The organism is Parahaliea mediterranea (assembly GCF_003402235.1).
Classification (GTDB): Bacteria; Pseudomonadota; Gammaproteobacteria; order Pseudomonadales; family Halieaceae; genus Parahaliea; species Parahaliea mediterranea.
This window is the reverse complement of sequence record NZ_QEWO01000001.1, coordinates 457,222-512,578: the sequence shown is the minus strand read 5'-3', so window position 1 is coordinate 512,578 and position 55,357 is coordinate 457,222. Positions and strand designations below refer to the sequence as shown.

The window sequence follows — 55,357 nt, the reverse complement described above, 5'->3', positions numbered from 1 at the left end:
TGTAGAGGCGTTCGCAGCGGTCGTAGAGATCGCGCCGCAGGTGGTGGGTGCGGTCTTCCCCATCGTCTGCGCCCAGGTGCGGCGTACCCTCGTGCAGCAGCTGTTCAGTCATCTGGTGGTGGTAGTTGAATATCCGCCGTAGTTTGCGAAGGCGCGAGCGGTAGCTCACCAATTCGCGCATTACGCTGTCGGATTGCCCGGTCAGCAGGGCGTCTTCCAGTTCGCCGAGGGTATCCTCGAACTCCAGAATTTTGTCCAAGTAGCGGCCACTGGCAAAGTGCAGCAGGCGCAGGGCCAGCTCCGCCGGATTGGCCAGGGCAGTGCCGTCGGCGGTGTCCTGCCAGAAGTGGTTGATGCTGACCGACAGGCCCCGGTGCAGCGAGATCAGGTAGTTGTCGCCCACCCACAAGCCAACCTGCTGGGGCGTGAGATTGAGGCTGTCGTCGATGCGGGCAATGCCGCGAAACAGCACGAAAGTGTTGTCGCTGAAGGCTTCGATCTTGGGCGGGTGGCGCAGCCGGATGCTGTCGGTGATGGCTAGCTCCGAGCAGCCCAACGACACCAGCAGGGCGCGGGTTTCGCTGTCCATCTCGCCTTCGATATCCAACCACAGGTAGGCGCGCTCGCTGGCGCGCCATTGTTCCACCAGCGCCAGTGCACCGTCGCGCTGTTCGCTGGTTTTACTCAATTCGGCGGCTTCGCCGGGCTTTTCCTGGGCATCCTGCGCCGATAGTAACTTGGCCCGTATCATGTTAAACACCACAGTCCGCGTTCAATGCTGTTGTGGATCATAGCATGGAAGAATTCAAAACCCTGTTGTACACCCCCCTGATCGTCTTCGGCGAAGTCTCCATCAACCTGGCCAAGGTACTCACGGTGCTGGCCTTCATCCTGGTGGGGGTGAGCGTCATCCTGTGGGCTGGCCGCTTTATTCGCAATCACCTCGGCCGGCGCGGCACCGACCCCAACGCGGTACAGCTGGTGTCCCGGGCCTTCATGATTGTCGGGCTGGTGGTGCTGGGCCTGATTACCCTGGATTTGCTGGGTGTGCCGCTCACCGCCTTTGCCTTCGTGTCCGGGGCGGTGGCCATCGGTGTGGGTTTTGGTGCCCAGAACATCATCAACAACTTCATCAGCGGCTGGATTCTGATGTGGGAGCGGCCGATTAAAATCGGCGATTTTTTGGAGATTGGCGATGTGCGCGGCACGGTGGAGGCCATCAACACCCGCTCCACCCGCTTTCGCCGGGTGGATGGCGTTCACCTGTTGATTCCCAACAGCCAACTGCTGGAAAACACCGTGACCAACTGGACGCTGGTGGATTCGCTGGTGCGCACCGCGGTGCGGGTGGGGGTGGCCTATGGCTCCGACGTGCGCCTCACGGAACAGCTGATCCTGCAGGCGGCGAAAGAGCATACCGATGTGCTGAAGGACCCGGCGCCAATGGTGATCTTCGATGATTTTGGTGACAGTGCCCTAACCTTTGAGCTGAATGTGTGGCTGCACGCCACCGCCGAGCGCGGCCTGCGATTGATTCGCAGCGACCTGCGCTTTCGCATCGACGCCCTGTTCCGCGAGCACGATGTGGTGATCTCCTTCCCCCAGCGCGATGTGCACCTCGACGGCGAGCTGCGCCTGGTGCGTGATTGAGCCCAGCGCTGGCAGCGACCGGTGGCTGCACTATACTGGGCCTTGATGTGACCACCTCCTTTCTATCGCTACCGTAAGAGAACCACGACCATGGATTTAATCGAACTTGGCGCCCAACTCCTGTCAGACAACCTCGGCCTGCAGGTGGACAGCAACACCATTCGCAGTGCCCTCAGCAGCCTGCTCGGGGACGGGCAGGGCGGTATTGACCTGGCCGGCCTTGCCAGCCAGATGGCCGCAGGCGGCGGCCTGCAATCGGTGCTGGAAACCTGGCTGGGTGACGGTGCCAACGCACCGATTTCCGCCGGCTCGATTCTGGACATCCTCGGCGAGCGCAACGTGGCGGACTTTGCCGGCAAGGTGGGCACCGATACCGGCACGGCCGCCCAGGGCCTGTCGGATGTGCTGCCGCAACTGATGGACAAGGCCAGCAGTGGCGGCAGCCTGCTGCAATCTGCCGGCGGCCTGGGTGGCCTGATGAACGCCGCCAGCGCCTTTTTGAAATAGGCCATCGCCGTTCTGTGAACGGCTGCTCAACGTGGGCGCCGCCGCCTTGCAATCCGCCGGCGGTGCCTTAGGCTGACCTCATAGCGTCGGGGACGGATCCCCAGCCGGTGAACCGGTTCATGCGCTCAGGGAGGAGTCCGCCATGCCCACCATATCTGCCCCCCGGGGCCATTCCGTGCTGTCTGCCCGCGGCCGCCCGCCCTGCGCGCCTGGCCGTTCCGAGGCTTGCAGCGGTATCCCGAGTGCTCCCATCCCCGACGGCGACAGCCAGGCCATGTTGCAGCAGCTCTTTCAGCTGCAATGTGACAGCGCCCGGCGCCACGCCGACTGGGAAGCGCTGGAATACCGCATGCAATGCCTGCTGGAACAGGTGGCGGGAGTGCCGCCCTACAGCGAATCGGCCAGCCGTGGCCCGGTGCCGGCGCGCATTGCCAGCAGCGATCAGTGGTGGCTGGAACTGGGGCCGGTGGACGGTACCCGCGAAGTGATTACCCTGGAGCGCGAGGGCTACATGCTGGCGGCCCTGTCCGCCACCGATGGCGGGCGCCTGCGCCTGGCCACCTATCGCCCGCTGGATGGTCACAGTATCGAGCGGCTGCTGTACCTGGCGGCCCATCCCCACCCGCGCCTGGGCGTGCACATGCGCGAGAACAACTGGCAGCTGGCAGTAGACGAAGCGGCCGACACCGATAACTTCTTTGCCTCCGAACAGGGCGATGCCTACTTTGCCCACTGGCCCACGGGTCTGGGCGGCGAGGCCGCCTGCAGCGACCAGTCCGCGCTGGCGGCCGAACTGGTGGAAGCCCAACTGCGCGTTTATCAGCATTTCAGCCAGGCGGCCTGATAGCGCCTTTTTTTTGATTCTGCTGCTGGCTGCCTCTGTAGCAGCGGGTTCTGTCGCACGCTCATTCCATCGCGGCAGATTCCATCGCGGCAGATTCCGTGCCCACCTCCACACCCCGGGTAGCGCTGTGCCACAATGGGTTTTTTTGTTGTGAAGAGCGAGAGCGCCCGTGGCCAACAACCTGCCTGTCGATTTACCCGCCCACATGGCCTGTGTGGAAATTGCCGAGCCCGGCGGCCCCGAGGTACTGCGCACCGCGCGCCGTGCGCTGCCACAGCCGGCGCCAGGGGAGGTGCTGATTGCCGTGTACGCCGCCGGGGTCAACCGCCCGGATGTCATGCAACGGCGTGGTCTTTACCCGCCGCCGCCGGATGCGTCGGATTTACCGGGCCTTGAAGTGGCCGGCGTGGTGGCAGCACTGGGGGAGGGGGTTAGCCAGCGGCAAATTGGTGAGCGGGTTTGCGCCCTGACCAACGGCGGCGGCTATGCCGCCTACGCCGTGGCCCCTGCCGGGCAGTGCCTGCCGGTGCCCGAAGGGCTGAGTGACGAAGAGGCCGCCAGCCTGCCGGAAACCTGTTTTACCGTGTGGAGCAACGTGTTTGACCGCGCCGGCCTGCAGGCGGGTGAGAGCCTGCTGGTACACGGCGGCAGCTCCGGCATCGGCATTACCGCCATCCAGATGGCCCGGGCGCGGGGGGCCAGGGTGTTCGCCACCGCCGGCAGCGACGACAAGTGCCGGGCCTGCGAGGACCTTGGCGCCGAGCGCGCTGTGAACTATCGGGAGCAGGATTTTCTGGAGGTGTTGCAGGCGGCGACCGGGGGGCAGGGCATCAATGTCATTCTGGACATGGTCGGGGGCGATTACATCAATCGCAACCTGCAACTGGCGGCGCTCGAAGGGCGTATTGTGAACATCGCCTTCCAGCAGGGCTTTACCGCCGAAGTGAACTTTGTGCCGTTGCTGATGAAGCGCCTGACCCTGACCGCCTCCACCCTGCGCCCGCGCTCCGCCGCCGACAAGGCCGCCATCGCCAGCGCACTGGGCAGCGAGGTGTGGCCCCTGTACGCCAGTGGCGCCATCAAACCGGTGCTGGCGGCCACCTACCCGCTGGCAGAGGCCGCCGAGGCCCACCGGCTCATGGAGAGCAGCGCACACATCGGCAAGATTGTGCTGCGCATGGGCGCCTAGCTTTGCCGCTCGGGGGGCAGTACGGCGGCGCCGAACAGGCGGTCCACCTTGCGCCGGGCGCGGCTGCGCACCTCGTCATCGATATAGCGGGCCACCGTCACAAAGGCCAGGGCAAGCACGCCCAGGTCGTCGCTGTAGCCGATGCCGGGGGTAATGTCCACGATGGCATCCAATGGCGCGATGAAGTAGCCAAGGGCGCCGTAGATGGTGGCTTTGGCCCAGGTGGGTGTTTGCGGGCGCCGTGCCGCGTAATACAGCATCAGGGACTTCTCGGTCAGCTCACGGCCGGCGGTGAGGGAAAAGCGGCGCACCTTGTGCCAGAAGCCCTCTTCGCTGTAGGCGCGATAGTATTTGGTGTTGGCGGCGCTGCGTTTGGCCATGACAATCATCCTCATCCCAGGTGGTAGTGGTGGCTGGTGGCATCCCCGCGGGGTGTTGCCGGCTAGTGTAACGCTTCTTTACATTTCCCGGAGCCACTTATCCTAGTAATGATAATGATTCCTGTTTAGAATCCTCCGCCAGTAAAGGGGCCTCTGGCTCGCACCGCGGCGCTGGCCGCGGTGGGGCAGGCGGCCTGCAATCAGCGACAGCAGGGACGAAATGGACAAGGGGCGGATAAGCATCTGGCTGGGATCGGTGCGGCAGTGGCACTGGATCAGCTCGGCCCTGTGTCTGGTGGGCATGCTGCTGTTCGCGGTCACCGGCATTACCCTCAACCACGCCGGCCAGATTGAGGCCAGCCCCCAGGTGCGTACGCTGGAGCTGGCCCTGCCGGCCGGCCTGCTGCAGCAACTGCAGCAGCGCGACGCCAGCGCCGGTGACGAGGCGCGGTTGCCGGCCAGCCTGCGCCAGTGGTTGGCCGGCCAGTCGGTGCACACCGGCGGCCGCCTGGCGGAGTGGAGCGAGGACGAAATCTACCTGCCCCTGCCACGCCCCGGCGGCGACGCCTGGCTGGCGATCGACCTGGCCAGTGGCGAGGTGCTCTATGAAGATACTGACCGGGGCCTGATCTCCTACCTGAATGACCTGCACAAGGGCCGCAACACCGGCGAGGCCTGGCGCTGGTTTATCGATATTTTTTCCGTCGCCTGCCTGGTGTTCAGCGGCACCGGGCTGTGGCTGCTGGCGCGCCACAGCGCCTCGCGCCCCTCCACCTGGCCGGTGGTGGGCCTGGGCCTGTTGATACCCCTGCTGCTGGCCATTCTTTTTGTTCACCGATAACGAGGTTCCCATGCATAAACGTATCACCCGCCTGCTGGGCGCGGCCGCCCTGGCCCTGGCCGGCGCCGCACAGGGCCAGAGCCTGGCCGTGGAGATGGAAGTTCCCCGGCTGCAGGTTGCCGAATACCACAAGCCCTACGTGGCGCTGTGGATTGCCCGGGAAGACAACAGTGTGGCCGCCAACCTCGCCGTGCTCTACGACGTGGCGCTGAAGGACGAGGAGGGCGAGAAGTGGCTCAAGGACATGCGCCAGTGGTGGCGCCGTGGCGGCCGCGCCCTGGATATGCCCATCGACGGCCTGAGCGGTGCCACCAAGGGCCCGGGCAAGCACCGCCTGGTGTTCAGCGACAAGGTGGCGGACCTGCCGCCCGGCAACTACCGCCTGATGGTGGAGGCGGCCCGGGAAGTGGGCGGCCGCGAGCTGGTGGAGGTGCCCTTCCAGTGGCCCCCGCAGCAGGCGGGGCAGGCCGCGGCCAGCGGCGGCGAGGAACTGGGCACGGTGCAACTTTCCCTGGCGCCCTGAGCGCCGGCAATAGCGATTCAACGCAATAACGAGAGGACACGACAATGAAGAAAACCCTGGCAATTGTAGCGGCGGCACTGACTGTGGCGAGCGTCACCCTGCCGGTTTCCGCCCACCGGGCATGGATCCTGCCGGTAGCCACTGTGCTGTCCAGCGAAGACCCCTGGGTCAGCTTTGACGCGGCCATTTCCAACGACATCTTTCACCCGGATTATCACGCCATGCGCCTTGAGGGTGTGCAGGCCATCGGCCCCGACGGCCAGGCTGTGGAACTGCAAAACCCCCACACCGGCAAGCACCGCAGCAACTTCGACCTCAACCTGAGCCAGAGCGGCACCTACAAGGTGTACAGCGCCAGCGCCGGCCTCAGCGCGCGCTGGGAAACCGCCGACGGCGAGCGCAAATTCTGGCCCGGCCGTGGCCAGCGCCCGGACCCGGAAGGCTTCAAGAAGAATGTGCCGATGGATGCCAAGAACCTGCAGATCACCCAGAGCTCCCGCCGCCTGGAAACTTTCGTGACCGCCGGCGCCCCCAGCACCACGGCGCTCGAGGCCAGCAATGTCGGCTTGGAACTGGTGCCGGTTACCCACCCCAACGACCTGTACAGCGGTGAGGCCGCCACTTTTACCTTCCTGATTGACGGCGAGCCCGCCGTGGGCGCCGAGGTGTCGGTGATTCCCGGCGGCAGCCGCTACCGCGATGGCCAGGCTGAAATCAAGCTGAGCAGCGACAGCAAGGGCCAGGTGAGCATTACCTGGCCAGAGCCGGGCATGTACTTCCTGGAAGCCGAGTACAGCGACGAGCGGGCCAAGGCACCGGCCACAGGCCGGCGCGGCACTTACACCGCCACCTTCGAAGTGCTGCCGCTGTAAGCGCATAACTGGCGGCAGGCGCTACGGTGGTTATCAGCGCGGCACAGTGGCTGCAGGCCGGGGCCATTACCCTGGCCTACCTGCTGCTGTGCGGCCTGTGCCTGCGTCGGCCGCGAGCGGCGGCCGACACAGCAGCTAACACAACCGATAGGGCCACCGAAGCCAGGGCCACCCTGATTGCCTACGCCAGCCAGGGCGGCAGTGCGCGGGCGTTGGCGCAGCGCCACGCCGCCACCCTGGGCGAGCGCGGGCCGGTGACCCTGCTGGCCCTGAACCAGGTTAAACCCCGGGATCTGGAGCAGGCCCACCTGGCCCTGTTCATCGCCAGCACCTACGGCGAGGGCGAGCCGCCGGACAACGCCCTGCGCTTTGCGCGCCAGTGGATGCGCGACAGTGGCCAGGGCCGTGGCAGGCTTGCCCACCTGCACTTTGGCGTGCTGGCGCTGGGTGACAGCGATTATCGGCACTTCTGTGGCTTTGGCCTGGCCCTCAACCGCGCCCTGCAGGGCCTGGGCGCAAGGCCACTGTTTGACGCTATCACCGTCGACAGGCTCGCCGAAGCATCCCTTGGCGCGTGGCAGGAGCGCCTGCTGGAGTGCGCCGTGCTGGAGCCGGGTGACGCAGTGATAAACAGTGCAGCGCAGGCGGATAGCCTGCCGGCAATACTTACGGCACGGGAGTGCCTCAACGCCGGCTCCCCCGGCAGCGGCGCGTATCACCTGCGCCTGGCAGTGCCAGCGCACTGCCGGTGGCAGGCGGGTGACATCGCCGTGCTGGATGTGCCCGCCAGCGGCAGCGTCGTGCAGCGGGAGTATTCCATTGCCTCCCTGCCAGAGCACGGCGCGCTGGAACTACTGGTGCGGCAGGTCTGCAAGGACGATGGCAGCTACGGCCTGGGCTCCGGCTGGCTCACCCGCAGCTTGGCGATCGGGGGCGATGTGTGCCTGCGCATCCGCGATAACCCGGCCTTTCATCCGCCGCCAGCGGCGCGCCCGCTGATTCTGGTGGGCAACGGCACCGGCATTGCCGGGCTGCGCGCTCACCTGCGGGCGCGGGAGCGCTCAGGTGCGTCTGCCAACTGGCTGGTGTTTGGCGAGCGCACCCGGGCCCACGACAGCCTGTTTGACGATGAACTGCGCCAGTGGCAGGCCAGTGGCCACCTGCAACGGCTGGACCGGGTGTTCTCCCGCGATAACGGCCCCCAGCGCTATGTGCAGGATGTACTGGCCGCAGAGGTGGCGGAGCTCAAGGCCTGGCTGGACAGGGATGCGGCAATCTACCTCTGCGGCAGCCTGCAGGGCATGGCGCCGGCGGTACACCGATTGCTGCTGGAAGTGCTCGGTGAGCAGGGGCTGGAAGCCCTGACCCTTGAGGGGCGCTACCGGCGCGACGTGTACTGATGGTGCCCTCAGAAATCCAGCCAGGGTTTTAGCGCGTCAAGGTTCTCCACCACAATCTGCTGGGCCTCTGGCCCCCGGCGCGGGGCGCGCGGGTCGATGTGCAGCAGGCGCAGCGCGTAGGGCACCAGTTTGCCGCGGGTTTCAATTTGCAGCACCCCGTCCTGCATGCCGTAGTCGGCGCGCACCACGGCCTGCTGTTCGGGGCGCAGGCGCGGGTCTGCCACCAGGCGGATGGTCACGTGGCTGTTCCACTCGTCATCGCCCTCAACACCGTGGGGTGAGGCGTCCAGTATCTCTGGCGTATCGCGAAAGCGGCTCAGCACAAAATCCCGATAGCCCTGGTTTTTCTCGCACCAGGCGCGCACGTGCCAGCGCAGGCCGGTGAACACCACCGTGTGCGGCACAATGATGCGTCCCTCGCGGTCGGGGTTGTTGATCGACACGTAGTCCACCTCCAGCCGGCATTGCTGCCGCGCCGCCTGCATGATGGGGCGCAGGGTCTGGGGTGCCACGTCGCGCACCGGCACCGACAGCACTTCCACATTGGCGACATTCAGCGCCAGTGACTCAAACACGTTGGACAGCTCGTTGTTGCGCGCCATCAGGTGCAGGTATTCATCCGCCAGACCCCGGGTCACCCGGGGCTGGAAGGTGGCCGAGGGTTTATAGCCCTTGAGGTATTTGTCGTACGCCAGGTTGCCAGGGCCGATCTCCCGCAGGTAGGTGTTGATGTCCTTGCTGGCCTGCTGGCGGCCAATGCCGAAGGTTTCGCAGAGATGGCGGGTGGTGAGCCGGCCCTCCCACAGCACCAGGGTCTCGATAAAACGGTAGCGAACCAGCAGATCCCAGCGTATGGGCCACTTTTGCCGTTGCTGCATGGTGGATTATCTCCCCTGTGTGTCGTTTGCCGGATTTACCGCTGCATAGACTACAGGGCCGGCACAGTGGAACAAACTCCGGCGGCGTAAGTGAGCCATACCGGGCGGCCAGCGCGCGCTGTGTAGACGCGCCTGGGCGCACAGCTTGTGTAGAATAGCCACCATGTGCCCAATCACCCGCAACAAGGACCACCGTGCCTGAGCGCCCCGAACTTGGCGACCTGTATCGCCTGTCCGACCAACTGGAACGGGACAGGGAGCTTGCCGTTGACGCCCTGAAGCAGCGCGACCACGCCATAGGCCGCGACTGCCAGGTCAGCGACGCCAGCGAACGCCTGCTGTTCTGGCTGGACCGCGTGGCGCCCGCCAGCGAAGAAGACAGCAAGCGCAGCTTCCACGGCCTGCTCAGCACCCTGGCTCGCCTTTTGGCCTTTGTGGCCGGCTTTGCCGCCATGGCGGGCTTTTTGCTGGGCAGCAGCCAGGGGCTGGTGAATGTGTTCTTCCTGCTGCTGGTGTTTGTGCTGCTGCAGTTTGTGATGAGTACCGTGTCGGCCATTACCCTGCTTCGCACCCTGGGCGGTTTTGTGCCAGCTGGACTGCCCGCCAGCCCGGCGCGCTGGGTGGTGGAGCGCAGCCTGCCCGACCGGCGCTACCTGCGCGAGGCGGGCGGGGTGCTGCGGCTGATGTTCCTGCGCTACGGCCAGGAGTGGGGCGCGCTGTTCACGCTGGCCGCGCTGCTGGCCTTTGTGCTGGTGCCGGCCTTCACCGACTTTGTGTTTGTGTGGGGCTCCACCTTCAACCCCGGCGACCAGGCGGTGCAGGGGCTGGTCAATACCCTGGCGGCCCCCTGGCGTGGCTGGCTGCACTGGGCCACCGTGCCGCCCGAGGTAGTCGCCGGCAGCCGCCACCATGCCGCCCTGGTGCTGGACCGGGCCGGCATTGAGGACATGCGCGGCTGGTGGCCCTTCCTGTTCCTGTGCCTGCTGGTGTACGCCCTGCTGCCGCGCCTGCTGCTGTGGCTGGCCGCCCGAGCGCTGGCGCCGGGCATGTTGCGGCGCAGCTTTGTGGGCTTGCCGGGGGCGGACCTGGTGCTGTCGCGCATGGCGGCGCAACTGGTGTCCACCCGCTCGGCGCAGGCCAGTGAGGCCGAGCTGGATGCCATCGCGCCAGCGCAGATGGCGGTGGCACCGGCTGCCCCCGAGGGGCTGCTGCTGATCGACTGGGCCGGCGCCCTGGGCGATGCCAGCCCGGCCCAGTTTGAAGAGCTGCCGGCGGTGGATGAAAACGACATTCTGCCCCTGGGGCAGGGCGCATTGGCCGAGGACCGCCGGGACCTGGCGATGCTGGCAACCGACGACATTGAGCACCTGCTGGTGATTGTGAAATCCTGGGAGCCGCCGGTGGCGGATTTGGCCGACCTGCTGGCCAGCCTGCCGGCCAGCCTGCGTTGCACGCTCTGCCTGGTGCCCCTGCCGGGCAAGGCCATTCCCCATCGCAAGGTGGAGGACTGGCGCGGCTTTGCCCGGGCGCTGCCGTTTGCGGCAGTGGATTTGCGCCTGCTGAACTGGGTGAGCGCGCCGTGAGCCTGCCGGTATTTGCCGTGGTGGGGCGGCCCAACAAGGGCAAGTCCAGCATCGTCGCCACCCTGGCGCGGGACGATTCCGTCTACATCGACGCCCGCGCGGGGTCCACCCGCCAGGCCCGCGCCTTCCCCATGCAGGTGGACGGCCAGACCCTGTACACCCTGGTGGACACCCCCGGCTTCCAGCGCGCCCGCGAGGTGCTGGACGTGCTGCAGGCCAGCTGCAGCGACGCCTCCGGCCGGCCCCAGGCGGTGCGCGACTTTGTTGCCCGCCACAGCGGCCAGGAGCGCTTTCGCGACGAGTGCGAGCTGCTGCGCCCCATTGTTGAAGGCGCCGGCATCATCTACGTGGTGGACGGCTCCTGCCCCTTCGGGGCGGATTACGAGGCGGAGATGGAAATCCTGCGCTGGTGCGGGCGCCCCAGCCTGGCGCTCATCAACCCCATCGACAACGACGAATTTACCGAACAGTGGCAGGCTGGCCTGGGCCAGTATTTTCGCACCGTGCGCTTGTTCAATGCCCACCGGGCCGAATTTGCCAAGCAACTGGAACTGCTGGCGCTGTTTGGCCACCTGGACCCGGACTGGCAGCAATCCCTGCAGCAGGCGGTGGAGGTTCTGCGTGCCGAACGGGAACAGCAGCACCGCGACAGCAGCTCCATGATCGCTGGCATGATCGCCGCGGCGCTGACCTTCCAGGTCAGCCAGAAGATTCCCGAGGGCACCCCGGGTGACCCGATCAAATCTGCGCTGGCCCTGCGCTACCGCGAAACCCAGGTGCGCCGCGAGCGCCAGTGCCGGCGCCAGGTGGAGGAGGTGTTCCACTACCACAACCTGCAGCGCAGCGAAGACGTGCTGGCGCTGGAAGATGCGGACCTGTTCCAAATGGACGACTGGTACCTGTGGGGCCTCAGCCGAACCTCGCTGGCGGCGGTGGCCGGGTCCGCCGGGGCGATTCTCGGCGGCGGCACCGGCATGGTGCTGGACGGTGCCACCGGCGGACTGCTGGGGGGGCTGGGCACCCTGGTGAGCGGGGCGGCAGGCGCCATTACCGGCGGCGTTGGCGCCTGGCGCTACGCCGACGAAATCGCCCAGTTTCGCTTGAAGGGCATACCCACCGGCGGCAAGCAGCTCAGCTATGGCCCCAGCCGCAATCTCAACTTTCCCTTTGTGCTGCTGGGCCGGGCCCTGTTGCATCACAGGCTGCTGTGCCAGCGCACCCACGCCGACCGCAGCAACCTGGCCCTGGATGCCGACTTGCTGGAGCAGGTGGACGACAGCCAGCGCCGCAAACTGGCGCGCCTGTTCGCCCAGATTCGCGCCGGCAAGCGCGAGGACGAACGGCGCGCGGAACTGGCGGCCCTGGTGCTGCAGTGGTGCCGCGCCCACGATGCCTGACCCTCGACGCTTAACCTACGATGCCTGACCGCCAGCCCATCTCACCCTGACGATACGCACAACGGAGACCCGACATGACAGGCTTTACCCTGAACGGCAACCCAGTGGAGGTAGAGGCCCCGCCGGCCATGCCCCTGCTGTGGGTGCTGCGTGACCAGCTGGGCCTGGTCGGCACCAAATACGGCTGCGGCATCGCCCAGTGCGGTGCCTGTACCGTGCTGTTCAACGGCAGCGCCATGCGTTCCTGCCAACTGCCGCTCAGCGCCGTGGCGGGGGCCGAGGTCGTTACCATCGAGGGGCTGGGTACGCCGGCCGACCCGCACCCGGTACAGCAGGCCTGGATCGATGAGCAGGTGGCCCAGTGCGGCTACTGCCAGTCTGGCCAGGTGATGCAGGCCGCCTGGCTGTTGACCAACAACCCCGCGCCGAGCGACGCCGAGATTGATGCCGCCATGGCCGGCAACCTGTGCCGTTGCGGCACCTACCCGCGCATTCGCGCCGCCGTGCGCCGTGCGGCGAGCCGGCTTGCCAGCCCGGTGCAGGTGTTCGACCCAGCCACCGCCGGCGGGGAGGGTTGAGCATGGGGCGGTTAGCCGATGTGACCCGGCGCACCTTTCTGTTTGGCAGCGTGGCCCTGGCGGGCGGTGTGGCCTTTGGCGTGTACAAAGTGCGCGAATCACCCGACAACCCGCTGGCGACGGGGCTGGGGCCCGACGAAGCCAGCTTCAACCCCTGGGTGCTGGTGCGCCCGGATGGCATCACCCTGATTGCCCCCCATACCGACGTGGGGCAGGGCGCCCGTTCCGTGCAGGCGCTGATGATCGCCGAAGAAATGGACCTGGAGCCCGGGCAGTTCAGCGTCAACCCGGGCCAGCCCTCGGCGGCCTACTGGAACACCGCCATGGCCGCCGATGCCGTGCCTTTTTTGCACAGCGACCAGAGCCTGACGGCCCGTGCCGCGCGCAGCGCCGTTGGCGCCGTCATCAAACTGTCGGGCCAGCAGGTGACCGGCGGTTCATCCACCGTGGCCGACTCCTGGGAAAAACTGCGTCGTGCCGGCGCCATTGCCAGGGAGACACTCAAACAGGCGGCCGCCGCCGAAACCGGCCAGGCGGTGGATACCCTGACAACCGAGGCCGGCGCCGTGGTGCTGCGCGACGGGCGCCGCCTACCCTACACCGCGCTGGCGGCCACTGCCGCGGGCATTGCACCGGTGGAGGCCGTCACCCTGCGTCCGCCGTCCGCCTGGCGCCTGCTGGGCAAGCCGGTACAACGCCTGGACACCGTGGCCAAGGCCACCGGCACCCAGGCCTTTGGCATCGACTTGATGCCCGAGGGCGTGGTGAACGCCACCGTGCGCTTTAATCCGCGCCAGGGCGGGGCGCTGCTGTCCTACGACGATACCAGGGCGCAATCCATGCCGGGCGTACGGCACATTCTACCGGTCACCAACGGCGTGGCGGTACTGGCCGATAACACCTGGAACGCCTTTCAGGCCGCCGCCGCCATCCAGTGCGAGTGGGGGCAGGCGCCCTATCCACCGGAAATGGCCCAGCACTGGGCGGCGGTGGAAGCGTCCTTCACCGAAGAGCGCCTGGACAAAGTCTGGCGCGACGATGGCGATATTACAGCGGCGCTGGGCGCAGCGGGTGATGTGATCGAGCACGAATACCGCGCCCCCTATGTTGCCCACGCGCCGCTGGAACCCCTCACTGCCCTTTGTCGTGTAAGTGGGGGTGAAATCGAGGGTGAAGGCGAGGGTGAAGGCGCCGATAATGAACGCCGGGTGGATGTGTGGGCCGCCCACCAGTTCCCCCGCCTGGCGCAGCAACTGGTGGCGGACATCTGCGGCCTGCCGGTCGAGCAGGTTTACCTGCACAACCAGTACAGCGGTGGCAGCTTTGGCCACCGGCTGGAATTCGAGAACATCCGCTACGCCACCGAAATCGCCCTTAAGCGCCCCGGTGAAACCATCAAGCTCACCTTCAGCCGGGAAGAGGACTTCGCCCACGACTTTCCGCGCCAGATGGGTATGGCCCGCATTCGCGGCATCAGTGGGGGCGGGCAGGGCATTGCCGCGCTGGATATCCACATTGCCACGCCCTCTGCCATTGCCTCCCAGTCCGGGCGCGCCAACCTGCCTGTCACCGGGCCAGACAGCCAGATTCCCGCCGGGGTATGGAACGCGCCCTACAGCATCGGGCACATGCGGGTGAGCGCCTACCGCGTGCCGGAGCTGGCGCCCATCAGTTCCTGGCGCTCCGTGGGTGCCTCCACCGGCGGCTTCTTCATCGAATCCGCCGTCGATGAACTGCTGATTGCCGCTGGGCAGGACCCATTGGCCGGCCGCCTGGCCCTGTGCAACGACCCGGCCAGCCGACGGGTGCTGGAAACCGTGCGCGACATGAGCGGCTGGAACGAGCCATTACCACCCGGCCATGGCCGTGGCGTGGCGCTGGTGGTGTCTTTCGGCACCCCCGTGGCCGAAGTGGTAGAAGTCAGCCAGAAGGGCGGAAAAATCCGCCTGGAGAAAGTGTTTGTGGCAGCCGAAGTCGGCCGCGTCATCGACCCGGTTAACTTCGAGAACCAGACCGCCGGCGGCGTGATTTGGGGCCTTGGCCACGCCATGAACTGCCAGATTACCTACGCCGATGGCATGGCCGAGCAGCACAACTACCACCAGCACACCGGCATGCGCATCAACCAGTGCCCGCAGATAACCGTGCAGGCACTGGAATCCGGCGAGCGCATCAGCGGCATTGGCGAACCACCCGTACCGCCGGCGGCACCGGCACTGGCCAACGCCATCTACGCCGCAACCGGCAAGCGCCTGCGGGAAATGCCGTTCAATAAATTTGTGACGTTTGCCTAAAGCCCGGGAGCTGGCAAAAAAGGAAAGCGAAAAAAGAAAGGGGAAAAAGAGTACCTGCCCAACACTGCGAAGCAGCCAGGGCAGGTACAAGGCGGCTGGCCTGGGGGACCGGGTAGGGGTCGGTGACCAACCGCAGTAAAATTTTCCCCCCTGCTTCACGCGCAGGGAAGCGGGGGAAAGTAATCTTTACAATCTTTATACATTTCATTTTTACGATTGGTCAGAATTGATTATTAAGTGGTCTTGACTGAATTCGCACCATGGCAAGGACATTTCAGGCAGTATGATCTTCATGGCTTGGTTTAAGGATGGTCAAGTGCATTTCGTTGATGCCTTATATTCCAATAAACGCTTACATAAAGAGATGTTTGTCATGCTGGCATTAAGGTAATGAATACCCGGGTTATTAAAAGAAAATTGATAGAAAGTAATGAGCGCTGTTCTTTCTGTGGGAAAGGGCCTGCTGACTACCAGTCTATTTTTTCCAAGCAGGGCGTTGCCATTTGCAATCATTGCCTGTGCTTAACAAATGACATTGTTACATCAAATAAACTCAAGAGACCCAGTGGTTTTGAACTGTGCTCCTGCTCGTTTTGTGCCAAGCGCCAAATGGATGGCGTTTCCCTAATTGCTGGCCCCAGTGTTTTTATTTGCAATGAATGCAGCACACATTTTTATTCAATGTTGCCGGCGTGGAAACTTGAGTAACACAGATTGTATTTCTCTTAATTCTCGCCACCGGGCTGATTGCATTTCCAGCATGGGCTGGATCAGGATTTGTTTTCAGCGAACAGCAAGCGGCTATGCCGTGATAGCGACAGGCAACCATCGGGCCCGCGGCCAATGATTCCCTGGCGCAGCAGGGCCGTGCCTGCGCTGCTGGTGGCGCTGGGTCTAGTGGTGGTTTTGTTGTGGGTGTATTGGCAGGCTGCTGATCGCTCTCGCCCGAGCGGTGCAGCGGTTGCACCCCGGCAAACCGAGGCCGCGGCATTATCCCCAGCAGTCGATGGAATCCATACGGCAGTCGATACGTTAGCCAATAGCGAAGCTCAGATGCCGGCAGGGCAGGCTGCCGACTGCGTGGCCGAGGCAAAGCCGGCGGAGGCGAGTGCCGATGCGCGAGAGATGGCCGTTTCTTTTGACGCCTGGCAGCAGGCGCTTGCCCGCCGGCTGGCGGTGTCGCCTTCGGCCGAGCACCTGCTGCTGGCGGCTATGCTGGAATCTGACGCCACCGCCCGAGGTGCCTTGATTGCACGCGCTACGGCGGGCCATGCAGACGATCCTTTTTTGCTCTGGAGCGCTGTGCAGTTTTGCGCCGGGGCGGGCAGTTGTTCAGACGGTGCGCTGGCACAGCGATTGGCGGCGGTGGATGGCAGCAACAGCGAAACCTGGGCGTACATTGCAAGCAGCCGTTTTGCCGCGGGCGAGCACGCGGCGGCGCTGGATGCCATGCGCTACGCCGCCAGCGCCGCGCAAACCCGCGATTATTGGACAGAGACAATCGAAATGATTGAGCGCGGCCTAGCCGCCTCTACCGACCTGGCTTTTGCTGAGCGCGCTGGCATGGCGCTGGGGCTCGCTGCGGCCCACCTGCCGGACTACAGCGGCACGGTAAGAATGTGCCGCGAGCAGTCCGCCGCCAGTGTGGAGTGGGCCTACACCTGCCTGCGCTATGGCCAGTTGGTGGAGGCCCAGGGTAAAACTGCCATGGGCAGCGCCATTGCCCGGGTAATCCAGGGTTTTGCCTACGAGGCGCTGGGGGAGGTGGAGCGCGCCCGGGCACTGGCGCAGCAGCGTGAAGCGCACAAGCAGGCGCAACTGGACGCGGTGAAAGATCATCGGCCGGCGGTGGATCGGGTGTTGATGTCCAATCCCCGTTTCTTTTACGCCTACCTCGATGGGGTGCGCGCCGAGGGGGAGGCGGTGGCCTTGCAGCGCATTACCACTGAGATAGAACAGCATATCGAGCAGTATCCGGAGTTAGGCTGCCCGTAGCCGCCTTTACCGAGATTCACCGGGCTTCACTGAGTTTCCACCGGGCTTTACCGCACTTTACCGGGCTTTCACAGGCCGTTTCATTCAGCTTAAAACAACAACGGCCCCGGGGTGCTGCCCCGGGGCCGTTGTTGCGTGGTTGCCGGCCTTGGCTGGCTAGCGCAGTTCAGATTCCGGCTTGCCCTGCCAGTAGAAGGGCTGGAGGGTGGCGTCGCCGGTGACTTCCTCGCCGAGGTCGGTGGCCCGGTACAGGCGGCCGTTCACCATCACGTGGCTGATGTGGTCGGTGTTGCGGATGTCCTCCAGCGGGTTGTCGTTCAGAATCACCAGGTCGGCCAGTTTGCCGGCCTCCAGCGACCCCAGGTCTGCCGCCATGCCCATGTAGGTGGCCGGGTTGATGGTGGCGGCCGACAGGGCCTCCATGGGGCTGAAGCCGCCGCGCACGAAGCTCCACATTTCCCAGTGGGTGCCCAGGCCCTCGCGCTGGCCGTGGGCGCCGGTGTTGACCATTACGCCCTCATCCAGCAGGACTTTGGCGGCGGCGGCCGCGTCGTCGTCGCGGTAGTCGGCTTCCGGCGCCATGGGTCGGCGCACGGAGCGCGGCTGTAGCACCGCGGGCGGCACGAAGTTGGACAGGATGGGGTGCTTCCACACCTCGGTGTCCTGGTAGTAGTAGTCCTCGGAGGTGAGGCCGCCAAAGGTGACCACCAGGGTCGGGGTGTAGCCGGCCTGGGACTGGCGCCAGTACTGGGTTACGTCGTCGTACATGGGCATCACCGGCACGTTGTGCTCAATGCCGGTAATGCCATCGCCGATCAGGTTCATGTCCAGGTGGTAGAGGGAGCCGCCCTCGGCCACGGACATCAGGCCTTCCTGGCGCGCGGCCTCAATCACCTGCTGGCGCTGTTCGCGGCGCGGCTGGTTGTAGTTTTTCACCGAGATGGCGCCCTGGGCCTTGAGTCGGCGTACGTGGGCCAGGGCATCGTCCAGGCTGTTGACCGGCGACCAGTAGGTGCTTTTGGCGCCGTAGACAATCTCGGCGGTGGAGAAGATACGCGGGCCGAGGATTTTGCCGCTCTGCTGGTATTCCGCCGCGGCAAAGACCAGGCTGGCCACGCTGGAGGGGTTGTGCACGGTGGTGACCCCAAGGGCCAAGTGGCCCAGCAGGTTCCAGTTCTGCTGGGGCACAATGTCGCCGCTGCCGTAAGGGCCGTGGGCGTGAATGTCCACAAAGCCAGGGATGACGGTCTTGCCGGCCAGGTCCACCTGCTCGTAGCCGGCGGGCACGCTCACGTCGCCGGCGGCGCCCACCGCCTGGATGCGGTTGCCCTCCAGCAGCACGGTGCCGCGCTCGTGAACGGTGCGCTGGCCGTCCATGGTAATCACCCGGGCATTCACCAGGGCAACGCGGCTCTCGGGCGCAGCGGCCTGCACCTCCATGGACAGGTCGCGGCCGCTTTGCGGTGGCTCAAAGCCCGCTGCGAAGGCGTCGTTCACTGCCACGGTTTTCAGCACTGGCCCCACCGACCAGGACAGGGCGCTGCCATCGGCGTTCCAGTACAGGTAGGTGCCGCCGGTGCGGCTCAGCTTGACGCTGGGGAAGGCGGGCTTGCCGGCATCGAGCACCACGGGCTTGGGGCTCGGCGCAAAGTCGGCCACGTACATGTGGTGGCTGTCCTCGAAGGCGAGCTGGCGGCCAGTGGGGGAGAGGCGAATGGCGGTGGCGAATTCGGCCTGGGCCAGTTCGCGCACGTCAAAGCCAGCGCGGTTCATGGACAGCAGCTTGGTGACGGCGGTGCTGCTGCCGCGGCCGGTGGCGCTGTCGGCCCGCTCCTGTACGTAGAGGCGGTCATCCTCGGGGCCGAAGTGGGGATCGGTGCCGCGCTGGCTGACGAAACGGGCCTTGCCACCGTCGGCATCCATCAGGTAGATGCCGCTCTGCACGCCCCAGGCCGGGTTCAAAAGGTCGGAGCCGGCGCGCTTGCGAAAGGCCAGGGTTTCGCCCTTGCTGTCGATGGCCAGCTCGGTGAACTGGCCTTTTTCCTCGCTCAGTTGGCGCGACTTGCCGCCGCGGGCACTGACCCGGCGCACGGTGCTCAGGTTGTTGTCGCTCCAGCGCAGGAAGTAGATATCGTCGCCGTCCGGCGCCCACACCGGGCTGTAGTCAAAGCCGCCGTCGCTGTCGGAGGTCAGGGCTTTGGGCGCGCCATCGCCACGCTTGAGGTAGAGCTGGCCTAAGGATTCAAACACCACGGCCTTGCCATCCGGCGAGGGCTGGGCAAAGCGCACCATGCGGGTGCGGAAGCGCTCGGGTGCCACGTCCACGGTAAAGCGCGGGGCGGGGTAGATGTCGCGGGTGTCCTTCACGTGGAAGGGAATGTCGCTCACCTCACCGCCGTTCACCTGGACTTTCTTCAGTTTGCCGCCGGCCCAGAACACCACGGCGCTGCTGTCGGGCGTCCAGTCCATGTTGGGGTACAGGCCGTGCACGGCCCAGGTTTCCTGCATGTCCTGGTCGAGGTTGGCGTACACCATGCGCTCTTCGCCGGAGGCCAGGTCCTTCACAAACAGGCGCGATTCGGCCCGCACCCGCTTTACAAAGGCCAGTTGCTTGCCATCGGGAGAGGGCGTGGGGCGCACGGCGCCACCGGGGCCGTCGGCCACGGTGGTCACATCCCCAGTGCCCAGATCCACCCGGCGAATCTGGAACAGTTCGGTGTTGCTGTCCTGGTGGTAGATGAAGGTGTTGCCCGGGGTAGTGTTCAGTGTGTAGTAGATGCCGGTGCCATCGGCGCTGAACATGGGCTCGCCCTGTTCCTTCTGGAAGGTTTCGCTGGGGCGCTCCACCACCAGCTGGCCGCTCTGGCCCTCGCCGCCGTCGGAGCGGTACAGCCACACTTCGCCGGTGCCCAGGGAGCGCGAGGTGGTGAAGTGCTTGCGGGCGGCAATGTAGCGCCCGTCCGGGCTCCAGCTCGGGTTGTTCATCAGCCGGAAGTCCTCGAAGGTCACCTGGTGGAACTGGCCGGTGGCCAGCTCCAGGGTCCAGATGTTGTCGCCGCCGGCGCGGTCGGAGGTGAAGGCGACAAACCTGCCGTCGGGGCTGAAGCGCGGCTGCATGTCCCAGGCGTGGCCAGAGGTGAGGGATTTTGCCTCGCCGCCGCCCATGGGCAGCAGGTAGAGGTCGCCCATCAGGTCGAACACAATCTGCTTGCCGTCGGGGGAGACGTCCAGGCTCATCCAGGTGCCTTCGCTGACATCCAGGCTGGCGCGGGTGGGTTTGACGGAGTAGGCGGGCTGGTTGACGTCCCAGGCCGTGTCGGTGCTGTTGGCGTCGGCCTGCGCGGCGGGAATGGCCAGCAGGGCCGCCAGTGCCAGTCGCGCGGCGTTGTTAGGTAGCTTCATGCGATGGGTCCGTGAATTTGTTGAACGGGGCGCAGTGATACATACTGCGGGAACCTGCGTACCTTACACGCAAGCCCCATTCAGTTGTAGATCGGAGACCGCCATGCCCCGCACACTCTGTTCCGCCCTCGTTCTCAGCTTTGCCACCCTGTTTACGGCGCTGCCGGCCCTGGCTCTCAAGGTGGGTGACCCGGCCCCGGATTTCACCCTGCAGGCCACCGACGGCAAGACCTACAGCCTGTCGGATTTTCGCGGCAAGCAGGCCGTGGTGCTGGCCTGGTTTCCCAAGGCTTACACCAAGGGCTGCACCATCGAGTGCAAGTCGCTGGCCGAGAACGGCCACCTGATTCGCGCCTATGACGTTGCCTACTTCATGGCGAGTGTCGACCCCCTGGAAGACAACAAGGGCTTTGCCGCAGAAACCAAGGCGGACTTTCCCCTGCTCAGCGATCCGGAGAAGACCGCTGCAGACGCCTACGATGTGCTGCACCTGCTGGGCTTTGCCAAACGCCACACCTTCTACATTGGCAAGGATGGCACCATTCTCAAGATTGATGAGGACGTGAACCCCGCCACTTCGGCCGAGGACATGGCCAGCACCCTGGGCGAGCTGGGCGTCGCCAAGCGCTAGAAGCCGTAGTTGAAGGTGATGGAGAGCCCGTCCACGTCGGGCCCCAGCACCGCCTGCAGCCCCAGCGCCACCTGCCGGTAACCCAGCGAGGCCCCCAGTTCGTAGAAGTGGGTAAAGCCGAGCTGGTCGCGGCCCGGGCCGGTGAAGGTGGTGGCCGCCGCATGGCCGATGAGATACAGCGGGTGCTCGTTAAGCACAATGTCCAGCGGCTGTGCCACATCGAGCTTGGCGGACAGGCTGCCGGTGTAGGCGGTGAAGCCCGGGAAGTCGGTGGATTCGTTAAAACTCTCCACATAGCTGTACACCATGTGGGTGCTGGCGCGCACTTTCAGCCGGTTCCACTGCTCGCGGTACAGCAGGCCCAGGTGGGCGCGGCCAATCACAGCGCTGCTGCGCCAGTTGATAACGGTGCCCTCCAGCAGCGGGGCCAGGGCGTCCGCCACCAGCGGGTTGGAGATGGATGAGATATTCTTCAGCCGCGTGCCCCCCGCACCGAGGCTGCCAGCGATAGAGAGTGTGTCGCCGACCGGCATGATCAGGCCGGCTTCTGCCACGCCGGAGTAGGCCTTCCACTCGCCTTCCACGCCAGTGGAGACGGTTGGGATTATCTCGAAAGGGGCCAGCTCTTCGGTATAGGTAAAGGAACTGAAGGCGCCCTGCACAAACCAACGCCAATCGCTGTCCTTGAAGGCATACTCCCGATACAGCGGCAGCTTAAGCACGTCCATGGAGATGTCGGCGCTGCTGTCACTATTGATGTCGAAGGAAGATGCGGAAATTTCTGGTTCTGCGGCAAAACTCACCAGGTGGGCGTAGCCTTCGCCCAACTCGCGAAAATCCAGGCCGGTGGTGGCGCTCGCACTCGGTTCAGCCTGTGTAGCGACAGAGCCCGCGCAGCAAAGGGCAACCAGTGTGCGGGGCAGGCAAATACGCCGCGAGAGGGATAGCGAAGGGGGCAGGAAGCGGAGCTGTGCAGCACACCAGGCAGCGCTTTTGGCAGCGTTTTGGGGCGTGGGGCTCGTGTGCGGACTCTTGGTAGTGTGGTGATTCATGTCTGCGCTGGCATCTACTCCGTCAAGCTCTATACTAGGCCGCCTGTTCGGGGCCTGCCTGTATTTCGCCCCCGCCCAAAGACCCCGAGGCGCTGCCGGCAATGGCGGCACCTCGCATCACGTTACCCAAGGAGTCATAACATGCGCAACCTGATTGCGGCACTGTTGTTGCTTGCCCCCCTGGCGGCGGCCCACGCTGCGGCTGCCGACAGCGAACGCCTGAAGCAGTGGCTGGACGAGCGTTACGAGGAAGAACTGGCCTTTCACCCCATCAAGCAGACCCAGCTCGGTCGCAAAACCGACTACGACAAGATCGACGATTACAGCGAAGCCGCCCTGGACGCCGAGCTGAAATGGCGCCTGGACAGCGTAAAAGCCATGCAGGCCGCCTTTGATCGCGATGACCTGGATGCCGATGCCCAGGTCAGCTACGACTACTGGGCCTACCGCGCCGATCGCGCAGTGGAGGATAACCGCTGGCGGCGCAATGACTACGTGCTGAACCAGATGAGCGCCATTCACACCGCGCTGCCCCAGTTCCTGATCAACTACCACAAAGTGGACAGCGAACAGGACATGCGCGATTACATTACCCGCCTGGACGGTATTGCCCGGGCGCTGGGCCAGGTGCAGGCGCGGGTAGAGCGGGGCGCCAGTGCTGGCGTGCGGGCACCGCGGTATGTGTACGACATTGTGATTGAACAGAGCCAAGCGGTGATTACCGGCGCGCCCTTCGACGATGGCGACGTCGCCCCGCTGTGGGCCGATGTGAAGAAGAAGGTGGCCGCCCTGCAGGACAGCGACAAGGTGGATGCCACACAGGCGGCAGCCCTTACCGAAGCGGCCCGCCAGGCCCTGCTGACCGAGGTGGCCCCGGCCTACCAGTCGCTGGTGGCGTGGATGCAGCAGGATCGCCCCAACACCGACGCCGAGCCAAGAGGCGTAGCCAGCCTGCCGGAGGGAAAGGACTACTACGCCTACCGCCTGCGCTCCTATACCACCACCGACATGAACGCCGAGCAGATACACCAGCTGGGCCTTGACGAGGTAAAGCGCATTCGCACCGAGATGGAAGCCATTCGCAAGGAGGTGGGTTTTGAGGGCGATCTGGCGGCCTTTTTTGAATTTGTGCGCAGCGACGCGCAGTTCTATTACCCCAACACCGACGCCGGCCGCCAGGCGTACATCAATGAGACCGAGCACTACCTGGCGCTGATTGCCGACCGCCTGCCGGAATACTTCGGCATTCTGCCCAAGGCGCCGCTGGAAGTGCGCCGGGTAGAGGCCTTCCGCGAGCGCGATGGTGCCGCGGCCTCCTACGCCACCGGCACCGCCGATGGCAGCCGCCCGGGGGTGTATTACATGCATCTGTCGGACATGGCGGCCAACAACCGCACCGACCTGCAGACCACCGCCTATCACGAGGGCAACCCCGGCCACCACATGCAGTCGTCCATTGCGCTGGAGCGCAGCGACCTGCCGCTGTTTCGCAGCGATGTCTGGTACTCCGCCTACGGCGAAGGCTGGGCGCTGTACTCGGAACTGCTGGCCTATGAAATGGGGGTTTACGACAACCCCTACTACAACTTCGGCCGCCTGGGGGCAGAGATTTTCCGGGCTATTCGGCTGGTTGTGGATACCGGCATGCATGCCAAGGGCTGGAGCGAAGAGCAGGCGGTGCAGTACATGCTGGATAACTCGGCCATGCCCGAGACCGCCGTGCGCTCGGAAATCCAGCGCTACCTGGCGTGGCCCGGCCAGGCCACCTCCTACAAGGTGGGCATGCTGAAGATTCTGCAGCTGCGCGAGCGCGCGAAGGCTGCCCTGGGGGATAAGTTCGACATTCGCGCCTACCACGACCTGGTGCTGGGCGGCGGGTCGCTGCCCCTTGGCATCCTGGAGCGCCGCGTCGATGAGTGGATTGCCGCCCAGGGTTAATTGATGTTTTCTGCGGCGACATTGCGCGAGCTGTTCCGGCTCGCGCTGCCGATGGTGGTGTCCCAGAGCGCCTTTGCGCTCATGGTGTTCACCGACCGTCTGTTCATGTCGCGTATCGACGCCTTGCACATTGCCTCTGCCCTGGGGGGAGGCGTCACCTTCTTTGTCACCATCGCCCTGTTCCAGGGGGTGATTTCCTACGCCACCGCCCTGGTGGCCCAGTACCTGGGCTCCGGCCAGCTGGCCAAGTGCCCGAAGGTGGTCACCCAGGGGGTGATCATGGCGCTGGCGGTGCAGCCGCTGCTGTTGCTGGTGGGCTGGCAGGCGGCGCAACTGTTTGAGCTGATGGGGCACGCGCCGGCCCAGGTGGCGCTGGAGCGACAGTACTTCTTCGTGCTGCTGGCGGGCTCCTTTTTGGCCCTGGGTAAAACCTGCATTGCGTCGTATTTTTCCGGCATTGCCCGCACCCGGGTGGTGATGATCTCCGACGTGCTGGGGGTGCTGGTGAATGTGCCTTTGAGCTATGTGCTGATTTTCGGCAAGCTCGGCCTGCCGCAGCTGGGGATACAGGGCGCGGCGCTGGGCACGGTCATCGCCACTGGCTTTTCGGTGGGCGTGTACGCCCTGTTTTATTTCAACCGCATTCACCGCCAGCGTTTTTCGGTGCTGCAGTCCTTCCATTTTGACCGCGGCATTCTGACCCGCTATATCCGCCTGGGCCTGCCCTCCGGCCTGGAAGTGTTTGTGGGGGCGGCCACCTTCAACCTGTTCCTGCTGCTGTTCCAGTCCTACGGCGTCAACGAAGGCGCCGCCATGGCCATTGTGTTCAACTGGGACATGCTCAACTACGTGCCGCTGATCGGCATGAACATTGCCGTGACCAGCATGATCGGCCGCTATGTGGGCGCGGGGGACATGACCCGCACCAACCAGGTGATCAGCGCCGCCTTTTTGCTGGCGGTGGGTTATTCGGTGCTGTTGGGCCTGTTCTTCATCATTGCCCGGGAGCAGTTGATGAACGTCTTTGCCACCCCCGGTGAAGACTTCAGCGTCATCGTTGCGCTCGGCAGCCAGATGATGATTGGCCTTGCCACCTACGTGCTGGCGGACGCGGCTATTCTTATCGCCAGCGGCGTGCTGCGCGGCGCCGGCGACACGCGCTGGCTGATGAACACCTCCATGCTGCTGCACGTGCTGATGCTGGTCTCGCAGGTGGTCATCATCAAATACCTGGATTTTGGCCCCATGGCGAGCTGGTGGGCCTTTGTCGTGATGCTGCTGATGCTGGCGGCAATCTACCTGCGCCGCCTGCTGGGCAGCCGCTGGCGTTCGCCGGAGCGCCTGGCGCGGGTGATGGCAGAGTGACAGGCAAGTGAAAGGAGGGTGACAGCGCACCTACAGGTGTAGCTGGCGCAGTTCCACACTGGTGTGGCTGGCCCGCCACAGGGTCTGGAAGCGCTCCAGGTGCGGCAGGGCCGAGGCCCGCGAATCCGGCTCGTAAAAGCCGCCGCTGTCGCTATCCGGCGGCTGGTACAGCACGCCGTTGCGATCGCGCAGTACCAGGGTCTGCCCCGGCCATTCCGGGTGCTCCGGCAATACCTGCAGGTGTACCTTGGACGGCAGGCGACGGGCCAGCTGCAGCAGCCGGTGGCCCTGGCGCACCAGGGGTTTGGCGTCGGCCACCAGCAGGCGGATGTCGGTCTGGCGGCTGCGGCGGGCCAGGGCGGCCAGGGCGCTGGCCAGCTCGGCGCGGTCGAACACGCGCGGGTCCAGCTGGGGGCTCAGAATGTATAGGTGCCGGCGCGCGCTGGTGGCCAGCTGGCCGGCAAAGTCGCAGAAGGGGGTGGGGTAGTCGATGCCGCTGACGAAGCCGCCGGCGGCATTGTCGTCGCTGCCTGCGCCGCTCACGCCGGTGCGGTCAACGCCAGGTGCATGGTGGTGTGGGGAATGCCGGCCTCTTCAAAGGTCGCGCCGCGGGGGCTGAAGCCGGCCCGGCTGTAAAAAGGCGCGGCGTGTTGCTGGGCGTGTACGTACACCCGATCAAAACCCACTTCCCGCGCCAGCTCAATCAGGCGCGCCAGTACCGCTGCGCCAATGCCGTGGCCGCGTTCGCTGGCCAGCACCGCCATGCGGCCGATTTTGCCATCGGGCATCAGGCGGCCGCAGCCCACGGGCTGCCCATTGCGCAGGGCCAGTACATGGCGGCTGTCGGCGTCGCGCCCGTCCCATTCGATATCGCGGGGCACGCCCTGTTCCTCAATAAACACCGTGCGGCGCAATGCGCTGAGGGCCTCGGAGGCATCGTTCCAGCTCACCACTTCCAGGGTGACGGTGTCTGCGTTATTCGACATAGGCTGCTCCATTTTCGATAAGAAAGGTCAGTAATTCAGGCGCAGCCGGGTGGCTGGCGTCAAGGTGTTTGCAGGGCGCCTGGCCGCTGGCGCACAGGCCCTGCAGCCAGGGTTGCAGGGCGTAATCAAACGCTGCGCTGGCCCCGTTGGCAAACACGTACAGCCGGTCCTGGTGCTCGGCCCAGGCCAGGCGACTGGCCCCATCGCGCCAGAGCAGGGCCCTGCCGCTGAACAGCTCGGCCAGCTCGCCATCGTTCACCTCGGCGCCTTCCACCACGTAGCGCGGTTCGGTGACCAGTTCGCCGAGCCAGCTGGGGTCGCCCGCTGCCTCCAGCAGGCTGAGGGCCTGGCGCCGGGCCTGTTCGATATCGGCGCGACTGATCTCCCCGGCGCGCTCGGCAGCCTGGCGGGCGGGGTCTGCCACCAGTTCCCGGGCGGGGGCGTCATTCAGAATGCCATCGGTCAGCCGCGCCAGCAGGTCGCCCCGGGACGGCGCGCGAAAGCCAATGGAGAAGGTGGTGCACTCGCCCTCGGCAATGCCCCAGTGTGCCAGGCCGGGTGGCACGTAAAGCAGGTCGCCGGGGTTCAGCAGGTAGTCCTGCTGGCTGTGGAATTCGGTGAGAATGCGCAGGTCGCAACCTGCCAGCAGGGGGCTGCGGTTGTCGCATTGCTGGCCAAGGCGCCAGCGGCGCTGGCCTTCGCCCTGCAGCAGGAATACATCGTAGTGGTCGAAGTGGGGGCCCACGCTGCCGCCGTGGCTGGCGTAGCTGACCATGACATCGTCGGCCCGCCACTGGGGAACGAAACTGGCCAGTTGCTGCAATGCCGCCACTTCGGGCACGTATTGATCCACCGCCTGCACCAGCAGGCTCCAGGGGCCACTGCGGTCAAAGTCGCCCGCCTGGAAGGGGCCGTGGTAAAGGCGCCACTGGCCGCCGGCCTCTTCAACGATGCGCGACTCCACCTCGGCCTCCATGGCGAGCCCGGCCAGTTCGTTGGCGTCGATGGGCGGCGCAAAGCCGGCTATCGCATTGCGAATGAGCAGGGGCTTGCGCTGCCAGTGTTCGCGCAGAAAGTGGGCGGTGTCGATGGGCAGGTTGAAAGTGGGGGCAGGCATGGCATAAGGGGCGCCGGAGTCGGGCGCCCATTATGAACGAGGGGCGGGGCGGGCGATACGCTGTTAGCGGATGGCCCTGGCCTGCGCCACGGCGTTGCCGATGTAGCTGGCCGGGGTCAGGGCCAGCAGTTCGTCCTTGGCTTCTCTTGGTAGTTCCAGGGTTTCCACAAAGGCCTGGATGGTTTGCTGGTTCATGTCCTGGCCGCGGGTGAGGGCCTTGAGCTTTTCGTAGGGCTGCTCGATCCCGTAGCGGCGCATCACGGTCTGAATGGGCTCGGCCAGCACTTCCCAGCTGCTGTTGAGGTCTTCGGCCAGGCGCGCTTCGTTCAGCTGCAATTTGCTGATGCCCTTCAGGCTGGCCTGGTAGGCGATCAGGCTGTAGCCCATGCCCACGCCCATGTTGCGCAGCACGGTGCTGTCGGTCAGGTCCCGCTGCCAGCGGCTGACCGGCAGCTTGGCAGCCAGGTGGCCGAACACGGCGTTGGCCAGGCCCAGGTTGCCCTCGGAGTTTTCAAAATCGATGGGGTTGACCTTGTGCGGCATGGTGGACGAGCCCACTTCGCCGGCGACGGTTCTCTGCTTGAAGTAGCCGAGGGAGATGTAGCCCCACACGTCGCGATCAAAGTCCACCACAATGGTATTGAAGCGGGCCACTGCATCGAATAGCTCCGCCATGTAGTCGTGGGGCTCGATCTGGGTGGTGTAGGGGTTAAAGGTGAGCCCCAGTGAGCCCACGAACTGCTCGGCGTTGTCCTGCCAGTCCACGTCCGGATAGGCCGACAGGTGAGCGTTGTAGTTGCCCACCGCGCCGTTGATTTTGCCGAGAAATTCTACCTGTTCGATCTGCGCCAGCTGGCGCCGCAGGCGGGCCACTACGTTGGCCAGTTCCTTGCCCATGGTGGAGGGGCTGGCGGTCTGGCCGTGAGTGCGCGACAGCATCGGCGCCTCGGCGGAGGCAATTGCCAGGTCGGTGAGGGCATCCACCACGCGGCGCATTTCCGGCAGGATGACGGCCTGCATGCCATCGCGCAGCATCAGGGCGTGGGACAGGTTGTTGATGTCCTCGGAGGTGCAGGCAAAGTGGACGAACTCGGCAATGGCGTTCAGCTCGGCGTTGTCGGCAAAGCGCTCCTTGATGAAGTACTCCACCGCTTTCACGTCGTGGTTGGTGGTGCGCTCGATCTCCTTGATGCGGGCGGCGTCGGCCACGCTGAAGTCGCTGGCGATTCGCTCCAGCAGCGCGTTGGCGTCGCTGGACAGGGGCGGCACTTCGGCAATGCCGGCGTGGGCCGCCAGCTGCTGCAGCCAGCGTACTTCCACCAGCACACGGCGCTTGATCAGGCCGTATTCGCTGAATACCTCCCGCAGGGCCTCGGTTTTGCTGCCATAGCGGCCATCAATGGGGGAAACGGCGGTAAGCGCTGAGAGTTCCATGCTGACTCCGGAGGTATAGGGGCTGAGTGCCAGGGGTTGAAAAAGCGGGCGGCGATTTTACACCAGGGTGGCGTGCATTACACGCCGGACGCGCGGGACAGATCCTGGGCGCAGCGCAGCAGGGCCTTGCGCTGAAACAACAGCTTCCAGCGGCGCCCGCCCACCTGGCGCCACAGAAAGCCGGAGCGGATGCCCGCCAGCAGCAGGGCGCGGATGATGTCCGCGTTTTTGCTGTCTTGCAGGTGCTGGGCGCTGCCGGTGACCTTGATGCGGAATTTGAGCTTACTGAGTGTGTCCTGGTAAATGCCGGAAATACTGTGGCACACATCGTGTACGTGGCCGGCGAAGTGCTCGGCGCGAAAGCTGGCGTGTTCCAGCCGCGAGCGCACCACCTGCATCATGGCCGGGTCGGCGCTGAACTTGCCCTCCAGGTAGAGCAGGGCGAACACGTAACGCACCAGGTCACGGTTCTCCGCCTCTTTCTGGTTGGCCAGAATGGCGGCCAGGTTCTGCAGGCCCAGACGCACGCCTTCCACGCCGCCGAACACGCCGTCGGTGGTGTCGGCATCGAATTTGAACAGGCTGTGGATGGACGCCTCCAGAAACTCCGGCGGATAACTGCCGGTGCGCGATACCTGATCCACAATACGGGCGGCCTGCACCACGCCGGCCAGGGAGATGGTTTGCTGTTGCAGGGTGCTACCGGCGTGCGACATCAGGCGGCCCGCTCGATGACGCCGCCGCCCAGGCAGCGCTCGCCGTCGTAGAACACTACCGACTGCCCGGGCGTGATGGCCCGCTGGGGGCGGGCAAATTCAACCCGGTAACCGTCGCCGTCGCGGTGGAGCGTACAGTCCTGGTCCGCCTGGCGGTAGCGCACCTTGGCGCTGAGCGAGGCCGGCAGTGCCGGCGCCTCGCCGGCCACCCAGTAGATGTCGCCGGTGAACAGGGTGGATTTGAACAGGGCGGGGTGGTCGTTGCCCTGGGCCACCTGCAGTACGTTGTTGGCGAGGTCTTTGCCTACCACGTACCAGGGCGCGTCGGCGGCGTCGGCTCGCCCGCCAATGCCCAGGCCCTGGCGCTGGCCGATGGTGTGGTACATCAGGCCCTGGTGGCGGCCCAGCACCTCGCCGTCCAGGCTGTGGATGTCACCGGGCTGGGCCGGCAGGTACTGTTTGAGAAAGTCGCTGAAGCGGCGCTCGCCAATAAAGCAGATGCCGGTGGAATCCTTCTTTTTTGCCGTGGCAAGGCCGTGTTTTTCCGCCAGGGCGCGCACCTCGGGTTTTTCTATCTCGCCCACCGGGAACAGGGTCCTGGCCAGCTCCTGGTGGCCCACGGCGTGCAGGAAGTAGCTCTGGTCCTTGTTTGGGTCCAGGCCCTTCAGCAGAGTGGCCTTGCCGTCACGTTGGCCGCGGCGGGTGTAGTGGCCGGTGGCGATCAAATCCGCGCCCAGCATCAGGGCGTAGTCGAGGAAGGCCTTGAACTTGATTTCCCGGTTGCAGAGGATGTCCGGGTTGGGGGTACGCCCGGCCTGGTATTCGGCCAGAAAATGCTCGAACACGTTGTCCCAGTATTCGGCGGCAAAGTTGGCGCCGTGCAGGGGAATGTCGAGCTTGTCGGCCACTGCCTGGGCGTCGGCAAAGTCTTCCTTGGCCGTGCAGTATTCGGTGCCGTCGTCCTCGTCCCAGTTCTTCATGAACAGGCCTTCCACGGTATAGCCCTGCTCCTTCAGCAGCAGTGCGGATACAGAGGAATCGACACCGCCGGACATGCCGACGATGACTTTGGTAGCGGCTTTGCTCATAAATAATGCTGTAGTGCGTCCAGCGGGTACAGGGTGCCGCTGCGGGCCTGTTCCACCGCGGCGAGCACCAAAGGGCTGCGCATTCTAGCAGACTTGGCCAGGATTTCCCCGTAGTTGAGCCAGTGGGTGGCGAGGATGTCGGCATCCAGTACGGCGCCGCTGCGTTGCTGCAAGGGCCGCGCCAGGAAGGTGGTGCGATAGTAGGTCACGCCGTTGGATGGCGCCCTAAACAGTGCCCAGCCCAGCAGGCCCTGCAGCTCCACCTCCCAGCCGCTTTCCTCCAGCGTTTCGCGACGGGCTGCATCCAGCAGGCTTTCGCCGGGCTCCAGGTGCCCGGCGGGCTGGTTGAACACCCGCGCGCCAGTGACCTTGTCGCGCTCTTCCACCAGCAGGTAGCGGCCCTGGTGCTGCACCACGGTGGCCACGGTGATGTGGGGCGGCCAGGGTTTATCCATGGGCGGGTGCTGCGTGTTCATGGCCGGCGCTCCAGCGATACAGGTCGGCGCGGGTGTGCATCACCTCACTGGCCCGATGCCAGCCGGCGGGGCGCCCGGCCAGGCCAGCGCACACATGCAGGGGCAGCAGGTGCTCCTCCCGCGGGTGGCAAAAGCGCGCATGGGGCGCCTGCTGCCAGTGGGCCAGGCGCCGTTCGCGCTCGGCGGCATCGAGCCCCGGGTTGCAGCAGGTGTCCTGCAGCCAGTCGGAAAATGCCGCAATGCGTTCCTCGCGGGCCGGATCGCTGCCGTCCGGCATCGAGCGCATGTTGTGGAAGGTAAAACCGGAGCCGATCACCAGCAGGCGCCCGTCGAAGTGCAAGGCGCGCAGGGCGCGGCCCATCTGCAGGTGCGCGGTGGCGTCGAGGCTGGCCAGCAGCGACAGCTGCAGCACCGGAATGTCCGCGGCGGGATACATGATCTTCAGCGGCACAAACACGCCGTGGTCCAGGCCGCGCTGGTTATCCAGGGCGGCGGGTTGGCCGGCCTCGTCGAGTGTGCTGGCAATAGCCCGGGCCAGAGCCGGCAGGCCTGGGCAGGGGTAGGCTATGTCGTAGCTTTCGGCGGGAAAGTTGTAGTAGTCGTAAAGCAGGCCCGGTTGCCCTGCGGCGCTCACAGTGGCCCGCGGCGCCTCCCAGTGAGCGCTGATCACCAGGATTGCGTCGGGCCGGGGCAGCGTTCGGCCCAGACCCGCGAGGTCCTGCACCAATTGCCGGTGCCCCGGTTCGCCCAGCAGGGGCAGCGGGCCACCGCCGTGGGAAATAAACAGGATGTCGGTCTGGTTCATAGCCTGTCCCGGCTCCTTGCTGTATCGCTGCGCCGCATTTAGCGCGCCGATTGTGCCAGAAGCAGGTTGTCTGTCGCGAATCGGCCGCCACCCTGGATGGCCAGCGCCGTTGTTGCCGCCAACAGCGCCAGTGCGAATTCATAGCCGTTGTTGCTCATAAACAGCCCGCCTTCAATGTGCACGGCGAAGATGGCGACCAGCATGGTAAAGGCTGCAACCAGCGCCGCCGGGCGGGTGAGCAGGCCAATGACCAGCGCCAGGCCGCCAAAAAACTCGGCGCTACCGGCCAGCAGGGCCATCAGGTAGCCGGGCTCCAGGCCGATGCTGGCCATCCACTGGCCGGTACCATCCAGGCCGTATCCGCCGAAGGCGCCAAACAGTTTCTGGGCGCCGTGGGCTGCCAGAATGATGCCCACAGGCACACGCAGTACTAGGGCGGCGAATCCGGCGTTGGAGCCCAGCAGGCGTTGAATGAGTGATGAGTGCATGTTCAGGTCCTCGGGTTGTTGTCGGGGTGCGGGCACGGTACTGACCCGTTGAAAGCCAATTTACTATCTGCACCTTCGCTTAGTAATGATAGTAATATTGAATTACTATCAACAAAATATTGATAAAGGGTTGGGCTGATGGACCGCTTCACCGCCATGCGCGCCTTTTTCACCGTGGTTAGCGAGGGCAGCTTTACCCGCGCCGCTAATCGCCTGGAAACGTCCCCTCAATTGGTTAGCAAATACGTGTCGTGGTTGGAGGAGCACCTTGGCGTACGCCTGCTGAACCGCAGCACCCGCCGCTTGCATCTTACGGAGGAAGGAGGTCGCAGTTTGCCTCAGATCCAACAGTTGCTGGGCGGGATCGAAGCGCTTGAACGTGGCTTTGTCGAGCGCGAGGACCGGGTGGAGGGCCGCTTGCGGATCAGCGCGCCGGTGTCCTTCGCAGCCCGTCACCTGGCGCCACTGCTGTGTGACTTCCAGCAACTTCACCCGGCACTGGAGATTGACCTGCAGCTCAATGACCGCAAGACCGACTTGGTGGAAGAAGGCTTCGATATCGCCCTGCGCATCGGTCAGTTGAAAAGTTCCTCGCTGGTGGCCCGCCGCATTGTGCCGGTGCGCATAGTACTGTGCGCCGCGCCGGCCTACCTCGAGCGTTACGGGGTGCCCCGCAACGTGGATGAATTGCAGGGGCACCGCTACCTGCGATACAGCTACATGGAATCGGTGGCCAGCCCGCAGTTGCGTGCTTGGATGCGCAGCAGTGTCCAGAGCGACGGCGGTTTTACCTGCAACAATGGCGATGTCCTGACTGGGGCTGCGTTGGCTGGTGGCGGAATCGCCCTGCAGCCTACCTTCATTGTCGGACCCGCCATCGCCGAAGGCCGCCTGCAGGAGCTGCTGCCGGAATTGCCGCTACAGGAACTGGGTCTGTACGCAGTGTATGTGCATCGGCAGCTACTGCCGGCCAAGGTGCGCCACTTCGTCGATTTCCTGCAGGGCTACTTTGGCGATCCACCTTCGTGGGATCAGCGCGTATAGCGTCGGAGGACTATTCGATACAGACGCTGGTGGCGCCGGGGTCAATCGGGGCGGGCAGTGGGCAGGGCGGAGCCACCGTCGCTGTTAAGGGTATCCAGGAATGCGCGCAGGGCATTGAGTTCGCCGTCTGCAAGCGCTGGGTGCCTCATTTTCGGGGACAGGCTGGGGCGTGGTGTAAAGCCGCCGTTGAAGTGCGCCAGCACATCGTCGAGGGTGGCCAGCGAACCGTCGTGCATGTAGGGCGCGCGCCGTGCGAGGTTGCGCAGCCCCGGTGTTTTAAAGGCGTTGCGGTCACCGTCGTCGCGGCTGAAGCGGTAGCGCCCGCTGTCATCGCTGGCCGGCAGGCCGGTGTCGTGAAAGCCATCGTCGGTAAGGCGCCAGCCGCTGTGGCAGGCGTTGCAGCCGGCCTTGCCGGTGAACAGTGCAAAGCCCTGTTTGGCCTCGTCGCTGATGGCTGTCTCGTCGCCTGCTACCCAATGGTCGAAGGGTGCTGGCGGGCTCACAATTTCCCGCTGGAAGGTGGCAATCGCGGCAGAGACGGTGATAAGACTGATGCCCTTGCCCGGGTAGGCGGCGTCAAAGGCCGCCACGTAGGCGGCATCTGCTTGCAACTCCTCCTGTAGTTCGCGCACGTCCTGGGCCATTTCGTCGTGGGCGGTAAGGGGGAACCACACCTGGGATTCCAGCGTTGGTGTGCGCCCGTCCCACAACAGGGCGCTGGCCCAGGCCAGGTTTTCCAGCGCCGGGCTGTGGCGCTCGTGTATCTGAGCGTCGCTGCCCACGGCGCGTTGCCGGCCGTCTTCCCAGCCCGTAGCGGGCGCGTGGCAGCTGGCGCAGCTGATGTCGTTGTCGCGGGACAGGCGCGGGTCGAAGAACAGCCGCTGGCCCAGCGCGAATTTGGCCGGCGAATACGGGTTGTTATCGGGATGGGGAACAGTGGCGGGACGCTGGAACTGTGCCTTCAAAGCAGCCAGCGAATCATCATCTGCCCGGGCCATCAGGCTGTGGCAAAGCCACAGGGCGAGGGCGATGCGCAGAACGGCCGTAATCATCGCTACAGGGCCAGCATCAGCGCCAGCGGCAGCATCAGCAAGGCGGCCAGGTTGCCAATCAGCACAATGGCGGCCACCCGCTCCGGGGCCTGCTGGTAGCGCTCGGCAAACAGGAAGTTCATGACCGCCGGGGGCAGGGCGCCAAACACCAGCAGCATGGCGCTGTCGCGCTCGTTAAGGCCCAGCGCCAAGGCAAGGGCCGCCGCCAGCGCCATACCCAGCACAGGGCGCGCGAAGGCGCCCACCAGCGGCGCGCCCAGGTCGTTGAAGCGCACGTGTTTCATGCGCACGCCCAGGGAAAACAGCAATAACGGCACGGCCACGTTGCCCAGCAGCTGCAGCGAGGTAACCACCGGCTCCCACACCGGAATCTGCAGGGTTGAGATCAGCAGGCCAATGGCCACGGCGATCAGCGTGGGGTTGCGCCACAGGGTCAGCAGGCGGGCGTTGTTGTCCAGCATGTGCACACCGATGGAAAAGTGCATGACGTTGGACACGGTGTACAGAATCACCGCCGCCGGCAGGGCACTCTCGCCCCAGGTGAGCACCGCCAGGGGGATGCCGATGTTGGCGGAGTTGTTGAACATCATGGGCGGCACAAAGGTGCGCCAGTCCACCTTCAGCCAGCGCGCCACCGGCCGGGCGAGCAGGCCGCACACCAGCAGCAAAATGGCCGCGGCGGCGGCCAGGCCGATATAGCGTTCCGGGGCAAACTGCTTGCTGGCCATGGCGCCCAGGATCAGCGCCGGCACGAAGATGTCCATGTTGATGCGGTTGGCCACCGCCATCTCGGGGTTGTGGCGCAGGCCATACAGATAGCCCACCAGCACAATGGCAACGATGGGGGCGAGAATGCCGACAATGCGCGGCAGCAGGTCGAGGTTTACGGCGAGATCGGTCATAGGGCGCGAATTTTGCCACCGCCCGCACCAAAGCGCTAAGGGCGTTGGCACTATTGCCACAACGGGGGCGTGTTACTCATTTGGTGTGCCCGCCCAGTGCGCTCGCCTGGCTGGGGGGCTGGCCAAACAGGCGCTTGTACTCCCGGCTGAACTGGGACACGCTCTGGTAACCCACCTGCCAGGCGGCTTCGCTGATGCTGGTTTGGCGGGCGGCTACCAGATGATGGGCGCGGTGCAGGCGAATGGATTTCACATACTGCAGCGGCGACACCCGGGTCACCGCCTTGAAGTGCTGGTGCAGCGCGCTCTGGCTCATGTGGGCCACCGTTGCCAGGGCGTTCACGTCCATGGGCTCGGCGTAGTGTTGCTGGATATGGTGAATCACCCGGGCGATGCGCTGGTGGTGACGGTCGCGGGTGACAAAGGCCGCCAGCTGCGCACCCTGGGGGCTGCGCAGGCCGTGGAACAGGATTTCGCGCACCAGCATGGGTGTGAGTACCCGCCGTGCCTGGGGGTCTTCCAGGCTTGCCACCAGCCGTTCCACGCAGTCGCGCAGCGCGTCCGACACCGGGCAGGTGCACACCCCGCGGCTGGCGCGCAGCTGGGGCGTGAGCTCCGGCAGCGCCTGCAACAGGTCGGCCACGGCCTGGCTGTCCACGTCGATCTTGATTGCCAGGTAGGGCTCGGCGGGGCTGGCGCGAGTCACGTGGCCCTCCATCGGCAGCGGCACTGTCAGGGCCAGGAAGCGCCCGGGGTCGTAGGTGTAGGGCTCCCCGGCCAGCAGGCTTTGCTTCTGGCCCTGCAGCACAATGTAGAACACCGGCTGGTAGAGAATGGCCTGGGGTTGCGTGGGGGCGTCTGCGCGCACCAGGGTCAGCCCGGGGGCGATGGCCTTGCTGCTGGTGGGGGCAGGCAGCAGGCGGAGCAGGGTGGAAATACAGGGCTGGGAGAACATCGCTACACCGGTTTGCCGTGGACGCCCCAGTGTAGGGCGCCGGGGCCGAATGGGAAGCGCCGCGCGCTCGCCTGTGCAGGAATAGGCAAATGTCCGGGACGATTGGCCAAGCCCGACGGCGCGGCGGTGGCCATACTGTTCCCTCACATCACTTTCCACCCACCACTTTCCACCCACCACTTTCCACCCACCACTTTCCACCCACCACCAACCTCCCACTAACTACAGGAGCACAAGACGATGGATACCAGACTACTTGGCAGGCAGGGTCTGCGCGTTTCAGCAATGGGCCTGGGCTGCATGGGCATGTCGGATTTTTACGGCGGCGCGGACGAGGCTGCCAACCTCGCGGTGCTGGACGGCGCGCTGCAGCAGGGGGTGACCTTCTGGGATACCGCCGACATGTACGGCCCCTGGACCAACGAACAACTGCTTGGCCGGTTTTTTAAGCAGCAGCCCCACGCGCGGGCGCAGGTACAGCTGGCCACCAAATTTGGCAACGTGCGCAATGCCCGGGGCGAGTTCCTGGGCGTGAACGGCAGGCCGGAGTACGTGAAGTCTGCCTGCGATGCCAGCCTCAAGCGGCTGGGGGTGGATTACATCGACCTTTACTACCAGCACCGGGTCGACCCGCAGGTGCCCATCGAGGACACCGTGGGTGCGATGGCGGAACTGGTAGCGGCCGGCAAGGTACGCCACCTCGGGCTGTCGGAAGCGAGTGCGCAAACCCTGCGCCGGGCCAGCGCGGTGCACCCCATTGCCGCGCTACAGAGCGAGTACTCCCTGTGGTCGCGCGATGTCGAGGCCGAGATACTGCCCACCTGCCGCGAACTGGGCATTGGCTTTGTGGCCTATAGCCCGCTGGGGCGCGGCTTTCTGACCGGGGCCATCCGCAGCCGGAGCGACCTGGATGCCGACGACTGGCGCCTGAACAACCCGCGTTTTTCCGCCGAGAACTTCCACCTCAACCTGCAGCTGGTGGACGCGGTAAGCGCCCTGGCGAACGACAGAGGCTGCACGCCGGCGCAGCTGGCCCTGGCCTGGCTGCTGGCCCGGGATGACGCCCTGGTGGCCATTCCGGGCACGCGCAGCCTGCAGCGCCTGGCGGAAAACGCCGCGGCGGTGTCGCTGGTGCTGGATGAACAAGCGCAGGCCCAATTGCACAGCGCGCTGCAAGCGATAGCCGTGCAGGGCACCCGCTATCCCGAGGCCGGGCTTGCGCTGCTTGGTGGTGACACGCCGGAGCGTGACGCAGACGCAGCCCCGTAGCGCAGCAGGGTGGTGGTCACCACGCCACGCTCATCCACGGTAACCATGTAGAGGCGGTCGTACTCGGTCGCTTCATCGATGGCACTGCCGGCGTCGCCGCCAAGCAGCCGCACCAGCTCCGGCGTGGTATCGCTGTGGCCCACCACCAGGTGGCGGCCGCCGGTGGCTATCAAAGCCGCCTTCAGGGCCGGCAGATCATCCACATCGTAGATGGCCACCTTGCGGCCAAGCGCCTTGGCCAGCGGGGCGGCGGTGTCGCGGGTGCGGCGATAGTCGGAGCTGTGAATGTGCGCTATGCAGGCGTCGCCCAGGGTGGTGGCCAGCGCGCGGGCGCGCGCTTCACCGGCCGGGGACAGGGCCGGGTCTTCGCCTGTTGGCTGTTTTTCTGCATGGCGCACCAGCATCACGCTGAGGCCAGTGGTGGCGCAGGGGGCAGGTGACGGCTCTGCCAGCGCGCCCAGTGGCGCCAGGCCAAGCAGCAGCAGAAGGGCCGCCAGTCTCACCCGGCGGCCTTCAAAATGGGGCGCAGGTCGTCCAGCTTGTCGAACAGGTGCCAGATGTAGCTGCGGGTGCCATTCTCGCGGTGGGGGTGCAGGTCGTGGAGGGTCGGGTCCGCCCGGTAGTTGTCGAAGGCCTGGCGCGATTCCCACTCCACCAGAATCAGCACCGAGCGCGGGCTGATGTCGCCCTGCACGGCTTCGTGGAATTTGCCGAGGGCCACAACGTGGCCGCCGTGGCGTTCAACCTCGGCGGTGGAGCGGCGGGCGTAGGCCAGGTACTCGTCCCGGTCGGCGACATCGAACAGGTTCAGTGCGTAGACGGGCATGGGGTTCTCCCTGCGGTGGATGCCCGGGCATGATAACCAATCTTCGCCGGCCGCTCACATCGCCCGCCGCGCCGGCAATATTGCCATTACAGGCCATTGCCGGCCCTGTATACTTGCTGGCCGCCCTCCGGCACCACCCCATCTGCAGGCCTCCCAATGTCTTCTGAATCCCATGCGACCCGTTTCGCAGACCTCGCCCTTCCCGACGCACTGCAACAGGGGCTGCGCGATGTTGGCTACGAAACCCCCTCTGCCATCCAGGCGCGCACCATTCCTGTGTTGCTGGGCGGCTCGGATCTGGTCGGCCAGGCCCAGACAGGCACCGGCAAAACCGCGGCCTTTGCCCTGCCGGCGCTGGCCAACCTGGATATGGCGCGCTGCGAGCCGCAGGTACTGGTGCTGGCCCCCACCCGGGAGCTGGCCATCCAGGTGGCCGAGGCCTTCCAGAAATACGCCCACCACCTGCCGGGTTTTCGCATTCTGCCCCTGTACGGTGGCTCTGATTATCGCGGCCAGCTGCGCCAGTTGCAGCGCGGCGTGCACGTGATTGTGGGCACCCCGGGGCGGGTGATGGACCACATGCGCCGGGGCTCTTTGAAGCTGGACACCCTCAAGCTGCTGGTGCTGGATGAAGCCGACGAAATGCTGCGCATGGGCTTTATCGACGATGTGGAATGGGTGCTGACCCAGACCCCGCCGGAACGCCAGATTGCGCTGTTTTCCGCCACCATGCCGGATGCCATTCGCCGCATTGCCCGTTCCCACCTGAACGAGCCGGTGGAGGTCACCATCGAGATGAAGTCGGTGACCAACGACAACATTCGCCAGCGCGTGTGGATGATGGCCGGCGTACACAAACTGGACGCGCTGACCCGCATCCTGGAGACCGAGGATACAGACGGCATCATCATCTTCGTGCGCACCCGCCTGGCCACCACCGAGCTGGCCGACAAACTCGCCGCCCGGGGTTATGTGGCGGCGGCCCTGAACGGCGATGTGGCGCAGAAGCAGCGGGAAAAAACCGTCGAGCAGCTGAAGAAAGGCGCGCTGGACATTCTGGTGGCCACCGACGTGGCCGCCCGCGGGCTGGATGTGGAGCGCATCAGCCACGTGATCAACTACGACATTCCCTACGACGTGGAGGCCTACGTTCACCGCATCGGCCGCACCGGCCGCGCCGGGCGCACCGGCGAGGCCATTCTGTTTGCCGCCAACCGCGAGCGGCGCCTGCTGCGGGCCATCGAGAAGGCTACCGGCAAGCCCATCGACAAAATGGTGCTGCCCAGCGTGGAGCAAGTGGCGGACAAGCGCGCCGAGCGGTTTCGCGCCCGCATCACCGAGGTGCTGGCGAGCCGCGACATTGAGGCCATGCGCGAACAGGTGAGCCTTTACCAGCAGGAGCACGGCGTGCCGGTGATCGACATTGCCGCCGCCCTGGCCCTGCTGGTGCAGGGTGAAAAGCCCCTGCAGGCCGGCAAGGGCGGGCGCGCGGACGCGGCCGAGGACACCCCGCGCGGCGGTACGGACTACGCGCGTGGCGGCTCAGAGCAAGCCCGCGGCAGCGCAAGCAAGCCCCCCCGCACCAAAGCGCGCGACTTCGACGACAAGCCCCGAGAGCCGAAAAAGCCGCGCCTTGAGCGCACCCACCCGGACGTGGGCATGGAGCGCTTTCGTATCGAAGTGGGCCACAGTCACGGCGTGAAGCCCGGCAACATCGTGGGCGCCATTGCCAACGAGGCGGAAATCGACAGCCAATACATTGGCCACATCGCAATTTTTGACGATCACAGCACCGTTGACCTGCCAGAAGGCATGCCAAAAGAGCTGTTCCAGCACCTGAAAAAAGTGTGGGTGAGCGGCCAGCGCCTGCAGATCAGCCGGCTGGATGCGGCGGGGCGTGGCGAATCAGCGCGTGGTGAATCGGGGCGGGCAGAAAGAGGCTCTGCTGGCAAGGGCAAACGCCCCGCGAGCAAGGGTCCCAAGGCGCAGGAAAAACGAGGGGCTAAGCAAGGGGCCAAGCAAGGAGAAAAGCCTACCGGAGCACCCGGCAAAACGGCCGGTAAAAGCCCGGGCAAAAAGCCCGGCGCTGGCAAAAAGTCCTTCCGCTAGGCAACATCCCTGGCTGTGGGGGCCGGCCGGCCCCCGCATCCCGTATTCGCCTGCATCAGGCCTTCTTTACAAACTCCGACTTCAGCTTCATCGCGCCGATCCCGTCGATCTTGCAGTCCAAGTTGTGGTCGCCCTCCACCAGGCGCACGTTCTTGACCTTGGTGCCCACCTTCACTACCGACGACGAGCCCTTCACTTTCAGGTCTTTGATCACCGTCACCGTGTCGCCGTCGGCCAGGCGGTTGCCGTTGGCATCCAGCACCTGCAGGCCGTCATCGGCTGCCTCGCTGGCATCGCCAGACCACTCGTGGCCGCATTCCGGGCACACAAAGTGGTCCCGGTCCTGGTAGGTGTAGCTGCCCTGGCATTGGGGACAGGGGGGAAATTCACTCATGCTGTGTCCTTTGTGGCCCGCCCTCAGGGCAGGGCCTTTTCCAGTTCGTGGATCTGGTAGCTCAGCTCTTCGGTTTTTTCCCGGAACAGCTGCTGGGCGTCCGCCAGGCCCTGGTTGTAGATCACCGGGCCCAGTTCGGCGGCGATGAAGTCGATCAGAAATTCCGCCTCAAAGGCGCCGATATCCTGGTCCAATTCGTCGCTGACATAGGTTTTTACCCGCGCCACCAGGCGGGATTTCTGCTCGTCGCTGAGCTTAAGCTCGTCCATATTCTGGTGTCCTGTTGTAAGGGCAAGGGTTAGGGCAAGGGCAAAGGCGCGCCCGCCAGTTCGCGGGTGAGTTGCGCGGCGGGAATGGCGCGGCACTGGCGGAACCGCTCGCCCGCCCAGAGGGGTGAACAGTCGCCGCTGCCGCGCGCCTCAAAGCCGGCCCGCAGGGGCGCGATGGCAGTGGCCGCCAGGGGAAATTCGGGCGCCATTGTACTGACCGGGCCCAGCTCGCGCATCAGGCGATTGCAGATGCCGCGTGCCAGGCGGCCGGAAAACAGGTTGGTGAGGGCCGTGTTGGCCTGCTCCGGTGCGCTGATCGCCGCCCGGTGCACCGTCGAGGTGGTGGCCTCCGGGCACAGCAGGTAGGCGGTGCCCACCTGTACCGAGGCGGCACCGGCCTGCAGGGCGGCGCTGACGTCGGCGTGCTCTGCAATGCCGCCGCTGGCGATCACCGGCACACCAACCGCCGCCACAATCTGCCGCAGCAGTGTGGTGGTATCGGTCTGGCCGGCCAGGCCCGGGTCAAGAAAATGCCCGCGGTGCCCACCGGCCTCTAGGCCCTGGGCGATGATGGCGTCCACGCCGCGCTCAGCCAGCCACCGGGCCTCGGCCACCGTGGTGGCGGTGGCTATCACCTGCGCCCCCCAGCGGCGCACCCGGGCCAACAGGTCGGGCGCGGGCAAGCCAAAGTGAAAACTCACCACCGCGGGTTCGAAGGCTTCCAGTACATCTGCCGCCGCGTGGCTGAAGGGCTGGCGGCCGCCGGCGCGGGGCGCATCCGGTGCCGCAATGCCCAGCTCCCGGTAGAAGGGCGCCAGGGCCGAGCGCCAGCGGGCTTCGGCCTGCGGGTTGGGCTCGGGCGAGCGGTGGCAGAAGAAGTTCACGTTGTAGGGCTTGCCGGTGCCGGCGGTGATGGCGCGCAGCTCGGCGGCGAGCGCGTCTTGCCCCAGCATGGCGCAGGGCAGCGAGCCCAGCCCCCCGGCATTGCACACCGCAATGGCCAGGGCACTGCCCTGAACCCCGGCCATGGGCGCCTGGATGATGGGCAGCGCAGTGCCGGGGAAGTGTGTGCCAGGCATTACCAGTCCTCCCGTCGGGATTGCTTGCTTGGTGTAGACGCGCCATCAGGCGCCGGGGGCGGGTACATCGGCCTTCTCCACATTCTGCTCGCGGGTGATCTCGCGGGCGAACTGTCGGTCGTCGGCATCGGCTTCCAGGCCCTCGCCGTTGGCGCTGCGGGCCGGGTTGAATGCCAGCCGGGTGAACAGGGGAAAGTGGTCCGAGCCGATGTGAGGCATGCGCTGGATGCACGCCACCGTAAAGTGCTCGCTGTGGAACAGGTGATCCAGCGGCCAGCGCAGTAGCGGGTATCCGGCGTGAAAGGTGTTGAACATGCCGCGGCCCACGCGCGGGTCCAGCAGGCCGCTGAGTTTGCGAAACAGGCGGGTGGTGCGCGACCAGGCCACATCGTTGAGGTCGCCGGTCACAATCAATGGCTGGTCGCTGTCGGCTACGCTGCGCGCCACTACAATCAGCTCCGCATCGCGCTCGGCGGATTCCGGGTTCTCCGTGGGGCTGGGCGGGGCCGGGTGCAAAAAGTGCATGCGCACGCTGTCGCCGGTGCGCAGCCACACCAGGGCGTGCATGGAGGGCACATCGTCCTCCACCAGAAAATCGATGGTTGTATCCTCCAGCGGCAGGCGCGAATACACGTGCATGCCGTAGAGGTTATCCAGCGGGCACTTGATGGTGTAGGGCATGTCCTGCTCGAGCTCGGCCAGCTGGCCCTCCCACCAGTGGTCTGATTCCAGCGTTACCAGAATATCGGGCTGGTACTGGTGCACCAGGGCAATCAACTGGTGCGCCTGGCGGTTGGGGGTCAGTACATTGGCGGTGAGAATGCTGATATGGCGCTCGGGCTCTACCTGGAGACTGGCGGCGGCTACCTCCAGCCGCCACAGGCGGGTGTAGGGCAGTATCCAGCGCAGTTGCCAGCACAGGGCGGCCAGCACTGCGGCGCTCATCAGCCAGGCAGCGGGCTGGCCGTAATCCAGCAGCCAGGCCTGGGTGGCCAGCAGCAGGGCGGCCAGCACCGCCAGTTGCAGGCGCGGAAAATCAAGCCCGCGAACCAGCCAGTGCGAATGCCGTAGCAGGGGCAGGGTGGTGGCCAGCACCACCAGGCAGGAGAGTACAAACAGAGTGAGTGTCATTGCGGGTCGCTGTGGATAGTGGGCAGGCGGTCGGGCTCAGAAGGACAGGTAGGCAAGGTAGACGCACAAAAAGGTGCCCACAATGTAGGTGCCCAGGGCGCCGACAAAGCGCAGGGGCTGGGGTTTGGCGATGCTGGCGGACATGACCATGCCGGCAAAATGGCAGTAGCGGGCCAGCACCAGCGCCCCCATGGCCCACGGCACCCAGGCCACCAGCACAGCGCCGGTCTGGCCAATGGCGTAAATCAGGATGGCCGCAAAGGGCGCGTATTCCACGGCATTGGCATGTGCCCTGACCGCCTTATGCAGCGTATCGGTGGGGTCGTCCGGGTAACCCGAACCCAGCCCGGCCTTGTTCCTGCACAGGGACACATAAAAGCCGCCGGCGAAAACCAGCAGGCCGAGTAGCGCGATACAAAGAAGGGTGAAGTTCATGGTTGCTTGCCCCCAGGCCTGATTTTGTCGCCGACGCATCAGCGCGCCCGCACAACTGGCCAACAGTGTACTGAAATTCGCTGCCGGGGGCAGTCAACGGGCCTGCGCATTGGCCGGCATTCAGCCAGTAACTACGGTTTCCCTGCGGGGGTGCCTTTTTGTTACCGGCCGGGCTGCAGGTGCCAGGCGATTTCCACTGCCTCGGCCTTGCCCTTCAGCCCACCCGGCACGGCCTTGCGGGCCAGCTCGGTGATCTGGTAGATGCCCTGGTACTGGCGTTGCACCTCGGGCCCGTCGATGGAGAAGGGCGGGCCGTCCAGTTGCGCTGGGTCGTAGGCCAGGGTGACCAGCAGCTGCGGCGCAGCGGCGGTGATGGCTGCCAGGTGGGCGCTGTAGCGCCGCCGGATATCAGCCGGAAGGGCCACCAGGGCGGCGCGGTCGTAGATGGCCTGTACCGGCTCCAGGGCCTGTGCGTTCAGCGCGAAAATGTCGCCGACGAAGATGTCGATGTGCTCTGCGCGGTAGTGGGCCAGTGCACCGGTCTCTTTCACGTCTGGCGTCAGGCCCAGTTCGCTGAACAGCTGACGGATGGCGAGTTGGCTCAGCTCCGCGCCGGCAACGCGGTAGCCCTGTGCCAGCAGCCACGCAATGTCGCGGGTTTTGCCGCACAGGGGAAGGAAGATGCGGCTGCCGGTGGCAAGGCCAAGGCGTGGTAAGTGAGTTTGCAGCAGGGCGTTGGGCGCCCCTTCGTGGAAGGCGATGTCGCCCTCGCGCCATTTGTGGTGCCAGAATTCAGTGTCCATGAATGTTCATCCCCTTTGAAAGGTTGTGCTTGCTCGGCTTGCTTGATTTGCACGGCTTACACGGTTTGCCGGTGGGTGGCTGGCGCGCTTGTTTCCCGCCAGGTACCGCTCTACTATGCCAATTCAAGTCGACTTTAAGTCAACGGTTAATTGGTACCGTATTCGGGTTTATCGCATGGACATTGCCGAAGTTGCCAGCGCCTCCGGGCTACCCGCCTCGACGCTGCGTTACTACGAAGACAAGGGGCTGATACGCTCCATCGGGCGGGTGGGGCTGCGCCGGCAGTTCAGCGCCAATGTGCTTGAGCGCCTGGCGCTGATCAAACTGGGCAGCCGGGTGGGCTTTTCGCTGGATGAAATGCTGGCCATGTTCACCCCGGACGGGCCGGCCATCGACCGCGATCTCCTTACGGCCAAGGCGCAGGCGCTGGATGCGAAAATCCAAGAGCTTACGCTGATGCGCGACGGCCTGCGCCACGCCGCCGCCTGCACCGCGCCCAGCCACTTCGAGTGCCCCAAGTTCCTGCGCATCCTGCGCTTCGCCCAGCGCTGGCGCGATCGCTGAGGCGAGGACCGGCAGCAGGCCCCGCAGCACAAAACACAAAACATAGCGCACAAAACATAGGACATAAAAAAGCCCCGCAGCTGTTCAGGCTGCGGGGCTTTTGCTTACCGTTTAGGCGCTGGGGCGAATCAGGCGGCGGTTATCTCGCTGATTTCCACCGCTGCAATCCGCTTGCCTTCCTCGGCGCTCTTCTGGAACTCCACAATCTGGTCGAAGTTCATGTAGCGGTAGATTTCGGCGCTCATGGAATCCAGGTTTTTGGCGTATTCCATGTACTCCGCCGGGGTTGGCAGTTTGCCGAGGATCGCGCCCACGCTGGCCAGCTCGGCGCTGGTCAGGTAGACGTTGGCGCCGTCGCCCAGGCGGTTGGGGAAGTTACGGGTGGAGGTGGACAGCACGGTGCTGTTGGCCGCCACGCGCGCCTGGTTGCCCATGCACAGGGAGCAGCCGGGCATTTCGGTGCGGGCACCGGCAGCGCCGAAGATGTTGAAGTAGCCTTCTTCCATCAGCTGGTGTTCGTCCATGCGGGTGGGGGGGCTGATCCACATGCGGGTGGAGATACCGCCCTTGTGCTGCTCCAGCAGTTTGCCGGCGGCGCGGAAGTGGCCGATGTTGGTCATGCAGGAGCCGATGAACACTTCGTCCACTTTGTCGCCCGCCACTTCAGACAGCAGTTTCGCGTCATCCGGGTCGTTGGGGCAGCACACCACCGGCTCGGTCACGTCCGCCAGGTCGATCTCGATCACCGCTGCGTACTCGGCGTCGGCGTCGGCTTCCATCAGCTCGGGGTTGGCCAGCCACTCTTCCATCTTCTGGGCGCGGCGCTCCAGGGTGCGCGGGTCACCGTAGCCCTCGGCCACCATGCTGCGCAGCAGCACGATGTTGGAGCGCAGGTATTCGGCAATGGCGCTTTCCGGCAGTTTGATGGTGCAGCCGGCGGCGGAGCGCTCGGCGGAGGCGTCGGACAGCTCGAAGGCCTGCTCCACGGTCAGGTGGTCAAGGCCTTCAATTTCCAGTACACGGCCGGAGAAGATGTTTTTCTTGCCCTTCTTCTCGACGGTCAGCAGGCCTTCCTGGATGGCGTAGTAGGGAATGGCGTGCACCAGGTCGCGCAGGGTGATACCGGGCTGCATTTTGCCCTTGAAGCGCACCAGTACCGATTCCGGCATGTCCAGCGGCATTACGCCGGTGGCGGCCGCAAAGGCCACCAGGCCAGAGCCCGCCGGGAAGGAGATGCCCATCGGGAAGCGGGTGTGGGAATCGCCGCCAGTGCCCACGGTGTCGGGCAGCAGCATGCGGTTCAGCCAGCTGTGGATGATGCCATCGCCCGGGCGAAGGCTGACGCCGCCGCGGGTCATGATGAAGTCGGGCAGGGTGTGCTGGGTGTCGATGTCCACCGGCTTGGGGTAGGCCGCGGTGTGGCAGAAGGACTGCATGGTCAAGTCGGCAGAGAAGCCGAGGCAGGCCAGGTCTTTCAGCTCGTCGCGGGTCATCGGGCCGGTGGTGTCCTGGGAGCCCACGGTGGTCATTTTCGGCTCACAGTAGGTGCCGGGGCGCACGCCCTCAACGCCACAGGCCTTGCCCACCATCTTCTGGGCCAGGGTGTAGCCCTTGCCGGTGTCGGCCGGCTGCTCCGGGGTGCGGAACAGGTCGGAGGCGGGCAGGCCTAGCGCTTCGCGGGCCTTGCCGGTTAGGCCGCGCCCGATGATCAGGTTGATGCGCCCGCCGGCGCGCACTTCGTCCAGCAGCACGTCGGACTTCAGTTCGAACTCGGAAACGGTGTCGCCGGCTTCGTTGAGGATTTTGCCTTCATAGGGGCGAATCTCGATCACGTCGCCCATGTTCAGGTTGTCCACGTCGGCTTCAAACACCAGGGCGCCGGCATCTTCCATGGTGTTGTAGAAGATGGGAGCCACTTTGCCGCCGATGCAGATGCCGCCGCCTTTTTTGTTGGGCACGCCGGGCATGTCGTCGCCGAAGAACCACAGCACGGAGTTGGTGGCGGATTTGCGGGAGGAACCGGTGCCCACCACGTCGCCCACGAAGGCCACCGGCAGGCCCTTGGCCTTGATCTCGTCAACCTGCTGCATGGGGCCGGTGACGCCGTGTTCTTGCGGGGTCAGGCCGTCGCGGGTCATTTTGTACATGGCGCGGGCGTGCAGGGGGATGTCCGGGCGGCTCCAGGCATCGGGTGCCGGGGACAGGTCGTCGGTGTTGGTTTCGCCGGTTACCTTGAACACGGCAACCTTGATCGACTCGGCCACTGCCTCGCGGGCAGTGAACCACTCGCCTTCGGCCCAGGATTCCAGCACCGCCTTGGCGTTGGCATTGCCGGCCTTGGCCAGCTCGTCCACGTCGTGGAAGGCGTCGAACATCAGCAGGGTGTGCTTGAGTTCGGTGGCGGCCAGCTCGCCCAGCTCGGCGTCTTCCAGCAGTTCCACCAGGGTGGCGATGTTGTAGCCGCCGTGCATGTTGCCCAGCAGTTTGACTGCGGCGGCCTTGTCGATCAGGGGGCTTTCGGCCTCGCCCTTGACGATGGCAGACAGGAAGCCGGCCTTAACGTAGGCGGCTTCGTCCACACCGGGGGGCACGCGGTCGGTGATCAGTTCCAGCAGGAAGGCCTCTTCCCCGGCGGGCGGGTTTTTCAGCAGCTCCACCAGGCCGGCAACCTGCTCGGCATTTAGCGGCTTGGGTGGGATGTCCTGGGCGGCGCGTTCCGCCACGTGTTCGCGATAGGCTTCTAGCACGGTAGAGCTCCTTGTGAGATGGCCGCCCGGAAACAGGGTCGCGGCAGTTGCAGACCCCCGGGGCAGTCCGGTGAAGGAAAAATCGGGGCGCAATTATAGCCGAGTCGCTGAAACAATTAAATTAATCAAGCGCTTATACCGTGCATTCATTCGGCTGATACCTTAGACTGACGACGCTGTTGTCCGCCTCGCCCGATTCGCATCCTATGCACGACCCCACCATCAAAACCCCCTGTATCGGCGTCTGTTCCACCGGTATTGGCGATGCTGTGTGCCGGGGCTGCAAGCGCTTCAGTCACGAGGTGATCAACTGGAACAGCTACACCCCGGAGCAGAAGCGCGCCATCGATGCGCGCCTGTCGGGCTTTCTGTCCCAGTGTGTGAGCAACAAGCTGGCGGTGACCGACAAGGCCCTGCTGCAGTGGCAGCTTAAGGTGCAGAACGTGCGCTTTGTTGCCCACCACGATGAGTACTGCTGGGTGTTCAGCCTGCTCAAGGCCGGGGCCGGGCAGATTACCGACACCAGCGAGTTCGGCTTCATGGTCAACCCGGATTTTGCCGACATGCCCCTGCAGCAGCTGCGCGACACCATCGACCGGGAGTTTTTCATCCTCTCCGACGCCCACTACGAGCGCTACATCGCCACGCCAGACCTGTTCGCCGGAGCCGGCTCGTGAGCGCGGTGGATATCAGTCATATCCTCGATTTTTTGCCCTGCGCCACGCCCCGGGCCTGGGTGGACTGGGCCTTGCAGCACCCGCAACTGCTGCTGATCGACCACGCCAATTGCGAAAAGAAGGCCGCCTCCACGGCGCTGAACCTGATGTACCGCTACACCGACCAGCCGGTGCTGCTGAACAAACTGTCGCGCTTGGCGCGGGAGGAGCTGCGCCACTTCGAGCAGGTGATCGCCCTGATGGGCAAGCGGGGCGTTGCCTACCCCCAGCTCAGCGCCGCCCGCTACGCCGGTGCACTGCGCGAGCAGGTGCGGCGCAACGAGCCGGGGCGCCTGGTGGATACCCTGTTGGTGGGGGCGATTATCGAGGCGCGCTCCTGCGAGCGTTTTGCGGCCATCGCGCCGGAACTGGACCAGGAGTTGGGGCAGTTTTACCGCTCGTTGCTGAAGTCCGAATCGCGCCACTTCATGGATTACCTGAAGCTGGCCCGCAGCGTGAGTGCCGGCGCCGAGGTGGACGAGCGGTTGCCGGTGCTGCTGGCGGTGGAGCAGGGGCTGATCGAGTCGCCGGACACGGAATTTCGCTTTCACAGCGGGGTGCCGGCAGCGGCATAGTGGCGCGGGTTTGCCTTAATTAATAGTATTGCGGTTATGGCTTAAGTAGTCGCCCTAACTATTTGGCAATATTCAGTTTTTCGAAACTTAATGTGCTGCCTGAACTCGCCTTCAACAGCAGGGCCGAGTCGTGCCAGTCCCCCAGCACCCAGCGCTCGCCATTGGCGTGCCGGTGATGGTCCGGGCGGTGGGTGTGACCGTGAATCAGGCAGTCCACGCCGTGCTCGCGCAGGGCGGCTTCCACCTCCCGGGGCGTCACGTCCATGATGTCTTCCGCCTTGTTGGAGTTGGACTCGCTGCTCATGCTGCGCAACTGCGCCGCCAGTGCCCGGCGCTCCGCCAGGGGGCGGGCCAGCACCTCGGCCTGCCAGGCGGGGCTGCGGGCCATGGCGCGAAACTGCAAGTAGTCCGTATCGCCGGTGCACAGGCTGTCGCCGTGCATCAGCAGCACGCGGTGGCCGTAGAGGTCGATCACACTGGGGTCGGGGAGGAGGGTGGCGCCAGCGCGCCGGGCAAAGTCCTCGCCCAGCAGGAAGTCGCGGTTGCCCACCATCAGGTACAGGGCCGGGCCGGCGGCGCTGAAGTCCGCCAGCCAGCTCGCCACCTGTTGCCCCAGTGGGGCGTCATCGTCATCGCCGATCCAGGCTTCAAAGAAGTCCCCCAGAATGTAGAGGGCGTCGGCGTGGCGGTGGGCGTCAAGAAACTCGCTGAAGGCCCGCGTTACTGCGGGCCGGCCGGGGTCCAGGTGCAGGTCGGAAATGAACCAGGTGCCGGCCACGGGGCGTTGTCAGCCTTCGACGATGTCCACGGTCTCGATGATGACCGGTTCGGCGGGCACGTCTTGGTGACCGTTTTTGCTGGTGGTGGCCACGGCGCGGATTTTATCCAGCACCTCGGCGCCCTCGGTCACCTTGCCAAACACACAGTAGCCCCAGCCCTGCATGTTCTTGCCGCTGTGGTTGAGGAAGTCGTTGTCCTTCACGTTGATGAAGAACTGGGCCGTGGCGGAGTGGGGGTCCATGGTGCGAGCCATGGCAATGGTGCCAAAGTCGTTCTTCAGGCCGTTGTCGGCCTCGTTCTCGATGGGCGCCTGGGTAGACTTCTGGTTCATGTCGGTGTCAAAGCCGCCGCCCTGAATCATGAAATTGTCGATCACGCGGTGGAAAATGGTGCCATCGTAGTGGCCGTCGCGGGCGTAGCTCAGGAAGTTCTCTACGGTTTTCGGGGCCTTTTCGGCGTCCAGGTCGAGGGTGATGGGGCCGAAGGTAGTGCGGATAATGACCATAACGTGCGTCCTGCTATAGCGTTGTCGATGGAATGGAACGTAAAAAGGGGCGGCAATGATACGGGCTTTTCCCGGCCTGCGCGAGCGGTGCGGTTTTCGGTGCGCTTTTCGGTGTAAGAGCTATCGCTGAGCCGCTATAATACGCGCCCTTTTTACCCCCGATTCACCTACCGCAGACACTGAAGGATCTATGGACAACAAGCCCGCCAACAACTTCCTCCACCAGATTGTAGCCGAGGATCTGGAGGCCGGCCGGGTGAGCGAGGTCATCACCCGCTTTCCGCCGGAGCCCAACGGCTATCTTCATGTGGGCCACGCCAAGTCCATCTGCCTGAACTTCGGCATGGCCGAGCGCTTTGGCGGCCAGTGTAACCTGCGCTTTGACGACACCAACCCGGAAAAGGAAAGCCCGGAATATGTGGCGTCCATCCAGGAGGACGTGCGCTGGCTGGGCTATGAGTGGGCGGGCGAGGTGCGCTATGCCTCCAGCTACTTCCAGCAGTTCTACGACTGGGCGGTGCATCTGGTCGAACAGGGCCATGCCTACGTGTGCGACCTGAACGCCGAGCAGGCCCGCGAATACCGCGGCACCCTGACCGAACCCGGCAAGAACAGCCCCTATCGCGAGCGCAGCGTCGAGGAGAACCTCGACCTGCTCGCGCGCATGCGCGCCGGTGAGTTCGACGAGGGCAGCAAAGTGCTGCGGGCCAGAATTGATATGGCCGCCCCCAACATGAACCTGCGCGATCCCATTCTCTACCGCATCCGCAAGGCCGAACATCACCAGACCGGCAACCAGTGGTGCATTTACCCCACCTACGACTTTGCCCACGGTCAGGAAGACGCCATTGAAGGGGTGACCCACTCCATCTGCACCCTGGAGTTTGAAGACCACCGCCCCCTGTACGACTGGCTGCTGGACCACCTGCCGGTGCCCAGCCGGCCGCGCCAGTACGAATTCGGCCGCCTCAACCTGAACTACACCGTGACCAGCAAGCGCAAACTCAAGCAGCTGGTGGACGAGGGCGTGGTGGCGGGCTGGGACGACCCGCGCATGCCCACCATCGCCGGCATGCGCCGGCGCGGCTTTACCCCGGCTTCCATCCGCAAATTCTGCGAGATGATTGGCGTTACCCGCTCCGACGGCGTGGTGGATGTGGCCATGCTGGAACACGCCATTCGCGACGACCTGAACGAGAACGCGCCCCGGGCCATGTGCGTGCTGCGCCCGCTGAAAGTGGTGCTCACCGACTATCCCGAAGGGCAGGTGGAGCGCCTGAGCGCCCCGGCCCACCCCAGCCGCGAAGATCTCGGCAGCCGCGAGTTGCCCTTTACCCGCGAGATTTACATCGACGCCGATGACTTCCGCGAAGAGGCCAACAAAAAGTTCAAGCGCCTGGTGCTGGGCAAGCGGGTGCGCCTGCGCAACGCCTATGTGATTGAGGCTGACAGCGTTGTGAAGGATGCCGCCGGGAATATCACCGAGGTGCACGCCCACACCGTGCCCAACACCATCGGCCTGGACCCGGAGGACGGCATCAAGCCCAAGGGCGTGATCCAGTGGGTGTCCGCCAGCGCGGGCCGGCAGGCCACCGTGCGGTTGTACGATCGCCTGTTCACCGACCCGGCGCCAGACAAGGGCGACAAGGATTTCATGGCCCTGGTGAACCCGGCCTCCCTCACCGTGGTGGAAGGCGCCTGGATCGAGCCGGGGCTGGCCGCGGCGCGGGCCGAGCAGAGCTTCCAGTTTGAGCGTGAAGGCTACTTTGTGGCAGACCGCCATGAGCACAGCGAGGCGGCCCCGGTGTTCAACATGACCATCGGCCTGCGCGACACCTGGAACAACGGATAGGCAGTTATGGCACTGAAGCTCTACAACACCCTGGGCGGCAAGAAGGAAGTCTTCGAGCCCATCGAACCCGGCAAGGTCAAAATGTACGTGTGTGGCCCCACGGTCTACAACCTGGCCCACATCGGCAACGCGCGCCCGGTGGTGGTGTTCGACACCCTGTACCGCCTGTTGCAGACCCATTTCGACGAGGTGATCTACGCCCGCAACATCACCGATGTCGACGACAAAATCATCGCCGCGGCGCGCGATGGCGAGCGCAGCATTGAATCGGTCACCGAGGAATTCACCGCCAAGTACCGCGAGGACATGGGCGAGTTGAATGCCTTGCCGCCGGACCTGGAGCCCCACGCCACCCACAACATCAAACCGATGATTGCGCTCACCGAAACGCTCATCGACAAAGGCCACGCCTACGCCGCCGAGGGCCATGTGCTGTTTGCGGTGGAGTCGATGGAAGACTACGGCAAGCTCTCCGGCCGGTCGCTGGAGGACATGCTGGCCGGCGCCCGGGTGGAGGTGGCCAGCTACAAGCGCCACCCCGGCGACTTCGTGCTGTGGAAGCCCGCCAAAGACGGCGAGCCCGGCTGGGACAGCCCCTGGGGCTACGGCCGCCCGGGCTGGCACCTGGAGTGCTCGGCCATGATCCGTGAACACCTGGGGGAGACCATCGACATTCACGGCGGCGGCCGCGACCTGATCTTCCCCCATCATGAGAACGAGATCGCCCAGAGTCGCTGCGCCCACGGCGGCGACTACGTGCGCTACTGGATGCACAACGCCTATATCGACATTGATGGCGAGAAGATGTCCAAGTCGCTGGGCAACGTGCGCACCGTGCGCGACCTGCTGCAGAAGTACCGCGGCGAGACCCTGCGCTTTGCGCTGCTGTCTGCCCACTACCGTTCGCCGCTGAACTTTTCCGCCGAGGTGCTGGATCAGGCAGACGCCACCCTCACGGGCCTGTACAACACCCTGCGGGAAGTGGACGACATTCCCCTGGATATGGAAGTCCAGCTGGCTGGCGAACCGTTCTACGAAGCCCTCAACGACGACCTCAACACACCGGTGGCCATCGCCGAAATTCACGCCCTGGCCAAGCAGCTGCACAAGTCCGGTGATGCCGACAAGCCGGCCTTGAAGGCAAAACTGCTGGTGGCGGGCAACCTGCTCGGCATACTCAACCAGCACCCCGAGGACTGGCTGCAGGGGGATAACGGCGAGGGCATCAGCGCTGCCGATGTGGAGGCGGCCATCCAGGCCCGCCAGGACGCCAAGGCCGCCAGGGATTATGCCCGCGCCGACGCCATCCGCGAGGAGTTACTGGTGCAGGGCGTTGTACTGGAGGATTCCCGCGAGGGCACCAAGTGGCGGCGTAGCTGACCCGGTGCGCGAGGGCCGGCTATACTTCGCCGCGGCACCCGCGTCATGGCCGGGTGGACCCTGTCAGCAGAGGACACCGGATTGAACGCACACTGCCTGGTCGTGGATGGCGACGAAGCCGCCAGCGAGGCCCTCGCCACCCTGGCGCGCGATGCCGGCTTCCAGACCTACCGGGTGAAATCCGTCGCGGATGCCAAAACCGTGCTGGCCGGCAAAACCATCGATGTACTGTTCGCTGCGCTGGACCTGCCCGGCGGCGACAGCGGCCTGCAATTACTCTCGCTACCGCAGGTGGCCGATACAGAAACCATCGTGCTGGCCGAGGCGGATGACCCGGAACGGGCCGATCTCGCTGTGCGCCAGGGCGCGGCCTGGTTTCTCTGCAAACCCTTCGACAACGACTACGTTAGCGCCCTGCTTGGCGACATTGCCGCCGAGTGCGCCGACAGTGGCGCCGGCGTGGGCGAGGATGTGACCGCCCAGGTGGTGGATCAGTTCGGTTTTTTGCGCGGCAGCTCGCGCCCCATGCGCAAGCTTTACCGCCAACTGCGCAAGGTGGCCGCGTCGGAGGCCAGCGTGCTGGTGTTCGGCGAATCCGGCACCGGCAAGGAGCTGGTGGCGCGCACCGTGCACACCCTGTCTGAGCGGCGCGAGGGCCCCTTTGTGGCGGTGAACTGCGCCGCGGTGGCGGAAAATCTCATGGAGAGCGAACTGTTCGGCCACGAGAAGGGCAGTTTCAGCGGTGCCGAGCGGCGCCATCACGGCTTCTTCGAGCGCGCCTCTGGCGGCACCCTGCTGCTGGATGAAATCACCGAGTTGGATCTGGAGTTGCAGGCCAAGCTGCTGCGCGTGCTCGAAACCCGCCTAGTGCGCCGGGTGGGCTCCGAGCAAGAACTACCCGTGGACGTGCGTGTGGTATCGGCCACCAACCGCCAGCCGGAGGACGCAGTCAGCGATGGCCGCCTGCGGGAGGACCTGTACTACCGCCTGGCCCAGGTGCCGCTGCAGCTGCCGCCATTGCGCAGGCGTGGCAATGATATCGGCGGCCTGGCGCAGTTTTTTCTCAACGAACTCAATGCTCACCACGGCACTGAACTGCGTTACAGTGCCAGTGCGCTGGAGCGCATTGCCGGCCATCGCTGGCCGGGGAATGTACGCCAGCTGAAGCACGCGGTGGAGCGTGCCTACATTCTGTCGGAAGCAGTGATTGAAGCGGATGTGTTTGAAACGGAGCTCGCTACCGCAGCGGCAGACGACGATGCCAATTCCGTTGAGATTCCCATTGGCACCAGCCTGGCGGATTCCGAGCGGGAGATCATCCTCGCCACACTGGCCCGGCACGACGGCGACAAGGCCGCAGCGGCGGAAGTGCTGGGGATCAGCCTCAAGACCCTGTACAACCGCCTGAAGCGCTACGAGGGCTGATTGCGCCGTCGGGCGGGTTGTAGCTGAAAGCTGTCGCTCTCTGCATCAAAGGCCACGCGCTGCCAGGGAATGCCGACCTGCTGCCAGCGGGTTTCCAGCAGTAATTGCTCCACCG

General features: G+C 65.1%; 55 protein-coding genes (2 of these 55 running past the window's edge). 26 read left to right on the top strand and 29 right to left on the bottom strand.

Annotated elements, in window-relative coordinates:
- Positions 1-751, bottom strand: partial view of a magnesium transporter CorA family protein gene (locus DDZ17_RS02215; protein ID WP_116364929.1) — the 5' portion only. It extends 269 nt beyond the left edge of the window; 751 of the gene's 1,020 nt are visible here — the first part of the coding sequence; the start codon lies at positions 749-751; its stop codon lies beyond the left edge, outside the window.
- A gap of 44 nt (positions 752-795) precedes the next feature.
- Between DDZ17_RS02215 and DDZ17_RS02210 the strand changes: the two genes are divergently transcribed.
- The 4 genes from DDZ17_RS02210 to DDZ17_RS02195 all read left to right on the top strand — a co-directional run bounded on the left by DDZ17_RS02210 (position 796) and on the right by DDZ17_RS02195 (position 4,190).
- Entirely contained in the window at positions 796-1,650 is an 855-nt protein-coding gene (locus DDZ17_RS02210; RefSeq protein WP_116364310.1) for a mechanosensitive ion channel family protein, read from the top strand.
- Between the two features lie 90 nt (positions 1,651-1,740).
- Complete coding sequence (locus tag DDZ17_RS02205; RefSeq protein WP_116364309.1) at positions 1,741-2,157, top strand: YidB family protein; 417 nt, start codon at positions 1,741-1,743, stop codon at positions 2,155-2,157.
- Positions 2,158-2,299: 142 nt separating this feature from the next.
- Positions 2,300-3,001, top strand: coding sequence for a hypothetical protein (locus DDZ17_RS02200; protein WP_157976399.1), 702 nt, complete (start codon positions 2,300-2,302; stop codon positions 2,999-3,001).
- A 169-nt stretch (positions 3,002-3,170) separates the two neighbouring features.
- Positions 3,171-4,190 carry an NAD(P)H-quinone oxidoreductase gene (locus DDZ17_RS02195; protein WP_338322789.1) on the top strand — a complete coding sequence of 340 codons (1,020 nt, stop codon included), beginning with the start codon at positions 3,171-3,173 and terminating at the stop codon, positions 4,188-4,190.
- Here DDZ17_RS02195 and DDZ17_RS02190 read toward each other — a convergent pair.
- Positions 4,187-4,570, bottom strand: coding sequence for a YkvA family protein (locus DDZ17_RS02190; RefSeq protein ID WP_116364927.1), 384 nt, complete (start codon positions 4,568-4,570; stop codon positions 4,187-4,189). The two genes, DDZ17_RS02195 and DDZ17_RS02190, sit on opposite strands and share 4 nt — an antisense overlap.
- 220 nt (positions 4,571-4,790) lie before the next feature.
- Here DDZ17_RS02190 and DDZ17_RS02185 point away from each other — a divergent pair, with 220 nt between their 5' ends.
- From DDZ17_RS02185 to DDZ17_RS02170, 4 genes are read left to right on the top strand one after another with little or no spacing between them, the layout of a single operon-like run.
- Positions 4,791-5,411 (top strand): PepSY-associated TM helix domain-containing protein, encoded by a 621-nt coding sequence (locus DDZ17_RS02185; protein WP_116364307.1) that lies wholly within the window; start codon positions 4,791-4,793, stop codon positions 5,409-5,411.
- 10 nt (positions 5,412-5,421) lie between these two features.
- Positions 5,422-5,934, top strand: coding sequence for a DUF2271 domain-containing protein (locus DDZ17_RS02180; protein ID WP_116364926.1), 513 nt, complete (start codon positions 5,422-5,424; stop codon positions 5,932-5,934).
- 44 nt (positions 5,935-5,978) lie between these two features.
- Entirely contained in the window at positions 5,979-6,806 is an 828-nt protein-coding gene (locus DDZ17_RS02175) for a DUF4198 domain-containing protein (protein WP_116364306.1), read from the top strand.
- A gap of 26 nt (positions 6,807-6,832) precedes the next feature.
- Positions 6,833-8,206 carry a sulfite reductase subunit alpha gene (locus tag DDZ17_RS02170; RefSeq protein ID WP_116364305.1) on the top strand — a complete coding sequence of 458 codons (1,374 nt, stop codon included), beginning with the start codon at positions 6,833-6,835 and terminating at the stop codon, positions 8,204-8,206.
- A gap of 8 nt (positions 8,207-8,214) precedes the next feature.
- On the opposite strand, the gene DDZ17_RS02165 is transcribed toward DDZ17_RS02170, so the two are convergent.
- Positions 8,215-9,084: a helix-turn-helix transcriptional regulator gene (locus tag DDZ17_RS02165; RefSeq protein WP_116364304.1), complete on the bottom strand. Its 870-nt coding sequence runs from the start codon at positions 9,082-9,084 to the stop codon at positions 8,215-8,217.
- A 194-nt stretch (positions 9,085-9,278) separates the two neighbouring features.
- Between DDZ17_RS02165 and DDZ17_RS02160 the strand changes: the two genes are divergently transcribed.
- From DDZ17_RS02160 to DDZ17_RS02135, 6 genes are all read left to right on the top strand, one after another.
- Positions 9,279-10,667, top strand: coding sequence for a DUF2868 domain-containing protein (locus DDZ17_RS02160; RefSeq protein WP_116364303.1), 1,389 nt, complete (start codon positions 9,279-9,281; stop codon positions 10,665-10,667).
- A complete protein-coding gene (locus tag DDZ17_RS02155; protein WP_170150134.1) occupies positions 10,664-12,064 on the top strand; it encodes a DUF3482 domain-containing protein in 1,401 nt (466 codons plus the stop codon). Before DDZ17_RS02160 ends, DDZ17_RS02155 begins: the two co-directional genes overlap by 4 nt.
- Before the next feature lie 74 nt (positions 12,065-12,138).
- Positions 12,139-12,642, top strand: coding sequence for a (2Fe-2S)-binding protein (locus tag DDZ17_RS02150; RefSeq protein ID WP_116364301.1), 504 nt, complete (start codon positions 12,139-12,141; stop codon positions 12,640-12,642).
- Positions 12,643-12,644: 2 nt separating this feature from the next.
- Entirely contained in the window at positions 12,645-14,936 is a 2,292-nt protein-coding gene (locus DDZ17_RS02145) for a xanthine dehydrogenase family protein molybdopterin-binding subunit (RefSeq protein WP_116364300.1), read from the top strand.
- A gap of 390 nt (positions 14,937-15,326) precedes the next feature.
- Complete coding sequence (locus tag DDZ17_RS22990) at positions 15,327-15,644, top strand: ClpX C4-type zinc finger protein (protein ID WP_170150133.1); 318 nt, start codon at positions 15,327-15,329, stop codon at positions 15,642-15,644.
- A gap of 345 nt (positions 15,645-15,989) precedes the next feature.
- Positions 15,990-16,931, top strand: coding sequence for a hypothetical protein (locus DDZ17_RS02135; RefSeq protein ID WP_116364299.1), 942 nt, complete (start codon positions 15,990-15,992; stop codon positions 16,929-16,931).
- 156 nt (positions 16,932-17,087) lie between these two features.
- Here DDZ17_RS02135 and DDZ17_RS02130 read toward each other — a convergent pair whose 3' ends face one another.
- Complete coding sequence (locus DDZ17_RS02130; protein ID WP_116364298.1) at positions 17,088-20,333, bottom strand: amidohydrolase family protein; 3,246 nt, start codon at positions 20,331-20,333, stop codon at positions 17,088-17,090.
- Positions 20,334-20,436: 103 nt separating this feature from the next.
- Here DDZ17_RS02130 and DDZ17_RS02125 point away from each other — a divergent pair, with 103 nt between their 5' ends.
- Positions 20,437-20,964, top strand: coding sequence for a peroxiredoxin (locus DDZ17_RS02125; protein WP_116364297.1), 528 nt, complete (start codon positions 20,437-20,439; stop codon positions 20,962-20,964).
- On the opposite strand, the gene DDZ17_RS02120 is transcribed toward DDZ17_RS02125, so the two are convergent.
- A complete protein-coding gene (locus DDZ17_RS02120; protein ID WP_116364296.1) occupies positions 20,961-21,791 on the bottom strand; it encodes a hypothetical protein in 831 nt (276 codons plus the stop codon). The two genes, DDZ17_RS02125 and DDZ17_RS02120, sit on opposite strands and share 4 nt — an antisense overlap.
- Before the next feature lie 366 nt (positions 21,792-22,157).
- Between DDZ17_RS02120 and DDZ17_RS02115 the strand changes: the two genes are divergently transcribed.
- Positions 22,158-23,954 (top strand): DUF885 domain-containing protein, encoded by a 1,797-nt coding sequence (locus DDZ17_RS02115; RefSeq protein ID WP_116364295.1) that lies wholly within the window; start codon positions 22,158-22,160, stop codon positions 23,952-23,954.
- A 3-nt stretch (positions 23,955-23,957) separates the two neighbouring features.
- The gene (locus DDZ17_RS02110) at positions 23,958-25,319 is read left to right on the top strand and encodes an MATE family efflux transporter (protein WP_241505754.1); all 1,362 of its coding nucleotides are present in this window, start codon (positions 23,958-23,960) and stop codon (positions 25,317-25,319) included.
- Positions 25,320-25,349: 30 nt separating this feature from the next.
- On the opposite strand, the gene DDZ17_RS02105 is transcribed toward DDZ17_RS02110, so the two are convergent.
- The 9 genes from DDZ17_RS02105 to DDZ17_RS02065 form a co-directional block, all read right to left on the bottom strand.
- Positions 25,350-25,862, bottom strand: a complete 513-nt coding sequence (locus DDZ17_RS02105) for a DUF7931 domain-containing protein (RefSeq protein ID WP_116364294.1) — start codon at positions 25,860-25,862, stop codon at positions 25,350-25,352.
- The gene (locus DDZ17_RS02100; protein WP_116364293.1) at positions 25,859-26,305 is read right to left on the bottom strand and encodes a GNAT family N-acetyltransferase; all 447 of its coding nucleotides are present in this window, start codon (positions 26,303-26,305) and stop codon (positions 25,859-25,861) included. Before DDZ17_RS02100 ends, DDZ17_RS02105 begins: the two co-directional genes overlap by 4 nt.
- Positions 26,295-27,422 (bottom strand): JmjC domain-containing protein, encoded by a 1,128-nt coding sequence (locus tag DDZ17_RS02095; protein ID WP_116364292.1) that lies wholly within the window; start codon positions 27,420-27,422, stop codon positions 26,295-26,297. The genes DDZ17_RS02100 and DDZ17_RS02095 overlap by 11 nt, the downstream gene beginning before the upstream one ends.
- A gap of 63 nt (positions 27,423-27,485) precedes the next feature.
- Positions 27,486-28,856 carry an adenylosuccinate lyase gene (purB, locus tag DDZ17_RS02090; RefSeq protein ID WP_116364291.1) on the bottom strand — a complete coding sequence of 457 codons (1,371 nt, stop codon included), beginning with the start codon at positions 28,854-28,856 and terminating at the stop codon, positions 27,486-27,488.
- Positions 28,857-28,933: 77 nt separating this feature from the next.
- Complete coding sequence (hflD, locus tag DDZ17_RS02085) at positions 28,934-29,572, bottom strand: high frequency lysogenization protein HflD (RefSeq protein ID WP_116364290.1); 639 nt, start codon at positions 29,570-29,572, stop codon at positions 28,934-28,936.
- Positions 29,572-30,660, bottom strand: a complete 1,089-nt coding sequence (gene mnmA, locus DDZ17_RS02080; protein ID WP_116364289.1) for a tRNA 2-thiouridine(34) synthase MnmA — start codon at positions 30,658-30,660, stop codon at positions 29,572-29,574. Before mnmA ends, hflD begins: the two co-directional genes overlap by 1 nt.
- Complete coding sequence (locus tag DDZ17_RS02075; protein ID WP_241505753.1) at positions 30,657-31,136, bottom strand: NUDIX hydrolase; 480 nt, start codon at positions 31,134-31,136, stop codon at positions 30,657-30,659. Before DDZ17_RS02075 ends, mnmA begins: the two co-directional genes overlap by 4 nt.
- A complete protein-coding gene (locus tag DDZ17_RS02070) occupies positions 31,108-31,941 on the bottom strand; it encodes a DODA-type extradiol aromatic ring-opening family dioxygenase (protein WP_116364288.1) in 834 nt (277 codons plus the stop codon). The genes DDZ17_RS02075 and DDZ17_RS02070 overlap by 29 nt, the downstream gene beginning before the upstream one ends.
- 38 nt (positions 31,942-31,979) lie before the next feature.
- Positions 31,980-32,429 (bottom strand): DoxX family protein, encoded by a 450-nt coding sequence (locus DDZ17_RS02065; RefSeq protein ID WP_116364287.1) that lies wholly within the window; start codon positions 32,427-32,429, stop codon positions 31,980-31,982.
- Positions 32,430-32,567: 138 nt separating this feature from the next.
- On the opposite strand from DDZ17_RS02065, the gene DDZ17_RS02060 reads away from it, so the two are divergent.
- A complete protein-coding gene (locus DDZ17_RS02060; RefSeq protein ID WP_116364286.1) occupies positions 32,568-33,473 on the top strand; it encodes a LysR family transcriptional regulator in 906 nt (301 codons plus the stop codon).
- 41 nt (positions 33,474-33,514) lie between these two features.
- On the opposite strand, the gene DDZ17_RS02055 is transcribed toward DDZ17_RS02060, so the two are convergent.
- The 3 genes from DDZ17_RS02055 to DDZ17_RS02045 form a co-directional block, all read right to left on the bottom strand.
- Entirely contained in the window at positions 33,515-34,525 is a 1,011-nt protein-coding gene (locus tag DDZ17_RS02055) for a cytochrome-c peroxidase (RefSeq protein ID WP_116364285.1), read from the bottom strand.
- A gap of 2 nt (positions 34,526-34,527) precedes the next feature.
- Positions 34,528-35,427, bottom strand: a complete 900-nt coding sequence (locus DDZ17_RS02050) for an AEC family transporter (protein WP_193940529.1) — start codon at positions 35,425-35,427, stop codon at positions 34,528-34,530.
- Between the two features lie 76 nt (positions 35,428-35,503).
- Positions 35,504-36,382, bottom strand: a complete 879-nt coding sequence (locus tag DDZ17_RS02045; RefSeq protein ID WP_116364284.1) for an AraC family transcriptional regulator — start codon at positions 36,380-36,382, stop codon at positions 35,504-35,506.
- Between the two features lie 240 nt (positions 36,383-36,622).
- Between DDZ17_RS02045 and DDZ17_RS02040 the strand changes: the two genes are divergently transcribed.
- Positions 36,623-37,651 carry an aldo/keto reductase gene (locus DDZ17_RS02040; RefSeq protein ID WP_116364283.1) on the top strand — a complete coding sequence of 343 codons (1,029 nt, stop codon included), beginning with the start codon at positions 36,623-36,625 and terminating at the stop codon, positions 37,649-37,651.
- Here the strand turns inward: DDZ17_RS02040 and DDZ17_RS02035 are convergent.
- Both DDZ17_RS02035 and DDZ17_RS02030 read right to left on the bottom strand, forming a co-directional pair.
- Positions 37,582-38,154 carry a SixA phosphatase family protein gene (locus tag DDZ17_RS02035; RefSeq protein WP_116364282.1) on the bottom strand — a complete coding sequence of 191 codons (573 nt, stop codon included), beginning with the start codon at positions 38,152-38,154 and terminating at the stop codon, positions 37,582-37,584. The two genes, DDZ17_RS02040 and DDZ17_RS02035, sit on opposite strands and share 70 nt — an antisense overlap.
- Entirely contained in the window at positions 38,151-38,477 is a 327-nt protein-coding gene (locus DDZ17_RS02030; protein ID WP_116364281.1) for a DUF1330 domain-containing protein, read from the bottom strand. The genes DDZ17_RS02035 and DDZ17_RS02030 overlap by 4 nt, the downstream gene beginning before the upstream one ends.
- A 156-nt stretch (positions 38,478-38,633) precedes the next feature.
- On the opposite strand from DDZ17_RS02030, the gene DDZ17_RS02025 reads away from it, so the two are divergent.
- Entirely contained in the window at positions 38,634-40,586 is a 1,953-nt protein-coding gene (locus DDZ17_RS02025) for a DEAD/DEAH box helicase (protein ID WP_116364280.1), read from the top strand.
- Positions 40,587-40,641: 55 nt separating this feature from the next.
- On the opposite strand, the gene DDZ17_RS02020 is transcribed toward DDZ17_RS02025, so the two are convergent.
- From DDZ17_RS02020 to tmpT, 6 genes are all read right to left on the bottom strand, one after another.
- Positions 40,642-40,980, bottom strand: coding sequence for a zinc ribbon domain-containing protein YjdM (locus DDZ17_RS02020; RefSeq protein ID WP_116364279.1), 339 nt, complete (start codon positions 40,978-40,980; stop codon positions 40,642-40,644).
- Positions 40,981-41,003: 23 nt separating this feature from the next.
- The gene (locus tag DDZ17_RS02015) at positions 41,004-41,249 is read right to left on the bottom strand and encodes a DUF2164 domain-containing protein (protein WP_116364278.1); all 246 of its coding nucleotides are present in this window, start codon (positions 41,247-41,249) and stop codon (positions 41,004-41,006) included.
- Between the two features lie 29 nt (positions 41,250-41,278).
- Positions 41,279-42,328: an NAD(P)H-dependent flavin oxidoreductase gene (locus DDZ17_RS02010; protein ID WP_116364277.1), complete on the bottom strand. Its 1,050-nt coding sequence runs from the start codon at positions 42,326-42,328 to the stop codon at positions 41,279-41,281.
- A gap of 45 nt (positions 42,329-42,373) precedes the next feature.
- A complete protein-coding gene (locus tag DDZ17_RS02005) occupies positions 42,374-43,459 on the bottom strand; it encodes an endonuclease/exonuclease/phosphatase family protein (RefSeq protein WP_116364276.1) in 1,086 nt (361 codons plus the stop codon).
- Between the two features lie 36 nt (positions 43,460-43,495).
- Complete coding sequence (locus tag DDZ17_RS02000) at positions 43,496-43,894, bottom strand: MAPEG family protein (RefSeq protein WP_116364275.1); 399 nt, start codon at positions 43,892-43,894, stop codon at positions 43,496-43,498.
- Positions 43,895-44,055: 161 nt separating this feature from the next.
- Positions 44,056-44,697, bottom strand: a complete 642-nt coding sequence (tmpT, locus tag DDZ17_RS01995) for a thiopurine S-methyltransferase (protein WP_116364274.1) — start codon at positions 44,695-44,697, stop codon at positions 44,056-44,058.
- Between the two features lie 175 nt (positions 44,698-44,872).
- Between tmpT and DDZ17_RS01990 the strand changes: the two genes are divergently transcribed.
- A complete protein-coding gene (locus tag DDZ17_RS01990) occupies positions 44,873-45,262 on the top strand; it encodes a helix-turn-helix domain-containing protein (protein ID WP_116364273.1) in 390 nt (129 codons plus the stop codon).
- 128 nt (positions 45,263-45,390) lie between these two features.
- On the opposite strand, the gene acnB is transcribed toward DDZ17_RS01990, so the two are convergent.
- A complete protein-coding gene (gene acnB, locus DDZ17_RS01985) occupies positions 45,391-48,009 on the bottom strand; it encodes a bifunctional aconitate hydratase 2/2-methylisocitrate dehydratase (RefSeq protein WP_116364272.1) in 2,619 nt (872 codons plus the stop codon).
- A 206-nt stretch (positions 48,010-48,215) separates the two neighbouring features.
- On the opposite strand from acnB, the gene DDZ17_RS01980 reads away from it, so the two are divergent.
- Complete coding sequence (locus DDZ17_RS01980; protein ID WP_116364271.1) at positions 48,216-48,686, top strand: DUF1289 domain-containing protein; 471 nt, start codon at positions 48,216-48,218, stop codon at positions 48,684-48,686.
- Positions 48,683-49,300 carry a MiaE family protein gene (locus tag DDZ17_RS01975; protein ID WP_116364270.1) on the top strand — a complete coding sequence of 206 codons (618 nt, stop codon included), beginning with the start codon at positions 48,683-48,685 and terminating at the stop codon, positions 49,298-49,300. Before DDZ17_RS01980 ends, DDZ17_RS01975 begins: the two co-directional genes overlap by 4 nt.
- Before the next feature lie 58 nt (positions 49,301-49,358).
- Here the strand turns inward: DDZ17_RS01975 and DDZ17_RS01970 are convergent, their stop codons facing one another.
- On the bottom strand, positions 49,359-50,078 hold the full coding sequence (locus DDZ17_RS01970) for a UDP-2,3-diacylglucosamine diphosphatase (RefSeq protein WP_116364269.1): 720 nt from the start codon (positions 50,076-50,078) through the stop codon (positions 49,359-49,361).
- A gap of 9 nt (positions 50,079-50,087) precedes the next feature.
- A complete protein-coding gene (locus DDZ17_RS01965; RefSeq protein WP_116364268.1) occupies positions 50,088-50,585 on the bottom strand; it encodes a peptidylprolyl isomerase in 498 nt (165 codons plus the stop codon).
- A gap of 190 nt (positions 50,586-50,775) precedes the next feature.
- Between DDZ17_RS01965 and DDZ17_RS01960 the strand changes: the two genes are divergently transcribed.
- The 3 genes from DDZ17_RS01960 (at position 50,776) to DDZ17_RS01950 (ending at position 55,242) form a co-directional block, all read left to right on the top strand.
- Positions 50,776-52,437, top strand: a complete 1,662-nt coding sequence (locus DDZ17_RS01960) for a glutamine--tRNA ligase/YqeY domain fusion protein (protein ID WP_116364267.1) — start codon at positions 50,776-50,778, stop codon at positions 52,435-52,437.
- A 6-nt stretch (positions 52,438-52,443) separates the two neighbouring features.
- Positions 52,444-53,817: a cysteine--tRNA ligase gene (gene cysS, locus DDZ17_RS01955; protein ID WP_116364266.1), complete on the top strand. Its 1,374-nt coding sequence runs from the start codon at positions 52,444-52,446 to the stop codon at positions 53,815-53,817.
- 81 nt (positions 53,818-53,898) lie between these two features.
- Positions 53,899-55,242: a sigma-54-dependent transcriptional regulator gene (locus tag DDZ17_RS01950; RefSeq protein WP_157976398.1), complete on the top strand. Its 1,344-nt coding sequence runs from the start codon at positions 53,899-53,901 to the stop codon at positions 55,240-55,242.
- On the opposite strand, the gene DDZ17_RS01945 is transcribed toward DDZ17_RS01950, so the two are convergent.
- Positions 55,230-55,357, bottom strand: the 3' portion of a protein-coding gene (locus DDZ17_RS01945; RefSeq protein ID WP_157976397.1) for a hypothetical protein. The gene runs 106 nt beyond the window's last position; 128 of the gene's 234 nt are visible here — the last part of the coding sequence; its start codon lies beyond the right edge, outside the window; the stop codon is at positions 55,230-55,232. The two genes, DDZ17_RS01950 and DDZ17_RS01945, sit on opposite strands and share 13 nt — an antisense overlap.

Excerpts from the sequence above, each read along its gene's own strand:
- mnmA (WP_116364289.1), bottom strand. The coding sequence starts at position 30,660 with ATGAGCAAAGCCGCTACCAAAGTCATCGTCGGCATGTCCGGCGGTGTC.
- hflD (WP_116364290.1), bottom strand. The coding sequence starts at position 29,572 with ATGTCGCACGCCGGTAGCACCCTGCAACAGCAAACCATCTCCCTGGCC.
- DDZ17_RS02020 (WP_116364279.1), bottom strand. The coding sequence starts at position 40,980 with ATGAGTGAATTTCCCCCCTGTCCCCAATGCCAGGGCAGCTACACCTAC.
- DDZ17_RS02180 (WP_116364926.1), top strand. The coding sequence starts at position 5,422 with ATGCATAAACGTATCACCCGCCTGCTGGGCGCGGCCGCCCTGGCCCTG.
- cysS (WP_116364266.1), top strand. The coding sequence starts at position 52,444 with ATGGCACTGAAGCTCTACAACACCCTGGGCGGCAAGAAGGAAGTCTTC.
- DDZ17_RS02150 (WP_116364301.1), top strand. The coding sequence starts at position 12,139 with ATGACAGGCTTTACCCTGAACGGCAACCCAGTGGAGGTAGAGGCCCCG.
- DDZ17_RS02135 (WP_116364299.1), top strand. The coding sequence starts at position 15,990 with ATGCCGGCAGGGCAGGCTGCCGACTGCGTGGCCGAGGCAAAGCCGGCG.
- DDZ17_RS02070 (WP_116364288.1), bottom strand. The coding sequence starts at position 31,941 with ATGAACCAGACCGACATCCTGTTTATTTCCCACGGCGGTGGCCCGCTG.
- DDZ17_RS02055 (WP_116364285.1), bottom strand. The coding sequence starts at position 34,525 with ATGATTACGGCCGTTCTGCGCATCGCCCTCGCCCTGTGGCTTTGCCAC.
- DDZ17_RS02060 (WP_116364286.1), top strand. The coding sequence starts at position 32,568 with ATGGACCGCTTCACCGCCATGCGCGCCTTTTTCACCGTGGTTAGCGAG.
- DDZ17_RS01960 (WP_116364267.1), top strand. The coding sequence starts at position 50,776 with ATGGACAACAAGCCCGCCAACAACTTCCTCCACCAGATTGTAGCCGAG.
- DDZ17_RS02115 (WP_116364295.1), top strand. The coding sequence starts at position 22,158 with ATGCGCAACCTGATTGCGGCACTGTTGTTGCTTGCCCCCCTGGCGGCG.
- DDZ17_RS02125 (WP_116364297.1), top strand. The coding sequence starts at position 20,437 with ATGCCCCGCACACTCTGTTCCGCCCTCGTTCTCAGCTTTGCCACCCTG.
- DDZ17_RS02025 (WP_116364280.1), top strand. The coding sequence starts at position 38,634 with ATGTCTTCTGAATCCCATGCGACCCGTTTCGCAGACCTCGCCCTTCCC.
- DDZ17_RS02030 (WP_116364281.1), bottom strand. The coding sequence starts at position 38,477 with ATGCCCGTCTACGCACTGAACCTGTTCGATGTCGCCGACCGGGACGAG.
- DDZ17_RS02110 (WP_241505754.1), top strand. The coding sequence starts at position 23,958 with ATGTTTTCTGCGGCGACATTGCGCGAGCTGTTCCGGCTCGCGCTGCCG.
- DDZ17_RS02095 (WP_116364292.1), bottom strand. The coding sequence starts at position 27,422 with ATGCCTGCCCCCACTTTCAACCTGCCCATCGACACCGCCCACTTTCTG.
- DDZ17_RS02185 (WP_116364307.1), top strand. The coding sequence starts at position 4,791 with ATGGACAAGGGGCGGATAAGCATCTGGCTGGGATCGGTGCGGCAGTGG.
- purB (WP_116364291.1), bottom strand. The coding sequence starts at position 28,856 with ATGGAACTCTCAGCGCTTACCGCCGTTTCCCCCATTGATGGCCGCTAT.
- DDZ17_RS02000 (WP_116364275.1), bottom strand. The coding sequence starts at position 43,894 with ATGAACTTCACCCTTCTTTGTATCGCGCTACTCGGCCTGCTGGTTTTC.
- DDZ17_RS02200 (WP_157976399.1), top strand. The coding sequence starts at position 2,300 with ATGCCCACCATATCTGCCCCCCGGGGCCATTCCGTGCTGTCTGCCCGC.
- DDZ17_RS02045 (WP_116364284.1), bottom strand. The coding sequence starts at position 36,382 with ATGTTCTCCCAGCCCTGTATTTCCACCCTGCTCCGCCTGCTGCCTGCC.
- DDZ17_RS02065 (WP_116364287.1), bottom strand. The coding sequence starts at position 32,429 with ATGCACTCATCACTCATTCAACGCCTGCTGGGCTCCAACGCCGGATTC.
- DDZ17_RS02210 (WP_116364310.1), top strand. The coding sequence starts at position 796 with ATGGAAGAATTCAAAACCCTGTTGTACACCCCCCTGATCGTCTTCGGC.
- DDZ17_RS02040 (WP_116364283.1), top strand. The coding sequence starts at position 36,623 with ATGGATACCAGACTACTTGGCAGGCAGGGTCTGCGCGTTTCAGCAATG.
- DDZ17_RS02015 (WP_116364278.1), bottom strand. The coding sequence starts at position 41,249 with ATGGACGAGCTTAAGCTCAGCGACGAGCAGAAATCCCGCCTGGTGGCG.
- DDZ17_RS02190 (WP_116364927.1), bottom strand. The coding sequence starts at position 4,570 with ATGGCCAAACGCAGCGCCGCCAACACCAAATACTATCGCGCCTACAGC.
- DDZ17_RS02175 (WP_116364306.1), top strand. The coding sequence starts at position 5,979 with ATGAAGAAAACCCTGGCAATTGTAGCGGCGGCACTGACTGTGGCGAGC.
- DDZ17_RS02165 (WP_116364304.1), bottom strand. The coding sequence starts at position 9,084 with ATGCAGCAACGGCAAAAGTGGCCCATACGCTGGGATCTGCTGGTTCGC.
- DDZ17_RS02005 (WP_116364276.1), bottom strand. The coding sequence starts at position 43,459 with ATGACACTCACTCTGTTTGTACTCTCCTGCCTGGTGGTGCTGGCCACC.
- DDZ17_RS02145 (WP_116364300.1), top strand. The coding sequence starts at position 12,645 with ATGGGGCGGTTAGCCGATGTGACCCGGCGCACCTTTCTGTTTGGCAGC.
- DDZ17_RS02100 (WP_116364293.1), bottom strand. The coding sequence starts at position 26,305 with ATGTCGAATAACGCAGACACCGTCACCCTGGAAGTGGTGAGCTGGAAC.
- DDZ17_RS01980 (WP_116364271.1), top strand. The coding sequence starts at position 48,216 with ATGCACGACCCCACCATCAAAACCCCCTGTATCGGCGTCTGTTCCACC.
- DDZ17_RS01990 (WP_116364273.1), top strand. The coding sequence starts at position 44,873 with ATGGACATTGCCGAAGTTGCCAGCGCCTCCGGGCTACCCGCCTCGACG.
- DDZ17_RS01965 (WP_116364268.1), bottom strand. The coding sequence starts at position 50,585 with ATGGTCATTATCCGCACTACCTTCGGCCCCATCACCCTCGACCTGGAC.
- DDZ17_RS02010 (WP_116364277.1), bottom strand. The coding sequence starts at position 42,328 with ATGCCTGGCACACACTTCCCCGGCACTGCGCTGCCCATCATCCAGGCG.
- DDZ17_RS02075 (WP_241505753.1), bottom strand. The coding sequence starts at position 31,136 with ATGAACACGCAGCACCCGCCCATGGATAAACCCTGGCCGCCCCACATC.
- DDZ17_RS02130 (WP_116364298.1), bottom strand. The coding sequence starts at position 20,333 with ATGAAGCTACCTAACAACGCCGCGCGACTGGCACTGGCGGCCCTGCTG.
- DDZ17_RS22990 (WP_170150133.1), top strand. The coding sequence starts at position 15,327 with ATGAATACCCGGGTTATTAAAAGAAAATTGATAGAAAGTAATGAGCGC.
- DDZ17_RS02050 (WP_193940529.1), bottom strand. The coding sequence starts at position 35,427 with ATGACCGATCTCGCCGTAAACCTCGACCTGCTGCCGCGCATTGTCGGC.
- tmpT (WP_116364274.1), bottom strand. The coding sequence starts at position 44,697 with ATGGACACTGAATTCTGGCACCACAAATGGCGCGAGGGCGACATCGCC.
- DDZ17_RS02205 (WP_116364309.1), top strand. The coding sequence starts at position 1,741 with ATGGATTTAATCGAACTTGGCGCCCAACTCCTGTCAGACAACCTCGGC.